This is a genomic window from Geodermatophilus sp. SYSU D00867 (assembly GCF_054050315.1).
This window is the reverse complement of sequence record NZ_JBJGZC010000005.1, coordinates 57,672-113,917: the sequence shown is the minus strand read 5'-3', so window position 1 is coordinate 113,917 and position 56,246 is coordinate 57,672. Positions and strand designations below refer to the sequence as shown.

The window sequence follows — 56,246 nt, the reverse complement described above, 5'->3', positions numbered from 1 at the left end:
CCGGGGGCGCCGCCGACGCCGCGCCCGCCGGGTCCTACCTGACGATCACCACCTGCCACCCGCGGTACTCGGCGCGGCAGCGGCTGGTCGTGCACGCCGTCCTCGACGGCCCGGGCGTGACCCGGGCGGACGCACCCGACGGGCCGCCGGCCCTGACCGAGGGCTGAGGAGGACCCGCGTGTACCGCTGGATCTGGCGGCACCTGCCCGGGGGGACGGCGACCCGATCCGGGCTGTCCCTGCTGCTCGCGCTCGCCGCGGCGGCGCTGCTGCTGTTCGTCGTCTTCCCCTGGGTGGAGCCGCACCTGCCGTTCACCGCGGTGACCGTCGACCCGGGCCGCTGAGCGGGACGTTGCAGTCCGTTGCGGCCCCTTGACGGCACCCGGTGCCGCGGTGAGTCTGTGGCCCGGCGCACACTCCAGCGGGGTGCGCCCACCAGGCTGCCCGCCGACGACGGCGGGCCGGACCGAGAGGACACCGGGTGAAGACCAAGGGCGCGATCCTGTGGGGCGTCGGCGAGGAGTGGTCGATCGAGGAGATCGAGCTGGGTGACCCGAAGGAGGGCGAGGTCCAGGTCCAGCTGGCCGCCTCCGGGCTGTGCCACAGCGACGAGCACCTCGTCACCGGCGGCACCCCGGTCGCGTTCTACCCGGTCATCGGCGGGCACGAGGGCTCCGGCGTCGTCACGAAGGTCGGCCCCGGTGTGACGGGCCTGCAGGAGGGCGACCACGTCGTCACGGCCTTCATCCCCGCCTGCGGCCAGTGCCCGCCGTGTTCCAAGGGCATGCAGAACCTCTGCGACCTCGGCGCCAACCTGCTGGCCGGCACCTCGATCTCCGACGGCAGCTACCGCATCCAGGCGCGCGGCCAGGACGTCATCCCGATGTGCCTGCTCGGCACGTTCTCGCCGTACATCACCGTGCACCAGGCGTCGGTCGTGAAGATCGAGCCCGACATCCCGCTGGAGATCGCCGCGCTGGTCGGCTGCGGCGTCACCACCGGCTGGGGCTCGGCCACCAGGGTCGCGGACGTGCGGCCGGGCGAGAACGTCGTCGTCATGGGCGCCGGCGGCGTCGGCATGAACGCCGTCCAGGGCGCGGCGGCGGCCGGCGCGAAGCGGGTCATGGTCATCGAGCCGGTGGCGAAGAAGCGCGAGTGGGCGATGGACCTCGGCGCCACGCACGTGTTCGAGTCGGCCGAGGAGGCCACCGAGAAGGTCAACGAGCTGACCTGGGGCCGGATGGCGGACAAGACGATCATCACGGTCGGCGACATCCAGGGCGAGGACATCCAGACCGCGCTCAGCCTCACCGGCAAGGGCGGCCGCGCCGTCGTCACCGGCATGGGCAACGCCGCGAACACCGACGTCAAGCTCAGCCTGTTCGAGCTCACCCTGCTGCAGAAGGACCTGCAGGGCGCCATCTTCGGCGGCCTGGCCCCGCGGGCGGCGATCCCCGAGCTGCTCAGCCTCTACCAGGAGGGCCAGCTCAAGCTCGACGAGCTGGCCACCACGAAGTACAAGCTCGAGGACATCAACCAGGGCTACCAGGACATGCGCGACGGCAAGAACATCCGCGGGATGGTCGTCTACGGCGACTCCGACCGCTGATCCGGTCCCCGTGCCCGCCGGCGTCCGCGGCGGGCACGGGGAGCGCCGCCGCGGCCCGGCCCGCACACCCGTCTGGTGGCCGTCGTCCGCGCTCGGGGGCCGGGCCCCGTCCCGCAGGTCCCGGTGATCGTCGTCTGCGGGCACGCGACACGGGCGGACACGCCGGGCGACCGTGCGCGCATCCGGTGGTCGACCGGCGCGCGGCCGCGCTCAGCCCAGCAGGCGGGTGAGGGCGGGGCCGAGGTCGCGGACGGTGCGCACCATCTGCGCCGTCCCCGCACCCCGCACGGCCAGCGAGCGCGCCGCCGTCTCCGCCTCGGGGGTGGGCAGCGGGCAGAGCACGTGCAGCCGGTCGATGCCCGCGAGCGCGGTCTCGGGCGGGTCGCCGGTGGTGTGCAGGCAGTCCGACAGCAGCACGACCACGCGCTCGTCGGCGACCTCGGCAGCCAGCTGCAGCCGGGCCGCCCGCAGCGCGCCGGCGACGTCGGTCATCCCGTGCCCGCGCAGGCCCAGCAGGTGGGTGACGACGTCCTCCGCCGCCCGCCGCTGCCCCTGGCGCTGCACGACGTCGACGTCCCGGCCGAAGGTGATGAGGCTGGTCCGCAGCCGCTCGTCGCCGGTCAGCACGACGCCGGCCGCCGCCACCGCCGCGATCGCCACGCCGAGCCCGGTCATCGAGCCGGACGTGTCGACGGCGAGGCACACCGCGCGCCGGTGCCCGGTCCACCGCCGCGTGACCAGGTCGCCGGGCTGCAGCGGCGTCCCGACGTCCCAGCGGTCGAGCGTGCGGTCGAGGTCCAGGTCGCCGTCGCCGTGCCGGTCGGGCACCAGCCGCCGGGTGCCGGGCGCGCGGGAGCACCCCACCCGGCCGACCTGCACGAACACGCGGCCGGCCAGGCGCCGGGCGGCGGCGCGCAGCTCGCGGTCGGTGGCCGCGGCCAGGTCGGTGAGCAGCGCGGCCGCGGCGTCGGCGTCCTGGGCCATCAGCTCGGCGAAGGCCTCCTCGTCGAGCTCGCCGACCTCCGGGCTGACCTCCTCGAACGCGTCGTGGCGGGCGGCCATCTCGCGGCGGCTGGTCTGCCGGCGGGCGCCCCCGCCGCGGCGGTCGCGGCGCGGGGAGGACGAGGGGTCAGCGCCCGCCGGGGACTCCGGCGGGCCTCCGGCTTTTCCCTCGCCACCCCCCTCGGCGGGAGCGGAGGGCTCCTCCTCGTCCGGCGGTGGGGGCCCGTCCGGCGGCCAGACTCCGTCGAGGATCTCGTCGACGACCGCCTCGGGGGTGCGCTCGACGCCCTCGGCGACCCGGATGCGGCCCGACAGGGCGGCGTGCGCGGCGTCGCGGGTGGTCTCGCGAGCGCCGTCGGCCCCCAGCCCGGACTGCCCGCGCACGTCCAGCAGCCCGCCGAGCAGCAGCACCAGGTCCGTGGCGCCGCGCACCGACGAGCCCATCCGGACGTCGCGGTGCACCCGCGAGGCCCGTACCAGCCGGACGGCGAGCCCGATCAGCGACGGCGGCGCGCCCGTCACCGCGGCGACGATGGCCCGCTCCGCGGCGGCGTCCTGGTAGCCGAGGACGACGCGGCACATGCGGTCGGCGATCGCCTGCCCGACGCGGGCGGTGCCGATGGCGTCGAACGGGTTCATCGCCGCGATCAGCCGGAAGCCGGCGGCCGCCCGCACGTGGCCGAGCCGCGGCACGGTGATCTCGCCCTCGGTGAGCACCGTGATGAGGACGTTGAGCGTCTCCTCGGGGATCCGGTTGAGCTCCTCGAGGTACAGCAGCCCCGAGCCGCGCATGGCCGTCAGCAGCGGCCCGTCGGTGAAGCTGCCGGGCACGTACCCCTCGGCCAGGACGGCGGCCGGGTCGTACTGGCCGATCAGCCGGGCCGGCGTCAGCTCGGCGTTGCCCTCGACGAACACGACCTCCTGGCCGGCCTCGGCGGCGACGGCCCGCAGCAGCGTCGACTTGCCGGTGCCCGGCGGGCCCTCGAGGACGACGTGCCGGTTGGTGCGCAGCGCGACGGTGAGCACCTCGCGCTCGCGGCGCAGCCCGATGACCGGGTGCGGCACGGTCGGCGTCACGCGGCTCCCCTCTGAGCACGGCGGTGGCTGTGAGGCAGGTTACGGACGGGGCCGCGGCAGCACGCGGCGGGCCTCCCCGGCGCGGGCCGGGTCGAGCGGGACGGCGCTGGTGAGGACGGCGGGACCGAGCCGCAGGACGCCGTCGGTCAGCGGGGCGCAGCGGACCCCGCCGCGGCCGCGCATCCCCCGGTGCGCGCCGGGCGCGAGCACGGTGTCCAGCCAGGCGCACGGGTTGGCCGGCCGCCCGCCGCGCAGGACGACGACACCCTCCCCGCAGTCGAGGGCGAACACCGCGCCGCGCAGGGCCTCCACCTCGGCGCCGCGCAGGACGACGTTGCGCCGGGCGAGCAGCGGGTCCAGCGGGCCGGCGCCGAGCTCGGCGGCCAGCGCCTCGACCGACTCGGCGGCGAGCACGGTGACGGCGGCGTCGCGGTGCGCGGGCCGGCCGGCGTAGCGGTCGCCGACGATGCCGTGCCCGGCGCGCACCTCCACCCGCTCGACCCGGTCGCCGTCCTGCGGCGGGACGACGCCGCCGGGCCGCCCGTCGTACCGGTGCACCGGCGAGAGGAGCAGCCCCACCACCTCCACGTCGTAGGCGTACGGGCGGTCGGCGTCCAGCGGGTCGACGTTCAGCGGTCGACCAGCCCGTACTCCCGGGCCTCCTCCGCCGACAGCAGCCGGCCGGCGCGCATGTCGGCGGCGACCTGCTCGACGTCGCGACCGGTGGCCCCGGCCAGCCGCTCCTGCAGCCGGCGCAGCCGCCGGGCGTGCTCGGCGGCGAGGGCCTCGACGTCCCGGCCGAGGCCGCTGCCCGGCGCCCGCGGCCCGGTCAGCTGGAACAGGGCGTGGGTCCCGGCGGTGCGCCGGTCGGCCACCGCGAGCACGGCGACCGCGGCGCCGGTGATCGTGCCGAGGCAGGTGACGTGCACCGGCGCGCCCATGAGGTCGATCGCGTCGACGAGGACCAGGGCGGCGTCCAGGTCGGCGCTCACACCCGACAGCCGCAGCTGCACCGGGCCGTCGCCGTCGGCGTCGAGCAGCGCCAGCTCGGCGACCGCCCGGTTGACCGCGTCGGCGTCGAGCTCGCCGGACAGCGTCACCATGCGGTGCTCGACCAGCCGCTCGGCCAGCCAGTCGGGCGAGCCGACGACGACGGACATCGTCGTCGCGCCCTGCCCGGGGACGGCGGGCGGCCGGGGCGGCGGCTGCCACGGGCTGCGCGGGGAGTCGGGCGGCGGCAGCGGGAACGGGGGCTCCGGCGGGAGGGGTGGCCAGGTGCCTGGGGGACGGGTCACGGGAACTCCTCGGACGTGCGGACCTGCCAGTCGACGGTGCGGCCCAGGGCGGCCGCGTAGCGCTCCAGCGTCGACAGCCGCGCGTCCAGCTCCCCGCTCTCCAGGCGGGCGACGGCGGACTGCGACGTCCCCATGCGCGCCGCGACCTGCGTCTGGCTCAGCTCGCTCTCCCGGCGCAGCCGGACCAGCTCCTCGATCAGCCCGCGCCGGCGCTCACCCCGGTCCTCCAGGCCGGGGAAGCGGCTGCGGCGCGGCGGCGGCATACCAGGAACGGTATACCCCTTCCGCTATGTCCACGACCCTCAGCGCTCGGCGGTGTGGTGGATCGGCCCCGCGGTGCCGCTCAGCCGCTCGCCCGTGCCGCCCCAGCGCCCGGCGATGATCTCCGCGGCGATCGAGACGGCGGTCTCCTCGGGGGTGCGGGCCCCCAGGTCCAGGCCGATCGGCGAGGACAGCCGGGCCAGCTCGGCCTCGGACAGCCCCGCCTCGCGCAGCCGCTCGAGCCGCTCGTCGTGCGTGCGCCGCGAGCCCATCGCGCCCACGTAGGCCACCGGCAGCCGCAGCGCCACCTCCAGCAGCGGGATGTCGAACTTCGGGTCGTGGGTGAGCACGCACAGCACGGTGCGCTCGTCGATGCGCCCGGCGTCGACCTCGGCCTGCAGGTAGCGGTGCGGCCACTCGACGACGACCTCGTGCGCGTCGGGGAAGCGGCGGGCGGTGGCGAACACCGGCCGGGCGTCGCACACGGTCACCCGGTAGCCGAGGAACGCCCCGACGCGGGCGACGGCGGCCGCGAAGTCGATGGCGCCGAACACGACCATCCGCGCCGGCGGGGCGAAGGAGGAGACGAACAGCGTCAGCTCGTCGCCGCGCCGCTCGCCATCGTGGCCGTAGGTCAGCGTGCCGGTGCGGCCGGCGGCGAGCATGCCGCGGGCGTCGTCGGCGACGGCGTCGTCGAGGCGCTGCAGGCCGAGCGTGCCGGAGGACCGGTCGGGCCAGAGCACCAGCCGCCGGCCGATGCGGTCCTCGGGCCCGCGCACGCAGGTGACGACGGCGACCGGCTCGTGCCGGCCCACCGACTCGGCGATCTCCCCCAGCTCGGGGAACGACTCGCGCGAGACCGGCTCGACGAACACGTCGAGGATCCCGCCGCAGGTCAGCCCGACGGCGAACGCGTCGTCGTCGCTGACGCCGTAGCGCTCCAGCGTCGGGACGCCGGACTCGACGACGTCCCGCGCCTCCTCGTACACCGCCCCCTCGACGCAGCCGCCGGACACGCTGCCGACCGCCGTCCCGTCGGGACCGACCAGCATGGCCGCCCCGGCCGGCCGCGGCGCGGACCGCCAGGTGGCGACCACCGTCCCCATCCCGACCGTCTCGCCGGCCTGCCACCAGCCGACCAGGTCGTCCAGCACCTCACGCACGCGAGATCACCCCTGAAAGCTCCTCGAAGGCGGCCAGGCTGTGGCCGGACACGAACGCGTCGACCGACGGCAGCGCCGCCTGCATCCCACCGGTCAGCGGCTCGTAGCCGGCCCGGCCCTTGTGCGGGTTCACCCAGACGACGGCGTGCGCGAGCCGGCGCAGCCGCGCCATCTGCTCGCGCAGCAGGTCGGGGCTGCCCCGCTCCCACCCGTCGCTGCACACCACGACGACGGCGCCGCGGGCGGTCCCGCGCTGCCCCCACCGGTCCAGGAACGCCTTGAGCACCTCGCCCAGCCGCGTGCCGCCGGACCAGTCGGGGATCGCGCCGCCGCTGGCCGCCAGCGCCCGGTCGGGGTCGCGCAGCCGCATCTCGCGGGTCACCCGGGTCAGCCGGGTGCCGATGGTGAACACCTCGGTCGAGGCCGGCCGGGCGCGCACCGCGGCGTGGGCGAAGCGCAGCAGCGCGTCGGCGTAGGGGCTCATCGAGCCGGAGACGTCGACCAGCAGCACCACCCGCCGCGGCCGCGGCCGGGCCCGCCGGTGCAGCAGCCGGGTGACCTCGCCGCCGTCGCGCAGCGCCCGCCGCACCGTGCGCGCCGGGTGCACCGCGCCGTGCGGGGCAGGCCGGCGGCGGCGGGCCGGGCGCATGGGCGCCGCGGGGCGGACCAGCGCGAACAGCCGCCGCAGGTGCTCGCGCTCGGCCGGCGTCAGGTCGGCGACGTCGCGGTGCCGCAGCACCTCCTCGGCCGAGGCGGCGACGGCGAGGTCCGAGGGCGCCTCGCCCTCCTCACCGGGACCGCCGCCCTGCTCCAGAGGCGCGGTGGCGGCGGTCCTGGGCGGCGCGCTCGTCGCCGGCGTCGACCGGCGGGGGACCTCGCCGCCGAAGTACGCGGCGAACGCGGCGTCGTAGCGGTCGAGGTCGTCCGGACCCGAGCACAGCGTCAGCCGCCCGGCCCAGTAGACGGCGGTGGCGTCGAGGACGTCGAGCACCGCCACCGCCGACAGCATCGCCTCGACCCGGTCCGGGGAGGCGGCCACCCCGGCGGCGCGCAGCGTCCGGGCGAACCCCAGGACGGTGGCCACGACGTGGTGACGTGCTGGAACGGCCCCGTCCGGAGGCTCGCGCCGAGCGTGCGAGGCGTGAGGGGGACGGGGTCCTTCACCCGCCACCGAACAGCGCTCCGCGGGCCAGCGCGTGCACCCGGTCGGTGTCCTCGCGGTACTTGAGCACCGCGCCGAGGGTGCGGGCGGCGAGGTCGGGGTCCAGGTCGCGGGCGCCGAGGGCGTGCAGCGCGGTGGCCCAGTCCATCGCCTCGGCGACGCCCGGCGGCTTGAGCAGGTCCAGCGTCCGCAGCTTCCCGGTCGCCCGGGCCACCTCGCGGGCCAGCTGCTCGGTGACCTCGGGCAGCCGGGCGCGCAGGATGGCGACCTCGCGGTCGAAGTCGGGGTGCTGCAGCCAGTGGTAGAGGCAGCGGCGCTTGAGCGCGTCGTGCACCTCGCGGGTGCGGTTGGAGGTCAGCACCACCAGTGGCGGCACCTCGGCGCGCACGGTGCCGAGCTCCGGGATGGAGATGGTGAAGTCCGACAGCACCTCGAGCAGGAAGGCCTCGAACTCGTCGTCGGCGCGGTCGACCTCGTCGACCAGCAGCACGCTCGGGGAGTCCTCCAGCGCCTGCAGCAGGGGGCGGGCGAGCAGGAACCGGCGGTCGTAGAGCGAGGCCTCGAGCGCCTCGGTGTCGCCGGTGGCGTGCGCGGCCTCGGCGGCGCGCAGGTGCAGCAGCTGGCGGCCGAAGTCCCAGTCGTAGAGCGCCTGGCTGGCCTCCAGGCCCTCGTAGCACTGCAGGCGGTACAGCGGGCGGCCGGTGACCTCGGCCAGCGCCCGGGCCAGGGCGGTCTTGCCGACGCCGGCCTCGCCCTCGAGGAACAGCGGGCGGCGCATGACCAGCGCCAGGTAGGCGGCGGTGGCCAGGCCCTCGTCGGGGAGGTAGCCGGTCGAGCGGAGCGCCGCGGCCAGCTCGTCGGGTCCGCCGGGCAGGGCGTCGGTCCCGGGGAGCTCGGTCGTGGTCTCGGTCACGCCGCCGAGCATCCCACCTGCGCAGGCGGGCGACACGCCGCGGCCCCGGTGCCCGCAACCGTTGCAGACGCCACGGTGGCCGGCCGGGAGTCGTCGTCTCCGGCCGGCCACCGCCGTCTGGTGCGCCCGGTCAGGACCGGGCCGTGGTGCTGTTACCGGTTCAGCGACCGATCTTGCCGTCGTTGTCGCGGTCCAGGGCGTCCTTGGCCTTCTGCACGAGGCCGCGGTCGTCCCCGGTGGTGCCGGTGGTCGTCCCGGTCGTGGTGCCGGCGACGCCCGTGGTGCCGCCGTCGACCTCGATCTCCTCGCGGCGCACCTGGTCGGAGACGGTCTCCTGCTCGGTCACCGTCTGGGTGTCGAGGCGGACGCGCTCGACCGGCGTGGCCTCCTTGGACACGACGGGGCGCTCGGCGTGCAGGACGACCTCGTGCTCCTCCTCGGAGATGGCCGGCCCGTCCATCGCGTTGCCGATGTTGGCGTCGGTGATGGGCTCGCGCTCGACCCGCACCTCCTCGTGGGAGACGGGGACGGTCTGGCTCACGTTCTCCGTGACGACGTACTTCCGCAGCCGCGCCCGGCCGGCCTCGACGCGCTGGGTGCCCACGTCGAGGTGCTCCTCGGAGCGGGTCATGGCGTTGTCGGTCGTCGGGCCGGAGACGTCGTGACCCACGGTGCCGCGGGTCTCGAGGTCGTCGCGCACGCCGTCGCGGTCACGGTCGGTCGCCATCCCGACGGTGCCGGTGCCGGCCGTCGTCAGATCCTGCTGCGACCGGTCCTGGTCCAGCGAGTAGGTGCCGGCGGTGCCGACGTCCGTCGTGGTCTGCGAGGTGGTCTGCGCCGTGGTCTGCGTCGTGGTCTGCGTGCCCGAGCCGAAGCCGAGGCCGTAGTACCGGTACAGCTCCTGCTCCTCCTGCGGGGACAGGTGCCCGTCGGTGTCGATCTTCGGGGCGTCCTTGACCTGGGCCTTGCTGACGCGTACGCGCAGGCCGTCGTTGGTCAGGTCGGCGTCCCGCAGCGGGACGAAGGACTCCTTGGTGCCGAACAGCCCGGTGCGCACCGTGGCCCACTCCGGCTGACCGGTCTCGTCGTCGAGGTAGACCTCGGAGGCCGAGCCGATCTTCTCGCCGGCCTCGTCGTAGACGTCCTGTCCGATCACGCGGCTGATGGTGTCGGTGCTGATCATCGTCGCTCTCGCTCCCATCTGAGCTGTGGTGTGACGGTCGGTTAGATGGGTGACCGGGCTCGGCGCGGCGAAACGACGGAGATCGAGTGCCACGCTTCGGTGGCTGAGCGTGCACCGCCCCGCCCGAGCGGCCCCGGCGGCGGGACGGCCGTTTCCGCTGGTCACCGCGGTGTTCCGATGAGCTGGCGCGTCGTCGACCGATCGCGACGTCCCGTGACGTTCCGCGATCGGCACGACCTCGGGCGTGTCGCGGCCTTCCTCACACACGGCCCGCTCGGCGCGTCTGCGGGCCTCATCCGCGGTCATCGGCTCTCCTGGGACCCGTGCCGCCGCGTTCCCCCTACGACAACCTGGTGCACCCCCGCACGGTCAAGAAGCCGCCGCCACAGGTGGCCGCCGAACGCGACCTCGTCGTCGAGGACCCCAGCTCGGGGTTCGTCGGCGCCGTCGTGCGCTGCGAGAAGGACGTCGTCCACCTCGAGGACCGGTTCGGGAAGGTCCGCACCTACCCGCTCGGCCCCGGCTTCTGGGTCGACGGCCGTCCGGTGGTGCTCGTGCGCCCGACGCCGAAGGGCCCGGTGACGCCGACCCGCAGCGCCTCGGGCTCGACCTACGTGGCCGGTGCGCGCGCCCGCGTCGCCCGCGAGGGCCGCATCTACGTCGAGGGCAAGCACGACGCCGAGCTGGTCGAGAAGGTGTGGGGCCACGACCTGCGCATCGAGGGCGTCGTCGTGGAGCCGCTGCACGGCGTCGACGACCTGCCCGGCATCGTCCGCGAGTTCCGTCCCGGGCAGGGCCGGCGGCTCGGCGTGCTGGTCGACCACCTGGTGCGCGGGTCGAAGGAGTCGCGGATCGCCGAGCAGGTGACCGGGCAGCACGCGCTCGTCGTCGGCCACCCGTTCGTCGACGTCTGGCAGGCGGTCAAGCCCTCCGTCGTCGGCATCCGCGCCTGGCCGGAGGTCCCGAGGGGCGAGGACTGGAAGACCGGCGTCTGCCGCCGCCTGGACTGGGAGGACGACACCGGCTACGTGTGGGCCCAGCGCATCCTGGCCCGCGTGCGGACCTGGACCGACCTCGAGCCCGCGCTGATCGGCCGCGTCGAGGAGCTCATCGACTTCGTCACGACGGACTGAGGAAGGACCCTCCTGCCCCCCACCGCTCGCAGGCTCGCGGCGGGCCCCTGCAGGAGGGCCGCGAGCGGTGGGGGCAGGCGAGGGATCAGCCGGGCACGTAGTCGAACGTGTCCGGGTCGGGGCCGGTGCGCTCGCCGCGGTCGAGGCCGGTGACGGTGGCCATCTGGCCCTCGTCGAGCTCGAAGTCGAACAGCGCGAAGTTCTCCTCGACCCGCGCGCGGGTCACCGACTTCGGGAAGACGACGTCGCCGCGCTGCACGTGCCACCGCAGCACGACCTGGGCGGGCGTGCGGTCCAGCTTCTCCGCGATCGCGACGATCGCCGGGTCGTCGAGGACCTTGCCCTGCGCGATCGGCGACCAGGCCTCGGTGACGATCTCGTGCTCGGCGTCGAAGGCGCGGACCTCGTCGTTGGTGAGGTAGGGGTGCACCTCGATCTGGTTGACCGCCGGGCGCACCTCGGTCTCGCCGAACAGCCGGCGCAGGTGGTGCGGGTTGAAGTTGGAGACGCCGACCGCGCGGCACTTCCCCCCGGCGTAGATCTCCTCCATGGCCTTCCACGTCTCGACGTAGTCGACGTCGATGGTCGGCAGCGGCCAGTGGATCAGGAACAGGTCCAGGTAGTCGAAGCCGAGGTCGTCGAGCGTCTGGTCGAAGGCCTTCAGGGCGTCCCCGCGGCGGTGGAAGCCGTTGTTGAGCTTGCTGGTGACGAAGACCTCGGACCGGTCGATGCCCGACTCGCGGACGGCCTGGCCGACCTCCTTCTCGTTGCCGTACATCTCGGCGGTGTCGATGTGCCGGTAGCCGACCTCGAGTGCGGTGCGGACCGCCTCGACGGTCCGGTCCGGCGGGACCTGGTAGACGCCGAACCCCAACTGGGGGATCTCGACGCCGTTGTTGAGTCGGATCGCGGGCACGGTGGCCACGGGGGCTCCTCTCGCTGATGACGGTTGCGGCGCCGCGCACTCGCGTGGGCACGGAACACCGGCCCCCCGCCTACCCGGCAGCCCGGCGCTCAACCCGTGTCAGAAGTAGTCGAGCAGGCCGACCGGCGGCCCGGAGGCGAGCAGGTCCAGCGCGGACGGGTCGTCCGGGCCGGTCACGAGCCCGGCCAGCGCCGCGGCCCGGCCGCTGGTGACGCCGCAGTACAGCTGGGCGAACCCGCGCACCGCCAGGACGAGCCCCGGCTCGCGGTCCGCGCGGCGCAGCTCCCCGGCGCCGTCGGCGAGCTCGAGCTCCCAGGGACCGGCGTTGCCGGGCACGAGGGGGTCGAGCAGCGTGAACGCCACCCGTCCGCGGACGTGCCCGGGCCAGCCGCGGTCGGCGACCGCGCGGACCACGTCGACCGGTCGGTGCATGAACGCCACCCCGGGACCGGCCGGCGAGCGCTCCAGCGGCAGCGCCCCGGCGATCGCGTCGCCGGCGAGCAGGGGCAGGCGGACGGTGCGGGTCACGGTCCGCCACCCGGCCAGCACCCCGACCAGCGCCCGCGCGGCGTCGGCGGTGACCGCCACCGCGTCGTGGACGGTGAGCAGCGCCTCGGGGCCGTAGCCGCGCCCGCGCCCGTACACGAGGGCCCCGGTCGGGACGCCGTCCTGCTCGACCACCGTGAGCCCGTCCACCCCGTCGGGCCAGGGGCCCTCGTGCGGCAGGTCGAAGACGCCCCCGCGCCGGGTGAGCAGCCCGGTGCGCGGGCGGGCGAGGGTCTCGTACAGCCCGTCGACGACGGGCAGGTCGGCCGGCCCGCCGGGCCGCACCTGCACGCCCGGCACGGGCGCGGACGGCAGCGAGGCGGTGTCCAGGTCCACCCGCTGCAGGGCGCCCACGACCTCCCACCCGAGGTTCCGGTACACCGCCGACACGGTCGGGAACAGCGCGCTGACCGCGGCACCGCGCTCGTGACCGCGGGCGAGCAGGTCGGTGAGCAGCGCGCGGGCCACCCCCGCGCCCCGGTACTCGGGCAGGACAGCGACGCCGCCGACGTCCACCGTGGCCACCTCCCGGCCGCCCCACCACTGCCGGTGACCGGTGTCGGTGGCCTTGCCGACCAGCCGGCCGCGGGCGTCGAACGCGCCCAGCCGCACCAGCCCCTCGACCGGCCGCAGCACCCACTCCGGCGCAGCGGCCGGCCCGCCGAAGGCCAGGCGGCCCAGCTCCCAGGCGGCGGGGAGCTCGTCGTCGGCCAGCGGCCGCACGGTGACGCTCACGCCGCCACCGGCTCGAGCGCCGGGCGGCGCAGCAGCGGCGCGCCGAGCAGCGCGAGCCCGGCCGCGCCGGCCGCGGCCAGCGCGGGGACGGCGAAGGCCGCCCGGGCGCCCCACGCGTCCACCGCCGCGCCGGCCAGCGCCGAGCCGGCGGTGACGCCCAGCGTCAGGCCGGTGTTGGTCCAGGCCAGCGCCTCGGTGAGCGCCGCCCGCGGCACCCGGGACTCGGCCAGCGACGTCCCGGACACCAGCACCGGCGCGACGGCGAGCCCGGCGAGGAACCCGGCGCCGACCAGCAGCGGCAGCGAGGCCACCGCCCACAGCCCCTGCGCGGCCAGGCCGAAGAAGACCGCCGTCGCGAGGAACCGGGTGGCCAGCGTGCCGCGCAGCCGCGCCACCCCGTAGGCGAGCCCGGCGACCAGGCTGCCGCCGGCGTAGAGCGCGAGCGCCAGCCCGGCCAGCGCGGGCGCGCCCTGCTCCTCGGCGAAGCCCACGACGACGACGTCCATCGCGCCGAACACGGTCCCCACGCCCAGGTAGGTCGCGCAGACCAGCAGCACCGCCGCGTTCAGCGCGGCCGGCCGGTGCCGCCCGCCGGCGGACGGCGCGGGCGTCGCGGTGGGCTCGGTGGCGCGCTGCCGCGCCAGCCACAGCCCGCCGACGGTGCCCAGCACGATGCCGGTGGTGAAGCCGGCGGCCGGGGCGACCATCGTGCCGAGCACGGTCACCAGCGGCGGGCCGACGACGAAGACGACCTCGTCGACGACGGACTCGAAGGCGAAGGCGGTCTGCCGGCGCTCGGCGTCCTCCAGCGCGGCCGCCCACCGGGCGCGGACCAGCGCGCCGATGTTGGGCAGGCTCGCCCCGGTCAGCCCGGCGAGGGCGAACCACGCCCAGCGCGGCCCGTCGGCGACGACGACGCCGACGAACGCCAGCCCGGTGGCGAGGTAGGCGGCCATCGCCGCCTGCAGGACCCGCCCCTGGCCGCGGCGGTCCATGGCGCGGGCCCACTGCGGCCCGCCGACCGCGGCCGCGAGGGCGAGGGTCCCGGAGACGGCGCCGGCCAGGCCGTAGCTGCCGGACTCGCCCTCGACCAGCAGCACCGCGCCCAGGCCGAGCATCGGCAGCGGGAGCCGCGCGACCCACCCGGCGAGGGAGAACCAGACGGCTCCGGGGACGGTGAACAGGCGGCCGTAGGGGCCGAACAGCGTGCGGGGTGACACGGGCTCTTCTCGCGCTTCCTGGCCACAGGCGAGTGCGGGACTGCCCGCCGGACTCTCGGGTGGCGCCCCGACCGTAACAACGGGCACCGACGTCGTCGTCCCGGTTTCCGCCTGCCCGCCCGCCGGCAACCCGGCTGCAACCTCGGCCTCCGCACCAGCGGCCCGGGCCCGGCGATCGGCTCCGCGGATGCGGGGGCCGGCCGGTTCCTGTCGCGGGACGGGGGACGTGATCGCCGTTGCGCACTACATTCGCCAGCGTGAGTGCGACCCCGCTCCCCGACCCCTGGACCCGTCCGGCCGACGGCGTCCCGGGCACCGGCGGGCTGGTCGACCGGCACGGCCGGGTCGCCACCGACCTGCGGGTCTCGCTCACCGACCGCTGCAACCTGCGCTGCACCTACTGCATGCCGCCCGAGGGGCTGCAGTGGCTGCCCAAGGTCGAGCAGCTCACCGACGACGAGGTCGTCCGGCTGGTCCGCATCGGCGTCGAGCAGCTGGGCGTCCGCGAGGTCCGCTTCACCGGTGGCGAGCCGCTGCTGCGCCCGGGCCTGGTCGGCATCGTCGAGGCCACGACGGCACTCGCGCCGCGCCCGGAGGTCAGCCTCACCACCAACGGCATCGGGCTGGCCCGCGTCGCCCCCGCGCTCGCCGCGGCGGGGCTGGACCGGATCAACGTCAGCCTCGACACCCTCGACCGCGAGCGGTTCAAGGCCCTCACCCACCGCGACCGGCTCGACGACGTCCTGGCCGGGCTGCAGGCCGCCCAGGACGCCGGGCTCACCCCGGTCAAGGTCAACGCGGTCCTGCTGCGCGGCATGAACGAGGCCGACGCCGTCCCGCTGCTCGACTTCTGCCTCGAGCGCGGCTACCAGCTGCGGTTCATCGAGCAGATGCCGCTCGACGCGCACCACGCCTGGACCCGCAGCGAGATGGTCACCGCGGAGGACGTCCTCGAGCGGCTCTCGGCCGCACACGACCTCACGCCCGACACCGAGGAGCGCGGCTCGGCGCCGGCCGAGCGGTGGCTGGTCGACGGCGGCCCGGCCACCGTCGGCGTGATCGCCTCGGTCACCCGCTCCTTCTGCGGCACCTGCGACCGCACCCGGCTCACCGCCGACGGCCAGGTCCGCAACTGCCTGTTCGCCCGCGAGGAGTCCGACCTGCGGACGGCGATGCGCGAGGGCGCCACCGACGCCGAGCTCGCCGACCGCTGGCGGATCGCCACCCTGGCCAAGCTGCCCGGCCACGGCATCGACGACCCGAGCTTCCTGCAGCCGTCCCGGCCGATGTCGGCCATCGGCGGCTGAGATGGTGACCGTCCGCTACTTCGCCGGCGCCCGCGCCGCGGCCGGCGTGGACACCGAGACCTGCGAGGCCGGCACGCTCCAGGAGCTGGTCGGCCGGATCGTCGACGCCCACGGCGAGCGCCTCGAACGGGTGCTCACCGCCTGCTCCTTCCTGGTCGACGGAACGCAGACGCGCGACCGCGCGTTGGAGCTGTCGCCCGGGGCGGTCGTGGACGTGCTGCCCCCCTTCGCCGGAGGATGACCGCCCCCTCGTGAGCCAGCCTCACCATACGAGCCGTCCCCTGCCCTCCCCCGCCACCGAGGTCGCTCCGTGATCGAGTGGCTGCTGGTCCTCGTCGGCGTCCTGCTGGTCCTCGCCTGCGCCGGCTTCGTGGCCTTCGAGTTCGCGCTGGTGACCGTCGACCGGGCCACCGTCGAGCGCGAGACCGAGGCCGGCGTCCGCGGGTCGGCGGGCGTCCTCGCCGCGCTGCGGACGCTGTCGACCCAGCTCTCCGGCGCCCAGCTCGGCATCACCGTCACCAACCTGGCCATCGGCTTCGTCGCCGAGCCCTCCATCGCCGCGCTGCTGCGCGGGCCGCTGGAGTCGGCCGGCCTGTCCGGCGCCGCGGCCCGGTCGGTGTCGATCACCCTCGCCCTGGTCCTGGCCACCGTGTTGACCATGGTGTTCGGCGAGCTGGTGCCCAAGAACGTGGCGATCAGCCAGCCGCTGCACACCGCCCGCGCCGTCGCCGGCTTCCAGCGCGGCTTCACGAAGGCGACGTCGCTGGTCATCCGGTTCCTCAACGGCTGGGCCAACGCGATGCTGCGCCGGCTGTTCGGCGTGGAGCCACAGGAGGAGCTGGCCTCGGCCCGCTCGCCGGAGGAGCTGACCTCGCTGGTCCGCCGCTCGGGCCGGCAGGGCACCCTGCCCGCCGAGACCGCGGTGATGCTCGAGCGCGGGCTGGCCTTCGGCGAGCTGCGCGCCAGCGACGCGGCCACGCCGCGCACCCGCATGACCACCGTCCCCGCCGACGCCCCCGTGGCCGAGGTGCTCACCGCCGCGCGCGACTCGGGGCACTCCCGGTTCCCGGTGGTCGCCGACGGCGGCGTCGACGACGTCGTCGGGATGGTCCACGTGAAACACGCCCTCGCCGTCGCCCGCGACCGGCGGGCCGACACCCCGGTCTCGGCGGTCATGCTGCCGCCGCTGTTCGTCCCCACCTCCCGGCGGCTGGACGACCTGCTCGGCGACCTGCGCCGCGGCGGGCTGCAGATGGCCGTCGTCGTCGACGAGTACGGCGGCACCGACGGCGTGGTGACCGTCGAGGACCTCGTGGAGGAGATCGTCGGCGACCTCACCGACGAGCACGACCAGGAGACCGGCGACGACGTCGTCGACCGCGGCGACGGCACCTGGTCGGTGTCCGGGCTGCTGCGGCCCGACGAGGTGGCCGCCGCGACCGGCCTGGCCGTGCCCGCCGACCGGCACTGGGAGACCCTCGGCGGCCTGGTGCTGCACGTGCTCGGCCGGATCCCCGAGGTCGGGGACCGGATCGAGGCGCGGCCCGCCCTGCCGCCGGAGCTGGCCGCCGAGGCCGAGGGGCTCCCGGCCGGCGTGTGGGTGCAGGTCGAGCGGGTCGACGGCACCCGCGTCGAGCGGGCCGTCGTCGGCGGCCTGCCGGCCACCACCGGCGACGACGAGGAGGACGACCGTGGGTGACTGGGTCGGCGTGCTGGTCGCCGTCGTGCTGCTGCTCGCCAACGCGTTCTTCGTCGGCGCGGAGTTCGCGCTCATCTCCGCGCGCCGCTCCTCGATCGAGCCGCTGGCCGAGGCGGGCTCCCGCCGCGCCCGCACCACGCTGGCCGCGATGGAGCGCGTGTCGCTGATGATGGCCGGCGCGCAGCTGGGCATCACCGTCTGCTCGCTGGGGCTGGGCGCCATCGGCGAGCCCGCGGTGGCGCACCTGCTCGAGCCGGTGTTCGAGGCGCTGTCGGTGCCCGAGGCGCTGGTGCACCCGATCTCGTTCGTGATCGCGTTGACCGTCGTCGTCGCGCTGCACGTGGTGATCGGCGAGATGGTGCCGAAGAACCTGGCGCTGGCCGGCCCCGACCGGGCCGCGCTGGTCCTCGCCCCGCTGCTGTCCGGCGTGGTCACGGTGCTCAAGCCGGTGATCGTCTCGCTCAACGCGCTGGCCAACGGGGTGCTGCGGCTGCTGCGCGTCCAGCCCAGGGACGAGGTGACCAGCGCCTTCACCCGCGACGAGGTCGCCGGCCTGATCGACGAGTCCCGCGCCGGCGGCCTGCTCGACGAGCGCGGCCACGAGCTGCTCACCGGCGCGCTGCAGCTGGAGGAGCGCGACACCCGCTCGGTGCTCATCCCGCGGGCCGCGCTGACCGTCGTCGCGCCGGACGACGACGTCGCCGCCGTGGAGCGCGCCGCGGCCGCCACCGGCTTCTCCCGCTTCCCGGTGGCCGTCGGCGACCGGCTGCTCGGCTACGTCCACGTCAAGGACGTGCTGGCCGCCGACGGCGCGCCGGAGCCGCGGGTCAAGGACATCACCCGGCCGCTGCCCCGGGTGGCCGCCGAGGACGACCTGCGCCGCACGCTGGGCGTCATGCAGGCCGGTCGCGCCCAGTTCGCCGCGGTCACCGAGGGCGGCCGCGTCGCCGGCGTCGTCGCGCTCGAGGACATCCTGGAGGAGCTCGTCGGCGAGATCCGGGATGCTGCACACCGGGACTCCGCACACCGGAACGCCGAGAGGACGGGAGCGCGATGAGCTTCATCGAGAAGGCGAAGGCCAAGGCCGAGGAGCTGCTCGGGCGGGCCGAGGAGGTCTACGGCCAGTCGCACGGCGACGCCGCCGCGCAGGTGGCCGGCGAGGCCCACCGGCTGGAGGGCGAGGCGGAGCTGGAGGAGGAGCGCGCCGAGGAGGCCGCGCACAGGCGCACCCGCCCGACCGACGAGGGCGGCTCCACCGCCGGCTGAGCGGGAGCACCGTCCGGCGCCCCGTCCGCCGGCCCGTGCGTCTTGACCGGTGTCCGCCCCCGGGCGAAGCATGGCGGCCAGCGGGGGCGGACCCGGATGGGGGCTACCCATGACGACGACACGGCTGCGCCCCGAGCTGGACGACCTCCGTGCCCGCGTGTCGGGCACCGTGGTCGGGGAGCACGACCCCGGCTACGACGAGGCCCGCGCGGTGTGGAACGGCATGATCGACCGTCGTCCCTGGGCCGTGGTGCGGGCCGCCGGCGTGGAGGACGTCGCGCCCACCATCGGCTACGCCCGGGAGCACGCCCTCGACCTGGCCGTGCGCGGAGGGGGGCACAACGTCGCCGGCACCAGCAGCGTGGACGGCGGGGTCGTGCTCGACCTCGGCGGCCTGCACGCCGTGTCGGTCGACCCGGCGGCGGGGACCGTGCGCGTCGAGGCGGGCGCCACGCTGGCCCACGTCGACGCGGCCACGGAGCCGCACGGGCTCGTCGTGCCGGTCGGCGTCGTGTCCGGTACCGGCATCGCGGGGCTCACCCTCGGCGGAGGGGTGGGCTGGCTGACCCGGCCGTACGGGCTGGCCGCCGACAACCTGGTGTCCGTCGAGCTGGTCACCGCCGACGGGCAGCGGATCACGGCCGGCGACACCGAGCACCCCGACCTCTTCTGGGCGCTCCACGGCGGTGGCGGCAACTTCGGCGTGGTCACCTCCTTCACCTTCCGGGCCCGGCCGCTCGGACCGCGGGTGTTCGCCGGCAACTTCCTCTACCGGCAGGACCGCTGGCCCCAGGCGTGGGCCGCGATGGAGAGGTGGACGCGCGACCTGCCGGACGAGATGACGGCGATCTCGACGTCGTTGACCCCGCCGCCCGTCGCGGGGCTGGGCGACGAGCCGCTCCTGCTGGTCGGGTTCGCGTGGGCCTCGGCCGACCACGCGGCCGGGGAGGCCCACGCCGAGCGGCTGCGCGCGCTCGCCCCGCCGGACGAGGAGGAGCTCGGCGCGGTGCGGTGGGTCGAGTGGCAGTCCGCGTTCGACGCCCTGTTCCCCGACGGCGTCCGGGCCTACTGGCGCAACACCTCGTTCGACCGGCTCGACGCCGCGGTGGCCGACGTGCTGGTCCGCCGCGCGTCGGAGCAGACCTGGACCGGCACCGCCTTCGACGTCCACCACCTCGGCGGTGCGTTCGGACGCGTGCCCGAGGAGGCGACGCCGTTCCCCAACCGGGCCGCCCGGTTCTGGCTCAACGTCTACGGGTTCTGGAGCGACCCGGCCGACGACGACGCCCGGACCGCGTTCGTCCGGGGCCTGGCCACGGACATGGAGCCGTTCGCCACCGGGGGCCAGTACGTCAACTTCCAGGGCGCCGAGCCGGCGGGGCACCGCGGGTTCGACCCGCGCAGGGTCTTCGGTGCGGCCAAGTACCGGCGGCTCGTCGACGTGAAGCGGCGCTACGACCCCGGGAACCTCTTCCACGTCAACCACAACATCCCGCCGGGCTGAGCCCCGGCCCGGGCACTCGGCCGTCCGGCACGGCGCCGTCCGGCAGCGGGGTGGCGGGGGTCCTCAGCTCCCGAGACGCAGGGCGACCAGCGCGACGTCGTCCTCGGGCCGGCCGTGCACGAGCCGCTCGATCACCTCGTCGCACAGCTCGTCGAGCGGCCGCCCGGCGAGCTCGGTGACGGCCCCGGTCAGCCGGGCCAGCCCGGCGTCGAGGTCGAGGCCGCGCCGCTCGACCAGCCCGTCGGTGAACAGCAGCACCGTGGAGCCGGGCTCGAGGACCACGGCGCTCTCGCCGCGGGCGCCGGCCGGGTCGACGCCGAGCAGCAGGTCGCCGGGGGGCGGGGGCAGCTCGACCGGCCGGCCCGACGGGTCGAGCACCAGCGGCGGCAGGTGGCCGGCGCTGGACCAGCACATCCGCGTCGCCGCGCCCTCTCCCGGCAGCCGCTCGAAACGGGCGACGGCGGCGGTGGCGTAGGTGTCCACGCCGAGGGTGGCCATCGCCTCGTCCAGCCCGCGCAGCACCTCGGCGGGGCCGGCGTCGCTGTAGGCGGCGATGCCGCGCAGCAGCGAGCGCAGCTGCCCCATAGCGGCCGCCGCGGCGGTGTCGTGCCCGACGACGTCGCCGATGACCAGCGTCGTCGCCCCGCCGGGCTGGACGAAGGCGTCGTACCAGTCGCCGCCGACCCGCGCCGCCTCCGCCGCCGGGGTGTACCGCACCTCGACCGCCCCGAGCCCGGACCCGCGCGGGTCGGTGAGCAGACTGCGCTGCAGCGCCTCGGCGAGCTGGTGCTGGCGGGCGAACAGCCGGACGTTGTCCAGCGCCAGGCCCACCCGGCCCGCGACCTCGCGGGCGGTGAGCGGGTCCACCCGGGCGGCGCTGCGGCTCTCGGCGGCGAGGAAGGTCAGCGCGCCGATCACCCGGTCCCGGCCGGGCAGCGGGACGGCGAGCACGGCGGGCGCGCCCAGCCCGCGGTAGAGCCGGGCGGCCTCCTCGTCCTCGATCGCGGCGAGCACCGCGGCGCCGTCGGAGGCCACCGTCTCCCCCGCCAGCGCGCGGACCACCGGGGCGGCGGCGGGCATCCCGGGCAGCCGGACGGCGGCGTAGCGGGCCAGCAGCTCGCGGCGGGCGGGGTCGCCGTGCCAGGACCCGAGGTCGCGGGGGCGGCCGTCGTCGTCGAGGACGGTGAGCAGGCAGGCCTCGCCCAGCTCCGGCACGACCAGCCGCGGGATCCGGCGGACCGCCTCGGCGAGCTCCAGCGTGCCGGTCAGCTCGGAGCCGACGCGGGCCAGCAGCGCGAGCCGGTCCTGCGCGGTCCGGCGGGCGGTGACCTCGGAGAAGTACAGGGCCAGGCCGGTCGGCAGCGGGACGGCGCGCACCTCGAACCAGCCGTCGAGCGGCTCGGGGTGGTAGGCCTCGACGCTCCGCGGGGTGCCGGTGGCCATCGCCTCGCGGTAGACCCGGCCGAACTCGTCGTCCCGGTGGGCGGGGAAGGACGCCCAGAAGCAGCTGCCCACGAGCTGCTCCCGCGTCCGGCCGACCACGGCCTCGCCGTGGACGTTGACGTAGGTGACCCGCCAGTCGGCGTCGACGGCGATGTAGCCCAGGGGCATCGCCTCGAGGACGGGGTCGCGCTCCGGCGCGGGCACGGGCACCTCGCTGTCGTCCGGCCGCTGTGCGCGGGCACACCAGGGCAAGCCCCACCCCACCCTTGGAGTGGGCATCGTTGTGCCACGCGCGTCCCGGCCGGTCAAGCAGCCGGGCCGCACCGGTACCGGGACGCGACCTGCCTCAGGGGCAGGCGACCCACTCCTCGTCGCCGTCGGTGAAGACCTGGCGCTTCCAGATCGGCAGCCGCTTCTTCACCTCGTCGACGAGCTCGGCGCAGGCGGTGAAGGCCTCCCCGCGGTGGGCCGAGCTGACCGCGCAGGCCAGCGCGACGTCGCCGATGCCCAGCAGGCCGACCCGGTGGGAGACGGCGACCGCGCGGATCCCCGGGCGGGCGGCGAACTCCTCGGCGAGCTCGGTGATGACCTGCGCGGCGGTGGGGTGGCCGACGTACTCCAGCTCGGTCACCGACCGGCCGCCGTCGGTGTCCCGGACGACACCGGAGAAGGAGACGACGGCGCCGGCACCCGCGTCGGCCACGGCCTGCTCGTGCTCGGCGACCGACAGCGGCTCGTCGACGACCCGGGCGATCACGGCGCCGAAGCTACCCCGCCCGGCGGCACGTCGAGGTCCCCCGGGTCCGCCAGGCCCGTGCAGTCGACCTCGGTGACCGGGTGCGCGGCCAGGTAGCGGCGGGCGCCCTCGTCACCGGTCGCCGTCGCCGCCACCCCGGCCCAGTGGTCGCGCCCCAGCAGCACCGGGTGCCCGCGGACGCCGTCGTAGGCGGCGACCGCCAGCGCGCCGGGGTGCGCGTGCGCGGCGACGGCGCGCAGCGCCTCCGGCGTCATCCCCGGCACGTCCACCAGCGTGACCAGGGCGGCGTCGACCCTCCCGGGCCAGCCGCGCAGGCCGTCGAGGCCGGTGCGCAGGCTCGAGGCCATGCCGGTCTCCCAGTCGCGGTTGGCCAGCACGGTCGCGCCGGTGAGGTCGGCAGTCCGCCACACGTCGACCGCACGGGCACCCAGGACGACGAGCACCGGGTCGCACACCGCGCGGGCCGTGCGCACCGCCCGCTCGACCAGCAGGCTGCCGCCGTACTCGACCAGCGCCTTGGGCATGCCGTAGCGCCGCCCCCCGCCCGCGGCGAGGACCAGCCCGGCGACCGTCGTCATGACCCCAGCCTGTCAGCGCGTCCGGTCTCAGCGCGCGTAGACGGCGACCTCGGAGGCCTTGACCACCGCCCACACCGGCGACCCCGGCGCCAGCCCGAGCTCGGCGAAGGCGGTCGCGGTGACGTCGGCGACCAGCGGCACCTCGCCGTCGAGCTCGCAGCGCACCGTGGCGCCGTGCGGCGTCGCCCCGGCCACCCGCGCCGGCCAGACGTTGCGGGGGCTGCCCTCGGGCCGGACCGGGTAGAGCGCCACCGACTCCGGGCGGACGGCGACGAACACCGGCCCCGCGGTCTCCTCGGCCACCGCCACCACGCCACCGCCGTCGAGGCGCACCGTCGTCCCCTCCCCCGTGCCCGGCAGCAGGGACAGCCCGACCAGCCGCGCGACGTAGTCGGTGCGGGGGTGCCGGCTGACGTCGGAGGGCGTCCCGGCCTGCACCACCCGGCCGTCCTCGACCACCACGACCCGGTCGGCCAGCGCCATGGCGTCCACCGGGTCGTGGGTGACCAGCACGGTGCTGCCCGCGTAGTCGGCCAGGTGCCGGCGCAGCTCCGCGCGGACGGCGAGCCGGGTGCGGGCGTCCAGCGCCGACAGCGGCTCGTCGAGCAGCAGCAGCGCCGGGTCCCCGACCAGCGCGCGGGCCAGGGCCGCCCGCTGCGCCTGCCCGCCGGACAGCTGCGCGGGCCGCCGGTCGGCGAGGCCGGCCAGGCCCACCCGCTCGGTCCACGCGGCCGCGGCGCGGCGCGCGTCGGCCTTCGACGCCCCGCGGGTGCGCGGCCCGAAGGCCACGTTGTCCAGGACGGAGAGGTGCGGGAAGAGCAGGTGGTCCTGGAACACCATCCCGAGCGGGCGCCGGTGCGCGGGCAGCTGCACGCCGGCGTCGACGTCGTCCCACACGGTCCCGTCGACGGCCACCCGCCCGCCGTCGGGCGGCAGCAGGCCGGCCAGCACCCGCAGGAGCGTGGACTTGCCGGCGCCGTTGGGCCCGAGGACGGCGAGCACCTCGCCGTCGGGCACGTCGAGGGCGACGTCGACGGTCACCGGGCCGCGGCGGACGCGGACCTGCGCCTCCAGGGTCACGGGGCCACCCCCGTGCGCCCCAGCCAGCGGTCGCGCAGGAGCAGCAGGGTGGCCACCGAGACGGCCAGCAGCACCAGGGACAGCACGATCGCCGCGTCCGGGTCGCGCTGCAGGGCGAGGTAGACCGCGAGCGGCATCGTCTGCGTCGTCCCGGGGAAGTTGCCGGCGAAGGTGATCGTGGCGCCGAACTCGCCCAGCGCCCGCGCCCAGCACAGCACCGCGCCGGCGGCGACGCCCGGCGCCACCAGCGGCAGGGTGACCCGGCGGAAGGTGGTCCAGCGGTCGGCACCGAGGGTGGCCGCGGCGTCCTCGAACCGGGCGTCGGCGGCCCGCAGCGCCCCCTCGACGCTCACCACGAGGAACGGCATCGCCACGAACGTCTCGGCGACGACCACCGCGGTGGTGGTGAACGGGACGGTGATCCCCGTGGTCTCGGCGAGCCAGCGCCCGACCAGCCCCTGGCGGCCCAGCACGAGGAACAGCGCGACGCCGCCCACCACCGGCGGGAGCACCAGCGGCACGGTCACCAGCGCGCGCAGCACCGCCCGCCCGCGGGCGCGGGATCGGGCCAGCACCCAGGCCAGCGGCACGCCGAGGACGACGGAGACCAGCGTGGCCAGCGTCGCGGAGACCAGCGACAGCCGCAGCGCCTGCCCGACGCCCGGCTCGCTGAGCAGCGCGGGCACCTGCGGCCACGGCGCGCGGACGACCAGCGCGACCAGGGGCAGGACGAGGAAGGCGACGGCGAGCGCGGCGGGGACGAGCAGGGGCGCCGGCGTGCGGGCGGGCCTCACGGCGCCCGGAAGCCCGCGTCCCCGAGCGCGCGCTGCCCCTCCTCGGACAGGACCAGGTCGACGAAGGCCCGCGCCGCCTCCGGGTTGGGGGCGCCGGTCAGCGTGCACAGCGGGTAGTCGTTGACCGCGTCCTCCGCCTCGGGGAAGGGGACGGCCTCGACGGCGTCCCCGGCGGCGACGACGTCGGTGGCGTAGACCAGCGCGGCGTCGACCTCGCCGAGCTCCACCTTGGTCAGCGCGGCGCGGACGTCCTCCTCCTGCGTGTCCGGGCGGGGCGTCACGCCCGCGGCGGCGAAGACGTCCTCCGACGCCGCGCCGCAGGGCACCTCGGGTGCGCAGACGGCGAGGGTGAGCTCCTCGCGGGCGAAGTCGGCCAGGCCGGTGACGCCGGCCGGGTTGCCCGCGGGGACGGCGATCTGCAGGACGTTGGCGGTGAACACGGTGGGGTCGCCGTCGGCGAGGCCGGCGTCGGTGACCACCGACATCTGGGTGCCGTTGGCCGAGGCGAAGACGTCGGCCGGGGCGCCCTGGGTCAGCTGGGTGGCCAGCGCCGAGCTGCCGGCGAAGTTGAACTGCACGGTCAGGCCGTCGCTCCGCTCCTCCAGCCGCTGCCCGAGGTCGGTGAAGACGTCGGTGAGCGAGGCGGCGGCGAAGACGGTGAGCGTGCCGGTGGGGCCGTCGCCGTCCCCGGCCGCGCTCGCGCCGGCCCCTCCCCCGCACCCGGCGGCGCCGAGCGCCACCGCGACCAGCGCCGCACCGATCCCACGTCCCCGCATGCGCGGGACAGTAGCCCCTCCGGATCCGCAGGTGCGGACCTCCTACGGGACGTCGACGCTCACCTGCGTGGCCTTGACCGTGGCGACGGCGCGGACGCCGACCTCGAGGCCCAGCTCGTCGGCCGCCTCGCGGGACATGAGCGAGACCAGCCGGAACGGCCCGGCCTGGATCTCCACCTGCGCCATCACCGTGTCGCGCAGGACCCGGGTGACGATGCCGGCCAGCCGGTTGCGCGCCGAGGAGCCGCGGGTGGTGCCCGGCTCGGGCGCCTCGTGCAGCTCGGTGGCCAGGCGGGCGAGGTCGGCGCCGTCGACGTGCGCGGGGCCGCCGCCCTCGCGCGACGCCGGCAGCCGGCCGCCGTCGATCCACCGGCGCACGGTGTCGTCGCTGACCCCGAGCAGCGCCGCGGCCTCGGCGATCCGGTAGCTCGCGCTCACGCCGGGGACCCTACGTGCGCGGCGTGTGCACGCACCGCCGTCCACGGCCCCCGGCCACCGCGGTCCGTGCACACGCCGCGTCCCCCGGGAGACGCCGACACCCCGGCCTCCGTTTGCCGATCGCGGCGTCCGGGCAGCGGCAGCCGGTGTCACGCACCCCCAGCGACAACCCCGCCGGCGGCTCGGCCTCGGTCCGCACCCGCCGGCTGCGCGAGGTCTCCCGCGACGTCCTCGGCTTCGAGGAGTTCCGTCCCGGCCAGGAGCGGGCCATGCAGGCCGTGCTGTCCGGCCGGGACACGCTGGCGGTGCTCCCGTCCGGCGCCGGCAAGAGCGCGGTCTACCAGGTCGCCGGGCAGCTGCTCGACGGCCCGGTCGTCATCGTCTCGCCGCTGATCGCCCTGCAGCGCGACCAGGTGGAGCGGCTGCAGGAGCTCGGCGACGACGCCGGCCGCGCCGCCCAGCTCAACTCCAGCCTGTCCGCCGGCGACCAGCGCGCCGCCCTCGAGGGCCTGGCCGACGGGACGGTCCGCTTCCTCTTCCTCGCTCCCGAGCAGCTGACCAAGCCCGAGGTGGTCGACGCGGTCCGCGGGGCCGGCGTGGCGCTGTTCGTCGTCGACGAGGCGCACTGCGTCTCGGCCTGGGGGCACGACTTCCGCCCCGACTACCTGCGGCTGGGGCAGGTGGTCGAGCAGCTGGACCACCCCACGGTGCTCGCCATGACCGCCACCGCGGCCCCGCCGGTGCGCGCCGAGATCGTCGAGCGGCTGGCGATGCGCGACCCCGAGGTCGTCGTCGCCGGGTTCGACCGGCCGGAGATCCGGCTCGAGGTCGACCACCACGCCGACGCCACCGCCAAGCGGAACGCGGTCCTCGACCGCACGACCGCCGAGGTCGAGGCCGGCCGCGGCCCCGGCATCGTCTACAGCGCCACCCGCAAGGGCACCCTCGAGGTCGCGGAGGCGCTCACCGAGCGCGGGCTGCGGGCGCGGCCGTACCACGCGGGCCTCAGGAAGAGCGAGCGCGAGGACACCCAGCGCGCGTGGATGGAGGACGAGCTCGACGTCGTCGTCGCCACCACGGCGTTCGGGATGGGCATCGACAAGCCCGGCACCCGGTTCGTCGTCCACGCCGAGCCCGCCGACTCGATCGACAGCTACTACCAGGAGATCGGCCGGGCCGGCCGCGACGGTGAGCCCGCGCTCGCGGTGCTGGTCTACCGGCAGGAGGACCTCGGCCTGCGCCGCTTCTTCGCCGCCGGCGCCCCCGCCGAGGAGGAGCTGCAGCAGGTCGCCGGGCTGGTCGCCGCCGCGCCCGCCGCCGGCGTCGAGGACGGCGTCGACGTCAAGCAGCTGCGCGAGGAGACCGGCCGCGGCGCCACACCGCTGGCCCGCGACCTCAACCTGCTGGAGCAGGTGTCCGCCGTCGTCCTCGACGAGGAGGGCGCCGCGCACCCCGCCGAGGGCGCGCCGGCCCCCGGCGAGGCGGCCGCCGCCGCGCGCGAGCTCGCCGAGCACCACGAGCGGGTCGACCAGAGCCGCGTCGAGATGATGCGCGGCTACGCCGAGACCACCGAGTGCCGCCGGCAGTACCTGCTCGGCTACTTCGGCGAGCAGCTCGAGGAGCCCTGCGGCAACTGCGACAACTGCTCGGCCGGCACCTCCCGCGAGCAGCCGTCCGGCGGTGACGCCGACACCCCGTTCGCCCCCGAGACCCCCGTGACGCACACCGAGTGGGGCCCCGGCGTGGTCATGCGGGTGGAGGACGACCGCGTCGTCGTCCTGTTCGAGGAGGTCGGCTACAAGACCCTGGCGCTCAAGGCCGTCGAGGCGAACGACCTGCTGCAGGTGCGGGGGGCCGGCGGCTGACCGGACACCTCATCGGGTGCTCACCCTGCGGGAGCGCCCGGGGAAGTCGATGATCAAGGCCGGATCGCCGGGCGCGTCGCCCGGTGCGGGAGGAGAGCGCACGTGAAGGTCCTCGGCATCAACGCCATCTACCACGACCCGGCGGCGGCCCTCGTCGTCGACGGGAAGGTCGTGGCCGCGGCCGAGGAGGAACGCTTCAGCCGGCGCAAGCACGGCAAGCGCCCGCTGCCGTGGAGCGCCTGGGAGCTGCCCGAGCTGTCGGCCGCGTGGTGCCTGGAGCACGCGGGCATCCGCCCCGAGGAGCTCGACGCCGTCGCCTACTCCTTCGACCCCGCCCTCATGGGCACGCCGGAGGACTCCGGCCTGTTCGACGACGGCGACACCATGCGCAAGAGGTACGCCGAGATGGCGCCGGACTTCCTCGCGCACGCCCTCCCCGGCCTGGACCCCGCGAAGGTCCGCTTCGTCAAGCACCACGTCGCGCACGCGGCGTCGGCCGGCAAGGCCGCGCCGCAGCGCGACAACGCCGTCCTGGTGCTCGACGGCCGCGGCGAGGCGCACAGCCACCTCGCCGGCCGCTACGTCGACGGGCAGCTGGAGATCCTGGCGGGGCAGTCGCTGCCGCACTCGCTGGGCCTCATGTACGAGGAGCTCACCGACCACCTGGGCTTCCTGCGCAGCTCCGACGAGTTCAAGGTCATGGCGATGGCCTCCTACGGCAAGCCGCGCTTCCTCGGCGAGCTGTCCGAGCTCATCCGCGCCACCGGCGACGGCGGCTTCCGCACCGAGAGGATCGACTTCTCCGAGTTCGCGCCGCGCCTGGGCAAGGACGAGCGGTGGACCGAGGACCACGCCGACCTCGCCGCCAGCGTGCAGACGCGGCTGGAGGAGGTGCTGGTCGACCTCGCCCGCTGGGTGCACGAGCAGACCGGCGAGAAGACGCTCACGATGGCCGGTGGCACCGCGCTCAACTGCGTGGCCAACACCCGCATCCTCGCCGAGAGCCCGTTCGAGCAGGTGTGGGTGCAGCCGGCCGCCGGTGACGCCGGCACGGCCCTCGGCGCCGCCCTGCACGTCGCCGCCGAGCTCGGCGAGCGCACCGAGCCGATGCCCGGCGCGGCGCTGGGCCGCGGCTGGAGCGACGACGAGATCGAGCGCCGGCTGCAGACCGCCGCCGTCGACTACGAGCGTCCCGACGACGTCGCCGAGGCCGTCGCCGAGGTGCTCGCCGACAACGGGATCGTGGCCTGGTTCCAGGGCCGCAGCGAGTACGGCCCGCGGGCGCTCGGCCACCGCTCCCTGCTCGCCCACCCCGGCTTCGAGGCCAACCTCGAGCGGATGAACGACGTCAAGGGCCGCGAGCAGTTCCGCCCCGTGGCGCCGATGGTGCTGCTGGAGAAGGCGCCGGAGATCTTCGGCCGCGGGCCGATCCCCTCCCCGTACATGCTCTTCGTGCACGACGTCGCCCCGGAGTGGAAGGACCGCATCCCCACGGTCACCCACGTCGACGGCACCGCCCGCATCCAGACCATCGACCCGGAGACCGAGCCGCTGGTGCACCGGATGATCTCGGCGTTCGAGCGGCGCACCGGGCTGCCGGTGGTGGTGAACACCAGCCTGAACACCGCGGGGCGGCCGATGGTCGACGACCCGCGCGACGCCCTGGAGTGCTTCGGCTCGGCCCCGGTCGACCTGCTGGCCATCGGCCCGTTCGTCGTCCGCCGGACGAGGCGGACGCCCCGCCCCTGACCCCTCCTCCGCAGGGCCCCGCGCCGCCGGCGCGGGGCCCTGCGCGTTCCCCCGCGCCTCCACCGGGTGACCGGTGAACCGGGTCGGCCGCGGCGTCCGAAGACCGGTACACCGCCTGCCGCGACGGTGACGATCCGGCAACGGCCCTCCGCTGGACGGGGGGCTCCCGTTACCGACCGTCACGCCGGGGTAGGCGACACCCCGAGCCCGCCAGGACGGCGGCGACCTCGTCCACACACGGAGGAACCAGATGGCCACCACGGGAAACACCGGCGCTCGGCCGGGCATGGCCTGGCCCCAGACACTCGCCCTCGCCTTCGGCGTCGTCTACCTGCTCGTCGGCATCGTCGGCTTCTTCATCACCGGCTTCGACGGCTTCGCCAGCAACCGCACCGACGGCAACACGGACACGCTGCTCGTGTTCATGATCAACCCGCTGCACAACGTCGTGCACATCGTGATCGGCCTGGCCGGCGTCCTGCTGTCCCGCACGCTGGCCGGCGCCCGAACCTACGGCTGGCTGCTCGCCGTCGGCTACGGCGCGGCGTTCGTCTACGGCCTGATCGCGATCAACCAGGACTGGGACTTCCTCAACGTCAACGCCGCGGACAACGTCCTGCACGTCGCCACCGCCGTGGTGGGACTGGTGATCGCGCTCGGCCCGGTCAACACGCTCGCCCGCTCCTCGCGCCCCTAGGCGACGGGCCCCGTCCTCCCGGGACGGGGACCACCGGGAGCCGGGCACCCGCCACGCGGTGGGTGCCCGGCTCCCGCCGTCCCCGGCTCCCGACGTCCCCGGCTCCCGACGGCGCGCGACCCCGGTGCGACGCCGGTCACGCGGCGGGCTACCTTCCGACGCATGGACTTCGCCCTCTCCGCCCGAGCCGAGGACGTCTGCGGCCGGATGTGGGACTTCATGCGTGAGCAGGTCTTCCCCGCCGAGCCCGTGTACGAGGCGTGGCGCGCCGAGCGCGGCCACGACAACCACGAGCACCCGCCGGTGCTCGAGGACCTCAAGAAGGAGGCCCGCGCCCGCGGCCTCTGGAACCTCTTCCACCACGAGCTCGGGGGGCTGACCAACCTCGAGTACGCGTCGGTCGCCGAGATCATGGGCTGGTCGCCCACGATCGCCCCCGAGGTGACCAACTGCGGTGCCCCGGACACCGGCAACATGGAGACGCTGATGATGTTCGGGACGCCCGAGCAGAAGCAGCGCTGGCTCGAGCCGCTGCTCGAGGGCGAGATCCGCTCGGCCTTCGCGATGACCGAGCCCGACGTCGCCTCCTCCGACGCCCGCAACATCCAGACGTCGATCGTCCGCGACGGCGACGAGTACGTGATCAACGGCCGCAAGTGGTGGACCAGCGGCGCCGCCGACGAGCGCTGCCAGATCTTCATCCTCATGGGCAAGACCGACCCCGAGGGCGCCCCGCACCGGCAGCAGTCGATGGTCCTCGTGCCGCGCGACACCCCGGGTCTGGAGATCATCCGGCACCTGCCGGTGTTCGGGTACCAGGACCAGCACGGCCACTCCGAGATGCGGCTGACCGACGTCCGGGTCCCGGTGAGCAACATCCTCGCCGGCGAGGGCGACGGCTTCATGATCGCCCAGGCGCGGCTGGGCCCCGGCCGCATCCACCACTGCATGCGCGCCCTGGGCATGGCCGAGCGGGCGCTGGCGCTCATGGTCGACCGCGCGCAGAAGCGGGTCGCCTTCGGCCGGCCGCTGGCCGAGCAGGGCACCGTCCGCGAGACCATCGCCCGCTCGCGCATGGAGATCGACCAGGCCCGGCTGCTGGTGCTGCGCACCGCCGACCTGATCGACAAGTACGGCGCCAAGGGCGCCCGCACCGAGATCGCCGCCATCAAGGTGATCGCGCCGAACGTCGCCTGCGACGTCATCGACCGGGCCATCCAGGTGCACGGCGGCGCCGGCGTCAGCAACGACACCGTGCTCGCGCGCTTCTACGCCTCGGCCCGCACGCTGCGCATCGCCGACGGCCCGGACGCGGTGCACCTGCGGTCGGTGGCCAAGGAGGAGCTCGCCCGCGAGCGTCCGTACGTGGGCTGAGGACAGCGGAACGCCGGACGGGCCGGCACCCCGGTGGGGTGCCGGCCCGTCGCACGTCCGGGCTCAGCTCACGGGGACAGCGTCGTCCCGAAGCCCCCGGCGGCCAGCTTCGCGAGCAACTGGGTGCGGTCCAGGCCGACGCCGGACAGCGCGTCGGCGTCGCGGTCGGTGTCGATCTCGTCGGGCAACCGGCTCTCCACCGCGTCCGCGGTGGAGTGGTCGCCCTCGGTGCGCAGGATCTCGAGCAGGTGCCGCTTCTCCAGTTTCACGTGCGTCCTCCGTCCTGGGGCCCGCTGGGTCCCCCGGAGTGTGGTGCCGGTCACCCGGCGCCGCAACGTCAGCGGACCGAGCGGGACCGCCGCAGGAGGAAGCCGCCGACGGCGAGCAGGACGACGCCCACGAACAGCTGGGCGACGCCGACGCCGCCCCGGTCGCTGGCGAACCACGTCGGCGAGGAGAGCAGCAGCACCACCCCGATGCCGAGGACGAGCAGCGCCACCAGCCGCTCCCGCCGCGCCGTCGTCCCGCCGTCCCCGGGCCGTGCCGGTCCGCCGCCCATGTCGCCTCCGTTCCCGCCGGTCCCCGGACCGGCTCCCCGCCCGAGCCAACCAGACGCCGCGGCACTGGACAGGCAAGCGTGCGCTTGCGTATCGTCCGGCCGTGGGCGACGTGTTCAGGGCCCTCGCTGATCCGACCCGGCGCGCACTGCTCGACGAGCTGCAGGACCGGGACGGCCAGACGCTGTTCGAGCTGTGCACCCGGCTGATCCAGCGGCACGGGGTGGGCTCGTCGCGCCAGGCCGTCTCCCAGCACCTCGAGGTCCTCGAGCAGGCGGGCCTGGTCCGGACCCGGCGGGAGGGTCGCTACAAGTTCCACCACCTGGACACCGCACCGCTGCGCGCCATCGTCGAGAGGTGGCGGCTGGACACGGAGGAGGGCCCGTGCGGATCACCCTGACCAGCGTGCTGGTCGACGACCAGGAGAAGGCGCTGCGCTTCTACACCGAGGTGCTCGGCTTCGTGAAGAAGACCGAGGTGCCGCTCGGCGAGCACCGCTGGCTGACCGTCGTCTCGCCCGAGGCGCCCGACGGCGTGGAGCTGGTCCTCGAGCCCGACGCCCACCCGGCGGCGCAGTCGTGGAAGAAGGCGCTCATGGCCGACGGCATCCCCTACAACTCCTTCACCGTGGCCGACGTGCACGCCGAGACCGAGCGGCTCAAGGCCCTCGGCGTGCGGTTCACCCAGGAGCCGCTGCAGATGGGCCCGGTGACCACCGCCGTCCTCGACGACACCTGCGGCAACCTCCTCCAGATCGCCAGCGCCCCGGCGACCTGACGGCGGCCCCGCTGCAGGGTCCCGCCGCGAGCCTGCGAGCGGTGAGGGGCAGCGGGGTCCTTCCTCAGCCGTTGCGGCTGGGCGGCTCGCCGGCGGCCAGGGCGGCCTGCGCCTGCGCCGGGTTGAAGGCGCACGCGTCGTCGACCTCGGTGGCCGTGGGGGCACCCTCGACCGGGGCGGGCGGCGTCCCGTTGGGCACCTCGGCGCCGGAGGCGCTGGTCCCCGGGGCCGGCGCGGGAGCGGACGTGCCGGCGGCACCGGAGAGGGTGTCCTCCACGATCTGGCGCATCCGGTCGTAGTCGGGGTACGCGGGGTCGATCAGGCTGGTGTCGAAGACGACGCTGCGGATCTCGGCGTCCTTGACCAGGAACGCCAGGTCGACGAAGTCGTCGAGCGCCGACCGCGGGATGTCGGTGCTGACGATGTCCTGCGTCGTCGCGGCCAGCTCCTGGTACTGCTCCAGCAGGGTGATCGGGTCGGCCTCGTCGACGATCGCCTTGATGGTGCAGCGCTGCCGGTCCATGCGGTCGTAGTCGGTGAGCCCGTACCGGCCGCGGGCGAACTGCAGGGCGAGGTACCCGTCGAGGTGCTGGTCCGGCCCCGGCGCGATGTAGTCGTCGGGCAGTTCCTCACCGGTGATGCCGTTGATCGGCACGTAGTAGTTGACGTTGACCGTGATGCCGCCGAGGGCGTCGACGAGCCGGCTGAACCCGTCGAGGTTGACCAGCACGAAGTAGTCGATGTGGAGGCCGAGCGCCTCGCCGACGCCGAGCTTGAGGAAGTCCGCGCCGGGGTCGTCGGTGGGGCCGAGGACGTCCGGGTGGTCGGCCGGCCCGTTGCGGTAGACGGAGTTGAGCAGGCTCTCGCTCTCGCTGCCGGACTCGAAGCCCTCGGGGTAGACCTCCGCCAGCGGGCTGTCGGCCGGGAAGGGCAGGTCCTCCAGGTTCCGCGGCAGGCTGAACAGCGTCGTCTCACCGGTCTCGGTCTCGACGCTGGCGACGATGACGGTGTCGGTGCGCACGCCCTCGCGGCCCTCGCCCCCGTCGCCGCCCAGGAGCAGGACGTTCACCCGCTCCTTGCTGCCGAACGGGTCCGGCGTGTCCTCGACGGTGGCCGACTCGCGGTCGTCGGCGAACACGCCGTCGAGCAGGCCGCGCTGCGCCACCGCCACCTCCCCGACCCGGTAGGCCGGGTAGGCGATCCCCGCGACCAGGAGGGCCACCAGGACGGCACCGACGGCGTGCCGCGGGGCGGAGCTGTGCCGCGGCAGCAGCGAGCGGTAGCCGGTGACGACGACGGCGACCCACGCGACCGCGAGCACGACCAGCGCGGCGACGATCCAGTTCAGCGACGAGGAGTCGACGGCCAGCCGCACCGCGGTGCGCCGGCCGGCGGTGGCCAGCCAGACGCCGGCGCCGACGAGCAGCACGAACAGGACCAGGACGACCGCGCCCAGGCGGCGCCGTCCGGAGGCCAGGAACGCGGTCCCGGGGACGACGGCGTTGACGGCGGTCAGGCCGAGCACCGCCGCGAGGGACCGCGACTCGCGCCGTTGCCGGCGGGTGCGCCCCTGGCGGGCCGCTCCCTTCCCCGAGGGCACCGGCGGGAGGGACGGGGCGTCGCCGATCGGCCGGGTGACGTCCTCGTTCACGGACGCACCCGGGCTGCACCGGGTCGGCTCATCTCGCTCCCACGGGTCCTGGTCATCCGGCCATGATCCCACTCGCGGCTGGCGGTCACGGGCGTCTCCGTACCCAGCACCGCCCCCGGGCACCCGAACGGGCGTGAGGTGCGTCTCCCCTGGTCACGGGCGGTGCCCGGACGGGCCCCGGCGGTCACCCCCGGTGCCCCATAGGCTCGGGGACCGTGCGCCTCGCCACCTGGAACGTCAACTCCATCCGGACCCGGGTCGACCGGGTGACGGCCTGGCTGCAGCGCCGCGACGTCGACGTCCTGGCGCTGCAGGAGACCAAGTGCCGCGACGACCAGTTCCCCGAGGAGCGGTTCACCGAGCTCGGCTACGAGGTGGCGCACGTCGGCCACTCGCAGTGGAACGGCGTCGCCGTCGTCTCCCGGGTCGGGCTGGCCGACGTCGAGGTGGGGTTCCCCGGCATGCCGACGTGGGCGGCCAAGGAGGGTGCCGAGCCCGCCGCCGAGGCCCGCGCGCTCGGCGCCACCTGCGGCGGGGTGCGGGTGTGGAGCCTGTACGTGCCCAACGGCCGGCAGCTCGGCGACCCGCACTACGACTACAAGCTCGAGTGGCTGGCCGCGCTGCGCACCGCGGCCGGGGGCTGGCTGGCCGCGGACCCCGCGGCGCAGGTCGCGCTGGTCGGCGACTGGAACATCGCCCCCCAGGACGAGGACGTGTGGGACATGAGCGTCTTCGCGCACTCGACGCACGTCTCGGCGCCCGAGCGGGAGGCGTTCCGCGCCGTCGTCGACGCCGGGTACGCCGACGTCGTCCGGCCGCTGGCCCCCGGGCCCGGCGTCTACACGTACTGGGACTACACGCAGCTGCGCTTCCCCCGCCGCGAGGGCATGCGGATCGACTTCGTGCTCGGCACCCCGTCGCTGGCGGCCCGGGTGAGCGGGGCGCTCATCGACCGCGAGGAGCGCAAGGGCAAGGGCGCCAGCGACCACGCCCCCGTGGTGGTCGAGCTGGCGGACTGAGGGTCCGGCGGGCGGCCGCCGTCAGGTGGTCACGCGCGCACCGGCGGGCGACGACGCGACCTCGGGCTCCGTGGCCCGGGCCGTCGGGGCCCGCTCGGCGGGCCGCCGGCGCAGGCGCAGCACCCGCGACAGGGCGGTCTGCTGCCCGAAGGACGCGGTCAGCCGGTCGAGGAAGATGGCCAGCAGGACGACGGCCAGGCCGCCCTCGAAGCCGCTGGCGACGTCGAGCTGGGTGACCGCCCGCACCACCACCGCGCCCAGGCCGGCCGCGCCGAGCAGGCCGGCGGTGACGACCATGGACAGCGCCAGCATGATCACCTGGTTGACGCCGGCCATGATCGACGGCAGCGCCAGCGGCAGCTGGACCTCGCGCAGCACCTGTCCCGGGCGGGCGCCGAAGGCCTGCGCCGCCTCCACCACCTCGCGGTCGACCTGCCGGATGCCCAGCTCGGTCAGCCGCACACCCGGCGGGATGGCGAACAGGATGGTCGCCACGACGCCCGGCACGACGCCCACGCCGAAGAAGAAGACGGCGGGGATCAGGTAGACGAACACCGGCAGCGTCTGCATGAAGTCGAGCACCGGCCGCACCGTCATGCTCACCGCCCGGGAGCGGGCCGCCAGGATCCCGAGGGGGATCCCGATCGCCGCGGCGATGACCGCGGCCACGAGCACCAGCGCGAGGGTCTGCATGGTCTCGACCCACAGCTCCAGCGAGACCACCAGCAGGAACGCCAGGACGGTGTAGAGCGCCAGCCACGGGCCGCGCAGCAGCAGGGCGAGCACCGTGAAGACCACGATCCACACCACCGGCGGCGGGGAGACCAGCACGTCGGTGAGCCCGTCCACGAGGACCTGCATGACGTTCGAGATGGCGTCGAACAGCCACGGGACGGTGGCGAGCAGCCAGTCGATGAGGTCGGCGACCCACTGGCCGAGCGGGATGTGCGGGATCACGGGCGCCTCCCCCGGACCGGGACGGCCGACAGCGCGTCGAGCACCGCGGCCCGCGGGACGACGCCGAGCAGCCGCCCGCCGTCGTCGACGACGCCGAGCGGCACGGGGTGCCGCCCGACCAGGTGCACGAACTCGACGACCGGGCGGTCGGCCGCGATGGTCGCGTGGTCGGGGACCAGCTCGCGCGGGCCGAGGGCGGACCGGCCCTCCTGCACCGCGCGGGCGAGCAGGTCGTCGCGGGCGACGCCGGCGATCCGCCCGCCGTCGTCGAGGACGTAGACGCCGTTGGCCTCGGCCGCACCCAGCGCCTTGAGCACGTCGCCGGGCGCGTCGCCGAGCCGGGCGGTCAGCCGGGGCTCGCGGAGCAGGTCGCCCGCGGTGAGCACGCGGGTCCGGTCGACGTCGGAGGTGAAGTCGGCGACGTAGTCGTCGGCGGGCGCGGAGATGATCTCCGGCCCGGTGCCGAGCTGCACCGTCCGCCCGTCCTTGAGCATGAGGATCCGGTCGCCCAGCCGCATGGCCTCGTTGAGGTCGTGGGTGATGAACACGATGGTCTTCGCCAGCTCCGCCTGCAGCCGCTCCAGCAGGTCCTGCATGTCGCGGCGGATCAGCGGGTCCAGCGCGGAGAACGGCTCGTCCATGAGCAGCACCTCCGAGTCCGCGGCCAGCGCGCGGGCCAGGCCCACGCGCTGGCGCATGCCGCCGGACAGCTCGTCGGGCCGGGCGTCGGCCCGTTCCAGCAACCCCACCGTCCCCAGCGCCCAGTCCGCCCGCTCGCGCTGCTCGGCCGCGCTCGCGCCGCGGACCTTGAGCGCGTAGGCGGCGTTCTCGCGGACCGTGCGGTGCGGCATCAGCGCGAAGTGCTGGAAGACCATGCTGATCTTCTCGTTGCGGACCGCGCGCAGCTGCGCGTCGTCGAGCGCCCGCAGGTCCCGGCCCTCGACCTCGACGGTGCCGGCACTGGGCTCGATGAGCCGGTTGAGCAGGCGGACCAGCGTGGACTTGCCCGAGCCCGACAACCCCATGACGACGAAGAGCTCCCCGCGCTCGACGGCGAAGCTGACGTCGTGGACGGCGAGCGTCGCCCCGGTGCGGCGTTGGATCTCGTCGCGCCCGAGCCCCTCCCCGGCCAACCGCAGGGCCTCCTGCTCCCGCGCCCCGAAGACCTTGGTCAGGCCCGAGACGCGCAGCACCGGCGCGGTCACGTCAGCCGATCCACTCGTCGATCTGGTCGCCGTGGGCGTCGACCCACTCGCGCGCCACCGTGGCCACGTCCTCACCGTCGACGTCGACCTGCTTCTGCATCTCCTCCATCTCCTCGACCGAGATGCGGAAGTTCGTCAGCAGCTCGACGAAGCCCGGGGCCTGGTCCCGCAGCTCGTCGCTGGCGGCGATGTTGGCGCTGTAGGAGGGCATCGCGCAGGCGCCGTTCCCCTCGGTGAGGCAGCCCTCGGTGTAGGGCGTGGGCTCCTCGAGCTGCACCATGTCGTACTGCGCGAAGACCGCGTGCGGGTGGTACAGGTACAGCACGATCGGCTCCTCGCGGCTGTAGCTGTTCTCCAGCTGGGCGAGCTCGGCCGCCTCGCTGGAGACGACGTGCTCCAGCTCGATGCCGTAGCCCTGGAGCCGCTTGGCGTTCTGCTCGGTGGTGATGTAGCCGGGGTCGGCGTCGTAGAACTTGCCGCCGAGCTCCTCGGCGTAGTCGTTGAGCTGGGTGACGCTGGTCAGCCCCTCCAGCGGCCCGCCCGGCTCGACGGCGTAGGCCGGCACGAACCAGCCCTGCGCGGCGTCGCCGTAGGTCTCCGAGACGATCTCGACCCGGTCGGCGGCCGAGTCGGCCAGCTCCTGCTGGTTGGGCAGGGCCACCTCGGTGAGCAGGTCGATGTCACCGCGCGCGGCGCCGGCCCAGGCGGCGGCCGGGTCGAGCTGGGTGGTCGCCAGCGAGGCGACGCCGAGGTCGGGGTTGTCGGCGGCGATCTCGCCCAGGATGCCGTTGGTCAGGCCGGCGGCGGTCCAGCTGAACTGGGCGGTCTGGACGGTGATGCCGTCGCCACCGCCGCTGCCGGTGCCACTGCCACTGCCACTGCCGCCGGAGCCCGCCTCCTCGCTCGTGCACCCGGCGAGGGCTGCGGTCAGCAGGGCGGTGAGCACCACGGCGGAGGTGCGGGGGCGGAGGGGAGTGTGCTGCATGGGGTCCTCTTCCTGGGGACGTGGGCCCTGACGGGCCGCAGCAGGTGTGGGCACAGTACGAGGCGCAGGCCCCCTGGAGGAGCCTGCGCCTCGTACCGCGGTCGGTCGGGGAGGGCGGCGGCCGGGGTCAGACGGCGGCGGGCCCGACCGGGGCGTCGCCCCGGAGGGTGATGCGGTGCATGACACGGCGCTGGTCGCCGTAGTCGCGGTTGGCGTAGTGCACCGTCGACCGGTTGTCCCACATCGCGACGTCACCGACGGACCAGCGGTGCCGCACGACGTGCTCCGGCTTGGTGATGTGCGCGTAGAACAGGTCGAGCAGGTACCGGCTCTCGGCGTCGGAGACGCCCTCGATGTGCGAGACGAAGCCGGGGTTGACGAACAGCCCCTTGCGGCCGGTCTCGGGGTGCACGCGCACGACCGGGTGCGCGACGGGGACGAGGGCGCGGTACTCCTCGCCCTCCCACTTCGTGCGCTCCTCGCGCTGGGCGATGTAGTAGCCGAACTCGCGGGTGCCGTCGTGCACGGCGACGAGCTGGTCGGCCAGGCGCTGCAGCGGCTCGGACAGCGAGCGGTAGGCCAGCTCCAGGTCGGCCCACTGGGTGTCGCCGCCGGTCGGCGGGAGGACGACGGCCCGCAGGACCGATCCCAGCGGCGGCCGGCGTACGAAGGTGACGTCGGTGTGCCAGACGTCGGCGAAGCCACCGGTCGCGCTGTCGAGCGCGTAGATCTCCGGGTGCTCCTCGTCGACGCCCGGGACGACCGGGTGCGACTCGGTGACCTCGCCCAGGCGGCGGCCGAGGGCGATCTGGCCGTCGGGGTGCAGGTCGTGCTGGCCGGCGAAGAACAGCACCTTGTACTCGGCGAGCGCGGCCCGGATCGCCCGGACCTGCTCGTCGGTGGGACGGGCGAGGTCGACGCCGTGGACCCGGGCGCCGATGGTCGGCTCCAGGCGCTCGAGGTCGAGGACGCCGCCGTCGAGGTCGGCGGGCGTGGTCGGGGCAGCAGCCAGCAGGGTCATGCGAGGTCTCCAGGGATGGGTGCGGACGAGCGGACGGGGCCGAGGACCGGGGACGGGACTCAGGCCCGACAGAGCGCGCTCGCGCACCGCAGCAGGTCGACGTGCCGGCGCTCGACGAGCGCAATCCGCACAATCCCGACCGACTGCATGGGGATTACCGTAGCGGGTGTTCCCGCCTCCTGACGACGAGGGGTCCCGCCGTGTCCGTGCCCGGCTCGCTGTTCATCGACGGGACGTGGCAGGACGCCCGCTCCGGCCGCGTCCTGCGGGTCCTCGACCCGTTCGACGGGTCGCTCGTGGCCGCGCACGACGCCGCCGCGCCCGGCGACGTCGACCGCGCGGTCGCGGCGGCGCGGGCGGCGTTCGAGTCCGGGAAGTGGTCCGGCCTGCCCGCGGCCGAGCGCGCGGACCTGCTGCACCGCACCGCGGACCTGCTGGTCCGCGACCGCGAGCACGTCGCGCTGCTGGAGACGCGCGACACCGGCAAGACCCTGCGCGAGAGCCGGGCCGACGTCGACGACGTGGTCGCGGTGCTGCGGTACTACGCCGGGCTGGCGGTCGTCGACGTCTCGCGGGTGGTCGACGCGGGCCCGGGCGTCGACAGCCGGGTCGTCGCCGAGCCCGCCGGCGTGTGCGCGCTGGTCACGCCGTGGAACTACCCGCTGCTCGAGATCTCCTGGAAGCTCGCCCCCGCGCTCGCGGCCGGCTGCACGGCGGTGGTCAAGCCCAGCGAGCTCACGCCGCTGACCACCGCGCACCTGCTGTCCCTGCTGGCCGAGGCGGGTCTCCCCTCGGGGGTGGTCAACCTGGTGCTCGGCGACGGGGAGGTGGGGGCGGCGCTGGTCGCGCACCCCGGCGTCGACCTGGTCAGCTTCACCGGCGGCACCGCCACCGGCCGCGCCGTCCTGCGCGCCGCCGCGGACACCGTGAAGCGGGTGCACTGCGAGCTCGGCGGCAAGAACCCGAACGTCGTCTTCCCCGACGTCGACGTGGACGTCGCGGTCGACAACGCCCTGTACGCGGCGTTCCTGCACGCGGGGCAGGTCTGCTCGGCCGGCTCGCGGCTGATCGTGCACGCCGACGTGCACGACGCCGTCGTGGCCGGCCTGTCCGCCGGCGCGGAGGCGATCCGGCTCGGCGACGGGCGGGACGAGCGCACCCAGTCGGGTCCGTTGATCTCGGCGGCGCAGCGGGCGAGGACCGAGGGGATGGTCGCCCGGGCCCTGGCCGACGGCGCGGTCCTGGCCGCCGGCGGACGCCGTCCGGAGGACCCCGCGCTGCGGGACGGCTTCTTCTACCGGCCGACGGTGCTGACCGGGTGCCGGCGGGACACGGCCGTCGTCCGCGAGGAGGTCTTCGGCCCGGTCCTCACCGTGGAGACCTTCACCGACGAGCAGGAGGCGGTCGCGCTGGCCAACGACACCGTGTACGGCCTGGCCGGGGCGGTGTGGACCGGCGACGACGAGCGCGCCGAGCGGGTGGCCGCCGCCCTGCGCTGCGGCACGGTGTGGATCAACGACTACCACCCGTACGTCCCCGGGGCGGAGTGGGGCGGGCGCGGGCAGTCCGGCGTCGGGCGGGAGCTCGGGCCCACCGGGCTGGCCGAGTACCGCGAGCTCAAGCACGTGTGGCGGCGGCGGTCGCCGGGCCGCAGCGGCTGGCTCGACTGAGCTCCGCCCGTCGGGCCGGGCGGGTCAGCGGGCGGGCACCAGCTCGGCGACCAGCGCGCGGACCCGCCGCTCGATCTCGTCGCGGATGGGCCGCACGGCCTCGACACCCCTGCCGGCCGGGTCCTCGAGCTCCCAGTCGAGGTAACGCTTGCCGGGGAAGACCGGGCAGGCGTCGCCGCAGCCCATGGTGACGACGACGTCGGAGGCCTCGACCGCCTCGGTGGTGAGCACCCTCGGCCGCTGGGCGGTGACGTCGATGCCGACCTCGGCCATGGCCTCGACGGCCGCGGGGTTGACCCGGTCGGCGGGCAGGGAGCCGGCCGAGCGCACCTCGACGGCGTCCCCGGCGAGGTGGCGCAGCCAGCCGGCGGCCATCTGGGAGCGGCCGGCGTTGTGCACGCAGACGAACAGGACGCTGGGACGGGAGGTCACGGGACCACCGTCGCAGACGGGGGCTTGACCGCCCGCACGATCGCGCCGTGCAGGCCGGGCGCGACCTCGTGCGTGAAGGTGACCGAGGCGTCGGCGAAACCGGCCGCGGCCAGCCCGTCGAGGTACTCGGACCGGGACAGGGCGCCGGCGATGCAGCCGACGTGGGAGCCGCGCTCGGCGCGCTCGGCCGGGCTCACGGAGTCCTCGGCGACGACGTCGGAGATGCCGATGCGCCCGCCGGGGGCGAGCACGCGGAACGTCTCGGCGAGCACCGCGGCCTTGTCGGTCGACAGGTTCACGACGCAGTTGGAGATGACGACGTCGACGCTCGCGTCCTCGAGCGGCAGGTCCTCGATGGTGCCCCTGCGGAACTCCACGTTCGTCGCGCCGGCCTCCGCCGCGTTGGCGCGGGCGAGGTCGAGCATCTCGTCGGTCATGTCCACGCCGTAGGCGAAGCCCGTGGGGCCGACGCGGCGGGCCGAGAGCAGCACGTCGATGCCCCCGCCGGAGCCCAGGTCGAGCACCCGCTCCCCCTCGCGCAGGTCGGCGACGGCGACCGGGTTGCCGCAGCCGAGCGACGCCAGCACGGCCTCCTCGGGGAGCCCCTCGGTGGCTTCGGCGTCGTACAGGCCGGCGCCGAAGCGCCCGTCGTCCCCGGCCGCCGGACCGCAGCAGCCGCCGACCTCCTGCGCGGCCGCGGCGTAGCGCGCCCGGACCTGCTCCCGCAGGTCCGCCTCGGTCCCGGTCATGACCCCTCCACGCATCGATGGACGTCGATGACAGGACGGTGCCACACACATCGACGCCTGTCGATATCGACGTCCGTGGATGTCCGGTGCGACACTGGCGCCGTGCCGACGTCGCTGCCGCTCACCCCGGGGACGGACGCGTGCTGCGCGCCGCCGGTCCGCGCACCCCTGAGCGCCGCGGACGCCGCCACCCTGGCCGGGACGCTCAAGGCCGTCGCCGACCCGGCGCGGCTCCGGCTGCTGTCGCTGGTGGCCGCCCACGACGGCGGTGAGGCCTGCGTCTGCGACCTCGTCGAGCCCCTCGGCCTGTCCCAGCCGACGGTGTCGCACCACCTCCGGGTCCTCGTCGACGCCGGCCTGCTCACCCGCGAGAAGCGCGGCGTGTGGGCCTACTACGCGCTCGTGCCCGGCGCTCTGGACTCCCTCGCCGCGGTCCTCACCACCGCCGCGTCCTGAGTCCGCGCCCCGGTACCCGTCGACGTCCGGGGATGCGGCGGGCAGCATCGGGTCATGGACGAGCAGTCGGTCCGGGCCGCGCTGGAGCACTACATCCGTCACAGCGCGGCGGGCGACGAGGACCGCGCCAGCGAGATCTACCACGAGGACGCCGTCCTCGAGTTCCCGCAGTCCGGTGAGCGGTTCGAGGGCGTGGCGAACTTCCGGGAGTGGCGCCGGGAGTACCCGGCCCAGGTCGACCTCGAGATCGTCCGTGTGCGGGGGCGGGACGACTTCTGGGTGGTGGAGGTGCGCGCCCGCTACGACGGTGGCCCGTGGATGTACGGACCGGCCGTCTACGAGTTCCGGGGAGACCGGGTGTCCCGCGAGACGATCTACGTCGGCGAGGCCTGGGAGGCGCCCGGGTGGCGGGCGCGCTGGCGGGCGGCACCCTGATCCGGGAGTGGCCCGACTCACGGGCTGACCTGCGGGGACGTCCCGCGCAGGGGCATCGGCCGGGGCGTCGCGGTGTTGTACCCGTCGATGACCGCGCCCGCCCTGCTCGGGGCCCCCTCCCCCACCCGCCTGTGGACGCCCAGCCGCGTCCTCGTCACCCGCTCGGCCGCCGAGCGCCCGCACGGGCAGCGCGTCCTGCGCCGCCTCGAGGCCGCCGGCGTCGACGCGATCGACCTGCTGCCCGGTGACCGGCTGCCCTCGCTGCGCGGTGACGACGACCGCGCGGCGTTCATGGCCGCCAAGGACACGATGGCGCTGGTCGTCCCGCCGCCGTCCAAGCGCCGGCTGCAGCCGATCCCGCCGTCGGCGGACTTCCGGCTCGACCTGGCCGAGGGCTGCCCCGCGCACTGCCAGTACTGCTACCTCGCCGGGTCGCTGTCCGGCCCGCCGATCACCCGCGTGTGGGTCGACCTCGACGAGGTGCTCGAGGGCCTCGACGACTACGTCGGCCGGGGCCGCATCACCTCCGGCACGCTCGAGCGCGGCGGCGAGGGGACGACGTTCGAGGCGTCCTGCTACACCGACCCGCTGGCGATCGAGCACCTCACCGGCGGCCTGGCCCGCATGGTCGAGCACTTCGGCACCCACGCGTGGCCGGGCCCCGTGCAGCTGCGGGCGACCACCAAGTTCGACGACGTCGCCGGGCTGCTGGACCTGCCGCACGGCGGGCGCACCCGGCTCCGGTTCAGCCTCAACGCCGCCCCCGTCGCTCGGCGGTTCGAGGGCGCCACGGCCCGGGTCGGGGCGCGCATCGCCGCCCTGACCGCCGTCGCCCGCGCCGGCTACCCGGTCGGCCTGACCATCGCGCCGATCATGCCGGTGGACGGCTGGCGCGAGGAGTACGGCGCCCTGCTCGACGCCGTCGCCGCGGCCCTGCCGGCGGACGCCGACCTCACCGTCGAGTGCATCACCCACCGGTTCACGCCGGGCAGCAAGGAGACGCTGCTCGACTGGTACCCGCGGACGAAGCTCGAGATGGACGAGTCGACGCGCACGCTCAAGCGCGGGAGGTTCGGCTCGGTCAAGCACGTCTACCCGAGGGAGACGATGGCCGAGCTGCGCCCCTGGTTCGAGGCCGCCGTCGCCGACCGGTTCTCCCGGGCCCGCTTCCTCTACTGGACCTGAGTCCGCCCGCGATCACGGCGCCGGGACCGTGCCGGACGGCCGGCGGCGGTCACGGCGCCATGATCGTCGGGCCAGGCGGCCGGGATCAGGCGGCCGGGATGAGGCCGTTCGGGTCGAGCACGTACTTCTTCGCCGCGCCCTGGTCGAACTCCTGGTAGCCGCGCGGCGCCTCCTCGAGCGGGATCACCGTCGCGTTGACCGCCTTCGCGATCTGCACCCTGTCGTGCAGGATCGCCATCATCAGCTGGCGGTGGTAGCGCATGACCGGGCACTGGCCGGTGGTGAACGCGTGCGACTTCGCCCAGCCCAGGCCCAGCCGGATCGACAGCGACCCCTCCTTCGCCGCGTCGTCGACCGCGCCCGGGTCGCCGGTCACGTAGAGGCCCGGGATGCCCAGCGCGCCGCCGGCCCGCGTGATGTCCATCAGCGAGTTGAGGACCGTGGCCGGCGCCTCGCGGGAGGCGTCCGAGCCGTGCCCGCGCGCCTCGAAGCCGACGGCGTCGACGCCGCAGTCCACCTCGGGCGTGCCGAGGATCTGGTCGATCTGGTCCTTCGGGTCGCCCTGGGAGACGTCGACGGTCTCGCAGCCGAAGCTGCGGGCCTGGGCCAGCCGGTCGGCGTTGAGGTCGCCGACGATGACGACGGCGGCACCGAGCAGCTGCGCCGAGGCGGCCGCCGCGAGCCCCACCGGGCCGGCGCCCGCAATGTAGACCGTCGAGCCGGTGCCCACGCCGGCGGTGACGCAGCCGTGGTAGCCGGTCGGGAAGATGTCCGACAGCATCGTCAGGTCGCGGATCTTCGCCAGCGCCTGGTCCCGGTCGGGGAACTTCAGGCAGTTCCAGTCCGCGTAGGGGACCATCACGTACTCGGCCTGCCCGCCGGTCCAGCCGCCCATGTCCACGTAGCCGTAAGCGGAGCCGGGGCGGTCGGGGTTGACGTTCAGGCAGATGCCGGTCTTGCCCTCCTTGCAGTTGCGACAGCGGCCGCAGGCGATGTTGAAGGGCACGCTGACGATGTCGCCGACCTCGAGGAACTCGACGTCGGGCCCCTTCTCCACGATCTCGCCGGTGATCTCGTGGCCGAGGACGAGCCGCTCGGGCGCCGTCGTCCGGCCGCGGACCATGTGCTGGTCGCTGCCGCAGATGTTGGTGGCGACCGTCCGCAGGATGACCCCGTGCGGCGTCTTGCGGCCGACGTTGGCCGGGTTGACCCCGGGTCCCTCCTTGAGCTCGAGCCCCGGGTAGTCCAGGTCCGCGACCTCGACCTTGCCCGGACCCATGTACATGACCGCCTTGTTCGCCACGGACGTGCCTCCTCTCGGCAGCCGGCACGGCGCTGTGCCGGACACCGTCTCCGTCGCCGCGCCGGCCGGCGCAGCCCTGGTGCCGCTCCCCTCGCCAGGACGGGACTCCTGGTCTCGGGGTCCGGCGGGGAAAGAGTGTGGCCCGGGTCACGGGACGGTCTCGGCGGCGACACCGACCCCTTCCCGGACCACGGCACGTTGCGACGTACCGTCGCCGGTCGTGCTCGTACTGCTCCCGCCCTCGGAGACCAAGTCCCCGGACGGCGACGGCGCCCCGCTCGACCTGACCGCCCTCTCCACGCCGGAGCTCACCCCGCTGCGCGCGCGGCTGGTCGAGGCGCTGGTCCGGCTGGCCGCCGACCCGCCCGCCGCCCGCGCCGCGCTGGGCCTGTCCCCCGGCCAGGACGCCGAGCTGGCCCGCAACGCCGCACTGTGCACCAGCCCCACCAGGCCCGCGCTCGAGCGCTACACCGGCGTCCTCTACGACGCCCTCGCCGTCCGCACCCTGACGCGCGCGCAGCGGGCCCGGGCCGACCGCCGGCTCGCCGTCGGGTCGGCGCTGTTCGGCCTGGTCCGCGCCACCGACGCCATCCCGGCCTACCGGCTGTCCGCGGGCTCCGCGCTCCCCGGGCTGCCCACCCTCCGCACCCTGTGGCGCCCGCTCCTCGGCCCGGTGCTCGCGGACTCCGGTGAGCTCGTCGTCGACCTGCGCAGCGGGGCCTACCAGGCGCTGGCCCCCGTCCCGGGCGCGGTCACCGTCGACGTCCTGAGCGAGCGGGCCGACGGCAGCCGGACCGTGGTCAGTCACGCCAACAAGGCCCACAAGGGCCGGGTGACCCGCCTGCTGGCCACGACGACGGCGGAGCCGGACGACGCGGGCCGGGTGCGGACGCTGCTGCGGCGGGCGGGGTTGCACGTGGAACACGACGGCGCGGACGCGCTGACCCTGGTCCTGCCCACGGCGGCATGAGGGGCGCGTCGTCACGTCGCGTGACGGCGAAGGGTTCGTCCCGTGATCCCTGTTGGCCGCATGAGGCGTCGCTTACGATGTACACGGCGTGCGGACCCAGAACCGGCCGGACCGCCGGTGTACGAGGAGTCGGCCGCGAGCCGGGCGAAGGGTTTCGGTGGACGACACGTCTGAGCTCCCCGGGGAGCCGCACGTCCCGGGTCTGCGCGACGCCGCCGAACTGCTCAAGGCCGACCGCCCACGCACCGAGGCCGCGCGCCGGTTGCGGCTGCATGACGCCAGCGTCGTCCTCGACCGCCTCGCCGAGCTCGCCGCCCGGCTGGTCGGCGCCCCGGTCGCCCAGCTGTCCCTCCTCGACGACGTCCAGGTGGTCGTCAGCGGCGCCGGGCTGCCGCCGGGCACGGTCGGCAGCGAGGTCCCGCTCGAGACGACCGCCTGCGCCGTCGCCGCCGCCGAGCGCGCGCCCCTCGTCGTGCCCGACGCCCACGCCGAGCCCCGCGCGGCCGAGCTGCCGCAGGTGGCCGCCGGGGCCGTGGGCGCCTACCTCGGCGTCCCGCTGGTCGACTCCGCCGGCCACACGGTCGGCGTCCTGTGCGTCGTCGCCCCCGCCCCGCGGTCGTGGTCGGACACCGACGTCGCCACCCTGCGCCAGCTCGCCGCAGCCGCCGTCACGGAGCTGGAGCTCGCGGCGCTGCGCACCGAGTACGAGAGCGACCGGCTGCGCTGGGGCCTGGCCATCGACGCCGCCGGGATCGGCACGTTCGACTGGGACCTGGTCACCGGGGAGCTGACCTGGGACGCGCGGCTGGTCGAGATGTTCGGGTACGCGCCCGAGGAGTTCGGCGGCACCATCGAGGACTTCAACGCGCGGGTCCACCCCGACGACCTGCCGCGGGTCACGGACGCGCTGCAGGCCAGCATCGACAGCCGCGGCGACTACGAGGCCGAGTACCGCGTGGTCTGGCCGGGCGGCGAGACCCGCTGGGTGCAGGCCCGCGGTCGCACGCTGGCCGACGAGCGCGGCGCGGCGACCCGCGTGCTCGGCGCCGCCTACGACACCACCGCCGAGCGGGCCGCGGGCATGCGGGTCACCCGCGTGCTCGAGGCCATGCCGGCCGGCTTCTACTCCCTCGACCGCGAGTGGCGGTTCACGCACGTCAACGCCGAGGCCGAGCGGCTGCTGGGCCGCAGCCGCGAGGAGCTGATCGGCCAGGAGCTGTGGACGGCGTTCCCGGCCGCGGTCGCCAGCGCGTTCGAGGAGAACTACCGCGCCGCCGTGCGCACCGGGACGCCGGTGCAGTTCGACGCGCACTACCCGGCGCCGCTCAACGGCTGGTACGAGCTGCGCGCCTGGCCCAGCCCCGAGGGACTGTCGGTCTACTTCCTCGAGGTCACCGAGCGCCGCCGCGTGCAGGACCGCGCCGAGCGCGCCGCCCAGCGGCTGGCCCTGCTGGCCCAGGTCAGCGCCGAGCTCGCCGGCGCGCTCGACCCCCAGACCGCGACCGGGCACCTGCCGCGGCTGGTGGTCCCGGCGCTGGCCGACTGGTGCATCGTCACCGTCGTCGACCCCGACGGCCGCCCGCGCGACGTCGGGCACTGGCACGCCGTCCCCTCGCAGCGCGCCCTGGTGGAGCGCTACGCCGCGGTCCGGCTCGACGCGATGCCGGCGACCGCGCCGCTGATGCGCGCCCTGCTCACCGGCGAGCCGGTGATGGAGCGCGGCGAGGCCGTGCGCGACCTGCTCACCGAGGGCGACGCCCGCGACCTGCTGACCGCGCTGGCCCCCGAGTCGGCGATCGCGATCCCGCTGCGCGGCCGCGACCGCACGCTCGGCGTCATGACGCTGTACTGGCGGGCGGGCTGGACGCCGCGCGACGAGGACCTGGCCACCGCCCAGGACGTCGCCGACCGGGCCGGCCTGGCGCTGGACAACGCCCGCCTCTACGGCCAGCAGCGGGCGCTCGCCGAGGGGCTGCAGCGCAGCCTGCTCACCGAGCCGCCCGAGCCCGACCACGCCCAGATCGCCGTCCGCTACCTGCCGGCCGCCGAGGCCGCGCGGGTCGGCGGGGACTGGTACGACGCGTTCCTGCAGCCCGGCGGCGCGACGATGCTGGTCATCGGCGACGTCGTCGGCCACGACACCGAGGCCGCGGCCGCGATGGGGCAGCTGCGGGCCCTGCTGCGGGGCATCGCCACCTACAGCGACGCCGGCCCCGGCGAGGTGCTGCGCGGCCTGGACGCCTCGATGGCCGTGCTGCAGACCCGCGTCCTCGCCACCGCCACCGTGGCCCGCTTCGAGCAGACCCAGGACGAGCGGGAGCGCGGCGTCACCCGGATGCGCTGGGCCAACGCCGGGCACCTGCCGCCGCTGGTCATCAACCCCGACGGCAGCGTGGCCGAGCTGGCCACCTGGCGCGGCGACCTGCTGCTCGGCGTCGACCCGGACGCCCGCCGCGAGGAGTCGGTGGTCACCCTCGACCGCGGCGCCACCGTGCTGCTGTTCACCGACGGGCTCATCGAACGCCGCGACGCCGACCTCGACGCCGGCATGGCCCGGCTGCGCGAGGCGCTGCGGGAACTCGCCGGGCAGCGGCTGGACGACCTGCTCGACGAGGTGCTGTACCGGCTGGTGGACGGCCGGCCCGAGGACGACGTCGCGCTCGTCGCGGTCCGGCTGCACCCGCAGGACCGGCCGCGCCCGCCCGACGCCGGCCCCAACCGGGTGCCCGACGTCGTCCCCGAGGACCCGGCGAGCCCGACGCTGCGCTGAGCACTCCGGCGAGGCTGAGCACTCCGGCGAGGCTGAGCACTCCGGCGGGCCCTCGGCGGTCCGGAGGGCCCGCCGGCCCCGCGCTCGTCCCGCGCAGGCCCGGCGCCGGATCCGGTCAGGAATCGAGAAGCCCCCGGCACCCGCCCCTCCCTAGCGTCGGTGGCACGACCCCGCAGAGCACCGAGGGAGCTGGAGATGCCCACGGAGGACGTCGAGCAGGAGTCCACCGGCTTCACCGCCGAGGAGCGCGCCGCGATGAAGGAGCGCGCCGCCGAGCTGCGCGCCGAGGGGAGGAGGGGCGCGAAGCGGGCCGACGGCCTGCAGGCCGTCCTGGACCGGATCGCGGCCATGGACCCCGGGGACCGGGCGCTCGCCGAGCGGGTGCACGTGGTGGTCACCACGCACGCCCCTCACCTGGCCCCCAGGACCTGGTACGGCATGCCCGCCTACGCCGACGCGGACGGCAAGGTCGTCGTCTTCTTCCAGGACGCCGGCAAGTTCGGCTCCCGCTACGCGACCCTCGGCTTCAACGACCCCGCGAGGCTCGACGACGGCGACCTCTGGCCGGTGTCGTTCGCGCTGACGGGCTGGAGTCCCGAGGTGGAGGAGCGGGTCACCGCGCTGGTGCGGACCGCCACCGCCTGACCGGGTCCGTCACTCCCGCTGCCTGTCCCGGCGGACGGTCACCTTCCGGCCCTTGACCGTGCTGGCGCGCAGCGCGGTGACGACCTCCTCGGCGGCGGCGGCGGGCACCTCGACCAGGCTGAACCGCTCGGCGATCTCGATCGCGCCGACGTCGCGGCCGCGCAGCCCGGTCTCCCCCGCGATCGCGCCGACCAGGTCGCCCGGGCGGACGCCGGCGCTGCGGCCGGCGCCGATGAACACCCGCTCGGTGTCGCCGCCGCCCGACCGGGAGCGCGGCGGGCGGCCCTGGCCCCGGTCACCGCGGTCGCCGTCCCGCCGCGGGCGCTCCGGGCGCAGGGTGACCTCGGGGATCTCCTCGTCGTCGTCCGGGCCGGTGGTGGCCTCGTGGGCGAGCTTGACCGCCGCCAGGGCCACCTCCACGACGTCGAACTCGTCGGTGAGCGTCTCGACGACGGCGCGGAACCGCTCGAGGTCGTCGCCGAGCAGGCTCTCCCGCAGCGCGGCGCGGGTCAGCTCCAGCCGGCGGGCCCGCAGGTCGGCGACCGTGGGGACGCGTTCCACGTGGATCGGCGCGCCGGTGACCCGCTCGATCGTCTTGAGCATCCGGTGGGCCCGCGGCTCGACCAGCGTGATCGCCACGCCCTCGCGGCCGGCGCGGCCGACCCGGCCGATGCGGTGCACGTAGGTCTCCGCCGCGGCCGGGACGTCGTAGTTGACGACGTGGGTGAGCTGCTCGACGTCCAGCCCGCGGGCGGCGACGTCGGTGGCCACCAGCAGCTCCGCGGTGCCCGACCGCAGCCGGCCCATCACCCGGTCCCGCTGCTCCTGGCTCATCCCGCCGTGCAGCGCCTCGGCGCGGTAGCCGCGGCCGTTGAGCGTCTCGGTGAGGTCGTCGACCTCGTCGCGGGTGCGGCAGAAGACGATGGCCGCCGTCGGGCTCTCGACGTCGAGGACCCGGCCCAGCGCCGCCGGCTTGGCCGCCCGGGCGACGACGAACGCCGTCTGCCGGACCCGCGGCGCCTCACCCGCCACCGGCACCTCGCGGGCGACCTGGATGCGCAGGGGGTCGCGCAGGTGGCGGCGGGCCATGCTGTCGAGCCGGCGCGGCATCGTGGCGCTGAACAGCACCGTCTGCCGCTCCTCGGGCACCTCGTCCAGCAGCGCCTCGAGGTCCTCGGCGAAGCCCATGTCGAGCATCTCGTCGGCCTCGTCGAGCACCACGGTCGCGACGCCGCCCAGGTGCAGGCTGCCCCGCTGCAGCAGGTCCAGCGCCCGCCCGGGGGTGGCGACGACGACGTCCACCCCGGCCTCCAGCGCCCGCAGCTGCCGCGGGATCGGCTGGCCGCCGTAGACCGGCACCACCCGGGCGCCGAGGTCGCGGCCGTAGCGGTGCAGCGCCTCCGACACCTGGATGGCCAGCTCGCGGGTGGGCACCAGGACCAGGGCCAGCGGGTCGCCGCCGGGGCGGTCGTCGGGCAGCCGCTGCAGCACCGGCAGCGCGTAGGCGGCGGTCTTGCCGGTGCCGGTGGCGGCCTGGCCGAGCAGGTCGCGGCCGGCGACCATCGGCGGCACCGCCTCGCGCTGGATCGGGGTCGGCTCCTCGTAGCCGAGGCGCGACAGCGCCGCCAGGAGCTCCGGCCGCAGGCCGAGGTCGGCGAAGGTCCCGCCGTCGGGGGCAACCGTCTCGTCGGCCTGCTGCTGGGTGTCCTCGCCGTCCACCCGCCCAGTGTCCGGCACGGTGGCCCACCCCCGGCACGGCACCCCGGCGTGGCACCCTCCCCCGGTGACCCCCGCACCCGCCGTCGACGACGACCTCTGCCTGCTCCCGGCCACCGAGCTGGCCGCGCTCGTGCGCGGGAAGGAGGTCTCGGCGCGCGAGCTGCTGGAGGCGCACCTGGCGCGCATCGAGCGGATCGACCCGCAGGTCAACGCGATCGTCACCCTGGACGCCGAGGGCGCCCGGGCCGCGGCCGACGCCGCCGACGCCGCGCTGGCGGCCGGGGAGGAGGTCGGCCCGCTGCACGGCCTGCCGGTGGCGCACAAGGACACCCACGCCACCGGCGGCATGCGGACCACCTGGGGCTCGCCGCTGCACGCGGACACCGTCCCGGCGCGCGACGAGCTCGTCGTCGAGCGGCTGCGCCGGGCCGGCGCGGTCCGGGTGGGCAAGACCAACGTGCCGGAGTTCGCGGCCGGCTCGCACACGTTCAACCCGCTCTTCGGCGCCACGCACAACCCGTGGCGGCACGGGCTGTCGGCCGGCGGGTCCAGCGGCGGCGCGGCGGCCGCGCTCGCCGCGGGGCTGGTGCCGGTGGCCGAGGGCAGCGACATGGGCGGCTCGCTGCGCAACCCGGCGGCGTTCTGCGGCGTCGTCGGGCTGCGGCCCACGCCCGGGCGGGTGCCGACCTGGCCCGCCGGGCTGGGCTGGGCGACGCTGTCGGTGCAGGGGCCGATGGGCCGCACGGTCGGCGACGTCGCGCTGACGCTGTCGGCGATCGCCGGGCCCGACCCGCGGGTGCCGATCGCGCTGTCCGAGGACGGCGCGTCGTTCGCCGCGCCGCGCCCGGCGGAGCTGCGCGGCCTGCGGGTGGCCTGGACGCCGGACCTCGGCGGGCTGGTGCCGGTCGAGCCGGAGGTCACGGGCGCGCTGGCGGGGGTGCCGCGGCTGCTCGAGGCGCAGGGCGCCGTCGTCGAGGAGGCCTGCCCCGACCTGCGCGAGGCCGACGAGGTGTTCGGCACGCTGCGGGCCTGGCTGTTCGAGGCCACCTACGGCGAGGTGGTGCGCCGCTCGCCGGAGCAGGTGAAGGAGGCCATCCGGCGCAACGCCGCGCGCGGGGCGGCGCTCAGCGGGGCCGACGTCGCCCGGGCCGAGCTCGCGCACACCCGGCTGCACGAGCAGGTGGTCGGCTTCTTCGACCGCTTCGACGTGCTGCTGGCGCCGACCACCCAGGTGCTGCCGTTCCCGGTGGAGCAGGAGTACCCCACCGAGGTCGCGGGCGTGCCGCAGGCGGACTACCTGGGCTGGATGCGCTCCTGCACGCTGGTCTCGGCCACCGGGTGCCCGGCGCTGTCGCTGCCCGGCGGGTACACCGGCGACGGCCTGCCGGTGGGCCTGCAGGTGGTCGCCGCGCCGCGGGCCGACCTGCGCCTGCTGGAGGTGGCCGCCGCGCTCGAGCAGGTGCTCGGGACGCCCCGCCTGCCCACGCTCTGACGCCGTCTGCGGCTCTCTAGCCCCGGCGCTAGAGAGCCGCAGACGAGGGCAGCGACGGCCTCAGCGACGGACCGCCCGGGGCGGCGGCGGGGCGATAGGGGTGTCGGAGGACTCCTCCAGCACGTCGGCGGCCGAGCCGACGATCAGCGGGTCGGGGTCCCCGACGACGTCGCAGTCCTTGTCGTCGTAGTCCAGCCGGCACAGCACGTGCCGCATCGCCTCGAGCCGGGCGCGCTTCTTGTCGTTGCTCTTGATGACCGTCCACGGCGCGTGCTGCGTGTCGGTGTGGAGGAACATCGCCTCCTTCGCCTCGGTGTAGGCGTCCCACTTGCCGAGGCTGGCGAGGTCGGTGGGCGAGAGCTTCCACTGCCGCACCGGGTCGATCTGCCGCACGACGAAGCGGCTGCGCTGCTCCCCGCGGGACACCGAGAACCAGAGCTTGAACAGCAGGATGCCGCTGTCGACGAGCATCCGCTCGAACTCCGGCGCGTCCTGCAGGAACTGCCGGTACTGCTCGTCGGTGCAGTAGCCCATCACCCGCTCGACGCCGGCGCGGTTGTACCAGGACCGGTCGAACATCACGATCTCGCCGGCCGCGGGCAGGTGCTGCACGTAGCGCTGGAAGTACCACTGCGTCTGCTCGCGCTCGGAGGGCTTGTCCAGCGCCACCACGCGGGCCCCGCGCGGGTTGAGGTGCTCGGTGAACCGCTTGATCGTGCCGCCCTTGCCCGCGGCGTCCCGCCCCTCGAAGACGATGACCAGCTTCTGCCCGGTGTCCTTCACCCAGCTCTGCATGTGCAGCAGCTCGATCTGCAGGCGGCGCTTCTCGATCTCGTACTCCCGGCGCTCCATGCGCTCGGTGTAGGGGTAGCCCTCGCGCCAGGTCTCGACCCGCCGCCCCTCGGGGTCGAACAGCTCGCGGTCGTCGTCCCAGTCCTCGTCGCTGTCCTCGTCGGGCAGGGCGTTGAGCCGCCAGCGGCTCAGGTCGAGGACCTCGGCCTCCTTCGGCGCCTCGGTGGTGCCGGGAGGGTCCCCTCCCCGGTCCTGCACGGCCTCTTCCTGCGCGGCACCTTCCTGCGCGGCATCGCGGTCGACGGCGGTGTCGGGCTGCACGGGGTCCCCCTCCCGGGTCGGTCACGTCCGGGACCGGCCGTACCCCACCCTGGACCGGGCACGCCCGGGGCGCGACGGGGCGGGCGCCCCGGACTCGAGCACGTGCGCGACGGCGTACTCGGCGAGCGCGGCCAGCGCCCGGGCGTCGCGGCCGGGCGCGAGGGCGGGCAGCAGGTGGACCTCGACGACGCCGCCGTCCACCTCGCGGACGGCGACCGGGCAGACGGCGGCCTGCGCGTCGACGGCGGGGGCGAGCGCGCGGGCGCGGAACCGGCCGGGGTCGTCCCCCTCCGCCGGGCCGCCGGGGTGCGCGGTGACCGTGCCCCCGGCGCGCAGCAGGGCCGTGACCCCGGCGCGGACGGCGCCGCTGCCGTCGTCGACCAGCAGCCCGCCCCGGCGGGCGAGCGCGCGCAGCAGCGGGGTGCCGGCCAGCGCGGCGTCGACCACCGGGGTGCCGGGGACGACGGTGGCCAGCGCGAGGACGTCGGTCCAGCCGGCGGCGTTGGCGACGACGAGCCGGGGGCCGCGCGGCCAGGCGAGCGCCGGGTTGACCACCCGCACGCGCAGGCCCCGCGCCAGGAGCAGGTCGGCGGCGGTGCACACCCGCAGCCGCTGCTGCCGGCGCGCGCCGCCCCAGGTCGCGGTGGCGGCGCGGACGGCGGTGCGGGCGAGCACCGGGGTCATCGCGGTGCGGGCGAGCACCGGGGTCATCGCGGTGCGGGCGGGGGACGGGGTGCCGTGGTCCACGGGGCCCTCCAGGTTCCGGGACGGGGATCCGCGCGCCAGGGTCGGTGCCCCGGGTGTCCGCCGGGTGACGCCGGTGCGGAGATCCCGCGACGGCCCGGGGAACCCCTCCACGGCCGGGGCCCGGGACCGGCGGTGCGCCGGCCCCGGGCCCCGGGGTGGTGCGCTCAGCCGAACAGCACCGACGTCACGACGTCGTACAGGTGGGTGTTCGGGTAGTAGCCGGTCAGGTCCTCGCTGCCCGGGCCCTCCGCGGTGACGACGGTCGGGACGCCGGTGTGCGCGGTCGTCGTCCAGTCGAGGGCGAAGTCGTGGGCGCCCCCGGTGCCGGCGACGGCGAACGGGCCGTCCTCGCCGGACTCGGTGCCGCCCGCGATCGACGGGTCGAGGGTCCCGCCCGGGCCGCTCTCGTCCTCGGGGTCGACGTCCTCGATGGCGAGCCCACCGGTCTCGTGGTCGCCGGTCACGACCAGCAGCGTGTCCGGGTGCTCGGCCACGTACGCCCGGGCCACCGCGACGGCCGCGTCGAGGGACCGCATGGCCTCGAGCACGCGGGTGCCGTTGTCGTTGTGCGCCATCTCGTCGACGGCCTCCTCCTCGACGAGGAGGAAGAAGCCGTCCTCGTCCTGGGAGAGGACGTCGAGGGCCTTGGTGGTCATGTCGGCGAGCGACACGGCGGGGTCGAACTCGTCGCCCTGGCCCTCGGGCCGCTGCTGGAACATCTCCTCGTTGGCGAACAGCCCGAGCAGCGGGCCGGAGCCGGCGGCGGCGAACTCCTCGGCGGTGCTCACGTACTCGTAGCCCTGCGCCCGCGCCCGCGCGACCAGGTCGCCCTGGGTGC

At 75.6% G+C, this 56,246-nt stretch carries 57 protein-coding genes and 1 pseudogene (2 of these 58 cut by a window edge); 25 read left to right on the top strand and 33 right to left on the bottom strand.

Translation table 11 applies throughout. The features are described 5' to 3' along the window. The 3 genes from ACI8AK_RS06355 to ACI8AK_RS06345 form a co-directional block, all read left to right on the top strand. Positions 1-167, top strand: the end of a protein-coding gene (locus ACI8AK_RS06355) for a class E sortase (protein WP_456955544.1). It extends 628 nt beyond the left edge of the window; the window shows 167 of its 795 coding nt (coding positions 629-795); its start codon lies off the left edge, out of view; the stop codon is at positions 165-167. An 11-nt stretch (positions 168-178) separates the two neighbouring features. Next, entirely contained in the window at positions 179-343 is a 165-nt protein-coding gene (locus tag ACI8AK_RS06350; RefSeq protein ID WP_456955542.1) for a hypothetical protein, read from the top strand. 137 nt (positions 344-480) lie between these two features. Beyond that, entirely contained in the window at positions 481-1,608 is a 1,128-nt protein-coding gene (locus tag ACI8AK_RS06345) for an NDMA-dependent alcohol dehydrogenase (RefSeq protein ID WP_456950253.1), read from the top strand. 210 nt (positions 1,609-1,818) lie between these two features. Here ACI8AK_RS06345 and ACI8AK_RS06340 read toward each other — a convergent pair whose 3' ends face one another. The 8 genes from ACI8AK_RS06340 to ACI8AK_RS06305 form a co-directional block, all read right to left on the bottom strand. After that, complete coding sequence (locus ACI8AK_RS06340) at positions 1,819-3,687, bottom strand: AAA family ATPase (protein WP_456955540.1); 1,869 nt, start codon at positions 3,685-3,687, stop codon at positions 1,819-1,821. A gap of 39 nt (positions 3,688-3,726) precedes the next feature. After that, positions 3,727-4,275, bottom strand: coding sequence for an MOSC domain-containing protein (locus ACI8AK_RS06335; protein ID WP_456955539.1), 549 nt, complete (start codon positions 4,273-4,275; stop codon positions 3,727-3,729). Positions 4,276-4,316: 41 nt separating this feature from the next. Then, entirely contained in the window at positions 4,317-4,982 is a 666-nt protein-coding gene (locus ACI8AK_RS06330; RefSeq protein WP_456955537.1) for an ATP-dependent Clp protease proteolytic subunit, read from the bottom strand. Then, entirely contained in the window at positions 4,979-5,245 is a 267-nt protein-coding gene (locus tag ACI8AK_RS06325) for a helix-turn-helix domain-containing protein (protein WP_387991689.1), read from the bottom strand. Before ACI8AK_RS06325 ends, ACI8AK_RS06330 begins: the two co-directional genes overlap by 4 nt. 39 nt (positions 5,246-5,284) lie before the next feature. After that, complete coding sequence (locus ACI8AK_RS06320) at positions 5,285-6,406, bottom strand: XdhC family protein (RefSeq protein ID WP_456955536.1); 1,122 nt, start codon at positions 6,404-6,406, stop codon at positions 5,285-5,287. Then, the gene (locus ACI8AK_RS06315; protein WP_387991694.1) at positions 6,399-7,490 is read right to left on the bottom strand and encodes a vWA domain-containing protein; all 1,092 of its coding nucleotides are present in this window, start codon (positions 7,488-7,490) and stop codon (positions 6,399-6,401) included. The genes ACI8AK_RS06320 and ACI8AK_RS06315 overlap by 8 nt, the downstream gene beginning before the upstream one ends. Positions 7,491-7,566: 76 nt before the next feature. Further along, complete coding sequence (locus ACI8AK_RS06310) at positions 7,567-8,481, bottom strand: AAA family ATPase (protein ID WP_387991697.1); 915 nt, start codon at positions 8,479-8,481, stop codon at positions 7,567-7,569. A gap of 160 nt (positions 8,482-8,641) precedes the next feature. Continuing rightward, entirely contained in the window at positions 8,642-9,637 is a 996-nt protein-coding gene (locus ACI8AK_RS06305; RefSeq protein WP_456955534.1) for a PRC and DUF2382 domain-containing protein, read from the bottom strand. A 350-nt stretch (positions 9,638-9,987) separates the two neighbouring features. On the opposite strand from ACI8AK_RS06305, the gene ACI8AK_RS06300 reads away from it, so the two are divergent. After that, complete coding sequence (locus tag ACI8AK_RS06300) at positions 9,988-10,797, top strand: DUF3097 domain-containing protein (RefSeq protein WP_456955533.1); 810 nt, start codon at positions 9,988-9,990, stop codon at positions 10,795-10,797. A gap of 85 nt (positions 10,798-10,882) precedes the next feature. Here the strand turns inward: ACI8AK_RS06300 and ACI8AK_RS06295 are convergent, their stop codons facing one another. The 3 genes from ACI8AK_RS06295 to ACI8AK_RS06285 all read right to left on the bottom strand — a co-directional run bounded on the left by ACI8AK_RS06295 (position 10,883) and on the right by ACI8AK_RS06285 (position 14,223). Beyond that, entirely contained in the window at positions 10,883-11,722 is an 840-nt protein-coding gene (locus ACI8AK_RS06295) for an aldo/keto reductase (RefSeq protein WP_387991706.1), read from the bottom strand. Between the two features lie 99 nt (positions 11,723-11,821). Continuing rightward, the gene (locus tag ACI8AK_RS06290; RefSeq protein WP_456955531.1) at positions 11,822-13,003 is read right to left on the bottom strand and encodes a GNAT family N-acetyltransferase; all 1,182 of its coding nucleotides are present in this window, start codon (positions 13,001-13,003) and stop codon (positions 11,822-11,824) included. Then, positions 13,000-14,223 (bottom strand): MFS transporter, encoded by a 1,224-nt coding sequence (locus tag ACI8AK_RS06285; RefSeq protein ID WP_456902907.1) that lies wholly within the window; start codon positions 14,221-14,223, stop codon positions 13,000-13,002. The genes ACI8AK_RS06290 and ACI8AK_RS06285 overlap by 4 nt, the downstream gene beginning before the upstream one ends. A gap of 257 nt (positions 14,224-14,480) precedes the next feature. Between ACI8AK_RS06285 and moaA the strand changes: the two genes are divergently transcribed. The 6 genes from moaA (at position 14,481) to ACI8AK_RS06255 (ending at position 19,999) form a co-directional block, all read left to right on the top strand. Next, entirely contained in the window at positions 14,481-15,530 is a 1,050-nt protein-coding gene (moaA, locus tag ACI8AK_RS06280) for a GTP 3',8-cyclase MoaA (protein ID WP_456955529.1), read from the top strand. A gap of 1 nt (position 15,531) precedes the next feature. Next, complete coding sequence (locus ACI8AK_RS06275; RefSeq protein WP_387991718.1) at positions 15,532-15,771, top strand: MoaD/ThiS family protein; 240 nt, start codon at positions 15,532-15,534, stop codon at positions 15,769-15,771. Positions 15,772-15,840: 69 nt separating this feature from the next. Further along, complete coding sequence (locus tag ACI8AK_RS06270) at positions 15,841-17,229, top strand: hemolysin family protein (protein WP_387991720.1); 1,389 nt, start codon at positions 15,841-15,843, stop codon at positions 17,227-17,229. Then, a complete protein-coding gene (locus tag ACI8AK_RS06265) occupies positions 17,222-18,286 on the top strand; it encodes a hemolysin family protein (RefSeq protein ID WP_456955527.1) in 1,065 nt (354 codons plus the stop codon). Before ACI8AK_RS06270 ends, ACI8AK_RS06265 begins: the two co-directional genes overlap by 8 nt. Then, positions 18,283-18,495, top strand: coding sequence for a hypothetical protein (locus tag ACI8AK_RS06260; RefSeq protein WP_387991726.1), 213 nt, complete (start codon positions 18,283-18,285; stop codon positions 18,493-18,495). Before ACI8AK_RS06265 ends, ACI8AK_RS06260 begins: the two co-directional genes overlap by 4 nt. Positions 18,496-18,604: 109 nt before the next feature. After that, the gene (locus ACI8AK_RS06255; RefSeq protein ID WP_456902911.1) at positions 18,605-19,999 is read left to right on the top strand and encodes an FAD-binding oxidoreductase; all 1,395 of its coding nucleotides are present in this window, start codon (positions 18,605-18,607) and stop codon (positions 19,997-19,999) included. A gap of 63 nt (positions 20,000-20,062) precedes the next feature. Here the strand turns inward: ACI8AK_RS06255 and ACI8AK_RS06250 are convergent, their stop codons facing one another. From ACI8AK_RS06250 to ACI8AK_RS06215, 8 genes and pseudogenes are all read right to left on the bottom strand, one after another. Then, positions 20,063-21,646 (bottom strand): SpoIIE family protein phosphatase, encoded by a 1,584-nt coding sequence (locus ACI8AK_RS06250; protein ID WP_456902912.1) that lies wholly within the window; start codon positions 21,644-21,646, stop codon positions 20,063-20,065. Positions 21,647-21,788: 142 nt separating this feature from the next. Further along, entirely contained in the window at positions 21,789-22,199 is a 411-nt protein-coding gene (locus ACI8AK_RS06245) for a molybdenum cofactor biosynthesis protein MoaE (RefSeq protein ID WP_387991735.1), read from the bottom strand. After that, positions 22,196-22,777 carry a nucleotidyltransferase family protein gene (locus ACI8AK_RS06240; RefSeq protein ID WP_387991738.1) on the bottom strand — a complete coding sequence of 194 codons (582 nt, stop codon included), beginning with the start codon at positions 22,775-22,777 and terminating at the stop codon, positions 22,196-22,198. Before ACI8AK_RS06240 ends, ACI8AK_RS06245 begins: the two co-directional genes overlap by 4 nt. A 27-nt stretch (positions 22,778-22,804) precedes the next feature. Next, positions 22,805-23,260, bottom strand: a complete 456-nt coding sequence (locus ACI8AK_RS06235; RefSeq protein WP_456955610.1) for a TOBE domain-containing protein — start codon at positions 23,258-23,260, stop codon at positions 22,805-22,807. A gap of 120 nt (positions 23,261-23,380) precedes the next feature. After that, a pseudogene (locus ACI8AK_RS06230) lies at positions 23,381-23,899 on the bottom strand (ATP-binding cassette domain-containing protein); the annotation flags it as partial. Then, the gene (locus tag ACI8AK_RS06225) at positions 23,854-24,651 is read right to left on the bottom strand and encodes an ABC transporter permease (RefSeq protein ID WP_456955525.1); all 798 of its coding nucleotides are present in this window, start codon (positions 24,649-24,651) and stop codon (positions 23,854-23,856) included. The pseudogene ACI8AK_RS06230 and the gene ACI8AK_RS06225, both read right to left, overlap by 46 nt. After that, positions 24,648-25,427 carry a molybdate ABC transporter substrate-binding protein gene (gene modA / locus ACI8AK_RS06220; RefSeq protein ID WP_387991747.1) on the bottom strand — a complete coding sequence of 260 codons (780 nt, stop codon included), beginning with the start codon at positions 25,425-25,427 and terminating at the stop codon, positions 24,648-24,650. The genes ACI8AK_RS06225 and modA overlap by 4 nt, the downstream gene beginning before the upstream one ends. A 42-nt stretch (positions 25,428-25,469) precedes the next feature. Next, positions 25,470-25,865, bottom strand: a complete 396-nt coding sequence (locus ACI8AK_RS06215; protein WP_387991750.1) for a TOBE domain-containing protein — start codon at positions 25,863-25,865, stop codon at positions 25,470-25,472. 146 nt (positions 25,866-26,011) lie between these two features. Between ACI8AK_RS06215 and ACI8AK_RS06210 the strand changes: the two genes are divergently transcribed. From ACI8AK_RS06210 to ACI8AK_RS06195, 4 genes are all read left to right on the top strand, one after another. Further along, complete coding sequence (locus tag ACI8AK_RS06210; RefSeq protein WP_387991752.1) at positions 26,012-27,730, top strand: RecQ family ATP-dependent DNA helicase; 1,719 nt, start codon at positions 26,012-26,014, stop codon at positions 27,728-27,730. A 102-nt stretch (positions 27,731-27,832) separates the two neighbouring features. After that, positions 27,833-29,479 carry a carbamoyltransferase family protein gene (locus ACI8AK_RS06205; RefSeq protein WP_387991754.1) on the top strand — a complete coding sequence of 549 codons (1,647 nt, stop codon included), beginning with the start codon at positions 27,833-27,835 and terminating at the stop codon, positions 29,477-29,479. Between the two features lie 250 nt (positions 29,480-29,729). After that, positions 29,730-30,176 carry a DUF4383 domain-containing protein gene (locus ACI8AK_RS06200; protein ID WP_387991757.1) on the top strand — a complete coding sequence of 149 codons (447 nt, stop codon included), beginning with the start codon at positions 29,730-29,732 and terminating at the stop codon, positions 30,174-30,176. Between the two features lie 162 nt (positions 30,177-30,338). After that, positions 30,339-31,550 carry an acyl-CoA dehydrogenase family protein gene (locus tag ACI8AK_RS06195; protein ID WP_387991760.1) on the top strand — a complete coding sequence of 404 codons (1,212 nt, stop codon included), beginning with the start codon at positions 30,339-30,341 and terminating at the stop codon, positions 31,548-31,550. 68 nt (positions 31,551-31,618) lie between these two features. Here the strand turns inward: ACI8AK_RS06195 and ACI8AK_RS06190 are convergent, their stop codons facing one another. Beyond that, a complete protein-coding gene (locus tag ACI8AK_RS06190; protein ID WP_387991763.1) occupies positions 31,619-31,819 on the bottom strand; it encodes a hypothetical protein in 201 nt (66 codons plus the stop codon). Between the two features lie 68 nt (positions 31,820-31,887). Further along, a complete protein-coding gene (locus tag ACI8AK_RS06185) occupies positions 31,888-32,109 on the bottom strand; it encodes a hypothetical protein (RefSeq protein ID WP_387991766.1) in 222 nt (73 codons plus the stop codon). A gap of 101 nt (positions 32,110-32,210) precedes the next feature. Here ACI8AK_RS06185 and ACI8AK_RS06180 point away from each other — a divergent pair, with 101 nt between their 5' ends. Further along, entirely contained in the window at positions 32,211-32,507 is a 297-nt protein-coding gene (locus ACI8AK_RS06180; protein ID WP_456902916.1) for an ArsR/SmtB family transcription factor, read from the top strand. Continuing rightward, a complete protein-coding gene (locus tag ACI8AK_RS06175) occupies positions 32,492-32,884 on the top strand; it encodes a VOC family protein (RefSeq protein ID WP_456950231.1) in 393 nt (130 codons plus the stop codon). The genes ACI8AK_RS06180 and ACI8AK_RS06175 overlap by 16 nt, the downstream gene beginning before the upstream one ends. Before the next feature lie 64 nt (positions 32,885-32,948). Here the strand turns inward: ACI8AK_RS06175 and ACI8AK_RS06170 are convergent, their stop codons facing one another. Beyond that, the gene (locus ACI8AK_RS06170; RefSeq protein ID WP_456955524.1) at positions 32,949-34,535 is read right to left on the bottom strand and encodes an LCP family protein; all 1,587 of its coding nucleotides are present in this window, start codon (positions 34,533-34,535) and stop codon (positions 32,949-32,951) included. Between the two features lie 215 nt (positions 34,536-34,750). On the opposite strand from ACI8AK_RS06170, the gene ACI8AK_RS06165 reads away from it, so the two are divergent. Continuing rightward, positions 34,751-35,554 carry an exodeoxyribonuclease III gene (locus ACI8AK_RS06165; protein ID WP_456955522.1) on the top strand — a complete coding sequence of 268 codons (804 nt, stop codon included), beginning with the start codon at positions 34,751-34,753 and terminating at the stop codon, positions 35,552-35,554. A 21-nt stretch (positions 35,555-35,575) separates the two neighbouring features. On the opposite strand, the gene ACI8AK_RS06160 is transcribed toward ACI8AK_RS06165, so the two are convergent. The 4 genes from ACI8AK_RS06160 to ACI8AK_RS06145 all read right to left on the bottom strand — a co-directional run bounded on the left by ACI8AK_RS06160 (position 35,576) and on the right by ACI8AK_RS06145 (position 39,722). Then, positions 35,576-36,511 (bottom strand): ABC transporter permease, encoded by a 936-nt coding sequence (locus ACI8AK_RS06160; protein ID WP_456955521.1) that lies wholly within the window; start codon positions 36,509-36,511, stop codon positions 35,576-35,578. Further along, complete coding sequence (locus ACI8AK_RS06155; protein ID WP_387991784.1) at positions 36,508-37,716, bottom strand: quaternary amine ABC transporter ATP-binding protein; 1,209 nt, start codon at positions 37,714-37,716, stop codon at positions 36,508-36,510. Before ACI8AK_RS06155 ends, ACI8AK_RS06160 begins: the two co-directional genes overlap by 4 nt. Before the next feature lies 1 nt (position 37,717). Continuing rightward, entirely contained in the window at positions 37,718-38,701 is a 984-nt protein-coding gene (locus ACI8AK_RS06150) for a glycine betaine ABC transporter substrate-binding protein (protein ID WP_387991787.1), read from the bottom strand. 127 nt (positions 38,702-38,828) lie between these two features. Beyond that, a complete protein-coding gene (locus tag ACI8AK_RS06145; RefSeq protein WP_456955519.1) occupies positions 38,829-39,722 on the bottom strand; it encodes a TauD/TfdA dioxygenase family protein in 894 nt (297 codons plus the stop codon). 200 nt (positions 39,723-39,922) lie between these two features. Here ACI8AK_RS06145 and ACI8AK_RS06140 point away from each other — a divergent pair, with 200 nt between their 5' ends. Beyond that, a complete protein-coding gene (locus ACI8AK_RS06140; RefSeq protein ID WP_456955517.1) occupies positions 39,923-41,392 on the top strand; it encodes an aldehyde dehydrogenase family protein in 1,470 nt (489 codons plus the stop codon). A gap of 24 nt (positions 41,393-41,416) precedes the next feature. On the opposite strand, the gene ACI8AK_RS06135 is transcribed toward ACI8AK_RS06140, so the two are convergent. After that, entirely contained in the window at positions 41,417-41,824 is a 408-nt protein-coding gene (locus tag ACI8AK_RS06135; RefSeq protein ID WP_456955516.1) for an arsenate reductase ArsC, read from the bottom strand. Continuing rightward, positions 41,821-42,573 (bottom strand): arsenite methyltransferase, encoded by a 753-nt coding sequence (arsM, locus tag ACI8AK_RS06130; RefSeq protein WP_456902921.1) that lies wholly within the window; start codon positions 42,571-42,573, stop codon positions 41,821-41,823. Before arsM ends, ACI8AK_RS06135 begins: the two co-directional genes overlap by 4 nt. Before the next feature lie 102 nt (positions 42,574-42,675). Here arsM and ACI8AK_RS06125 point away from each other — a divergent pair, with 102 nt between their 5' ends. From ACI8AK_RS06125 to ACI8AK_RS06115, 3 genes are all read left to right on the top strand, one after another. After that, positions 42,676-43,029, top strand: coding sequence for an ArsR/SmtB family transcription factor (locus ACI8AK_RS06125; protein WP_387991802.1), 354 nt, complete (start codon positions 42,676-42,678; stop codon positions 43,027-43,029). A gap of 54 nt (positions 43,030-43,083) precedes the next feature. Further along, positions 43,084-43,464, top strand: coding sequence for a nuclear transport factor 2 family protein (locus ACI8AK_RS06120; RefSeq protein WP_387991805.1), 381 nt, complete (start codon positions 43,084-43,086; stop codon positions 43,462-43,464). Positions 43,465-43,551: 87 nt separating this feature from the next. Then, on the top strand, positions 43,552-44,649 hold the full coding sequence (locus tag ACI8AK_RS06115; RefSeq protein WP_456955515.1) for a spore photoproduct lyase family protein: 1,098 nt from the start codon (positions 43,552-43,554) through the stop codon (positions 44,647-44,649). Between the two features lie 85 nt (positions 44,650-44,734). Here the strand turns inward: ACI8AK_RS06115 and fdhA are convergent, their stop codons facing one another. Next, entirely contained in the window at positions 44,735-45,952 is a 1,218-nt protein-coding gene (gene fdhA, locus ACI8AK_RS06110) for a formaldehyde dehydrogenase, glutathione-independent (RefSeq protein WP_387991811.1), read from the bottom strand. A 220-nt stretch (positions 45,953-46,172) separates the two neighbouring features. Here fdhA and yaaA point away from each other — a divergent pair, with 220 nt between their 5' ends. The 3 genes from yaaA (at position 46,173) to ACI8AK_RS06095 (ending at position 50,337) form a co-directional block, all read left to right on the top strand. Further along, positions 46,173-46,922, top strand: a complete 750-nt coding sequence (gene yaaA, locus ACI8AK_RS06105; RefSeq protein WP_456955514.1) for a peroxide stress protein YaaA — start codon at positions 46,173-46,175, stop codon at positions 46,920-46,922. Between the two features lie 157 nt (positions 46,923-47,079). Beyond that, positions 47,080-49,692, top strand: coding sequence for a SpoIIE family protein phosphatase (locus ACI8AK_RS06100; RefSeq protein WP_387991817.1), 2,613 nt, complete (start codon positions 47,080-47,082; stop codon positions 49,690-49,692). Between the two features lie 195 nt (positions 49,693-49,887). Continuing rightward, positions 49,888-50,337 carry an iron chaperone gene (locus tag ACI8AK_RS06095; protein WP_387991820.1) on the top strand — a complete coding sequence of 150 codons (450 nt, stop codon included), beginning with the start codon at positions 49,888-49,890 and terminating at the stop codon, positions 50,335-50,337. A 9-nt stretch (positions 50,338-50,346) separates the two neighbouring features. Here ACI8AK_RS06095 and ACI8AK_RS06090 read toward each other — a convergent pair whose 3' ends face one another. Then, positions 50,347-52,056 (bottom strand): DEAD/DEAH box helicase, encoded by a 1,710-nt coding sequence (locus ACI8AK_RS06090; protein WP_387991823.1) that lies wholly within the window; start codon positions 52,054-52,056, stop codon positions 50,347-50,349. A 64-nt stretch (positions 52,057-52,120) separates the two neighbouring features. Between ACI8AK_RS06090 and ACI8AK_RS06085 the strand changes: the two genes are divergently transcribed. Further along, positions 52,121-53,548: an amidase gene (locus ACI8AK_RS06085; protein WP_456955513.1), complete on the top strand. Its 1,428-nt coding sequence runs from the start codon at positions 52,121-52,123 to the stop codon at positions 53,546-53,548. Positions 53,549-53,608: 60 nt separating this feature from the next. On the opposite strand, the gene ppk2 is transcribed toward ACI8AK_RS06085, so the two are convergent. The 3 genes from ppk2 to ACI8AK_RS06070 form a co-directional block, all read right to left on the bottom strand. After that, the gene (gene ppk2, locus ACI8AK_RS06080) at positions 53,609-54,661 is read right to left on the bottom strand and encodes a polyphosphate kinase 2 (protein WP_456955511.1); all 1,053 of its coding nucleotides are present in this window, start codon (positions 54,659-54,661) and stop codon (positions 53,609-53,611) included. 21 nt (positions 54,662-54,682) lie between these two features. Beyond that, positions 54,683-55,408: a lysophospholipid acyltransferase family protein gene (locus ACI8AK_RS06075; protein WP_387991832.1), complete on the bottom strand. Its 726-nt coding sequence runs from the start codon at positions 55,406-55,408 to the stop codon at positions 54,683-54,685. Between the two features lie 164 nt (positions 55,409-55,572). Beyond that, positions 55,573-56,246, bottom strand: the 3' portion of a protein-coding gene (locus ACI8AK_RS06070) for an alkaline phosphatase (protein WP_456955510.1). Its footprint extends 670 nt past the window's final position; the window shows 674 of its 1,344 coding nt (coding positions 671-1,344); the start codon falls outside the window, past its right edge; the stop codon is at positions 55,573-55,575.

Coding starts and splice junctions, on each gene's coding strand:
- ACI8AK_RS06325 (WP_387991689.1), bottom strand. CDS start 5,245: ATGCCGCCGCCGCGCCGCAGCCGCTTCCCCGGCCTGGAGGACCGGGGT.
- ACI8AK_RS06275 (WP_387991718.1), top strand. CDS start 15,532: ATGGTGACCGTCCGCTACTTCGCCGGCGCCCGCGCCGCGGCCGGCGTG.
- ACI8AK_RS06260 (WP_387991726.1), top strand. CDS start 18,283: ATGAGCTTCATCGAGAAGGCGAAGGCCAAGGCCGAGGAGCTGCTCGGG.
- ACI8AK_RS06255 (WP_456902911.1), top strand. CDS start 18,605: ATGACGACGACACGGCTGCGCCCCGAGCTGGACGACCTCCGTGCCCGC.
- ACI8AK_RS06240 (WP_387991738.1), bottom strand. CDS start 22,777: ATGACGACGGTCGCCGGGCTGGTCCTCGCCGCGGGCGGGGGGCGGCGC.
- ACI8AK_RS06235 (WP_456955610.1), bottom strand. CDS start 23,260: ATGGCGCTGGCCGACCGGGTCGTGGTGGTCGAGGACGGCCGGGTGGTG.
- modA (WP_387991747.1), bottom strand. CDS start 25,427: ATGCGGGGACGTGGGATCGGTGCGGCGCTGGTCGCGGTGGCGCTCGGC.
- ACI8AK_RS06200 (WP_387991757.1), top strand. CDS start 29,730: ATGGCCACCACGGGAAACACCGGCGCTCGGCCGGGCATGGCCTGGCCC.
- ACI8AK_RS06195 (WP_387991760.1), top strand. CDS start 30,339: ATGGACTTCGCCCTCTCCGCCCGAGCCGAGGACGTCTGCGGCCGGATG.
- ACI8AK_RS06185 (WP_387991766.1), bottom strand. CDS start 32,109: ATGGGCGGCGGACCGGCACGGCCCGGGGACGGCGGGACGACGGCGCGG.
- ACI8AK_RS06150 (WP_387991787.1), bottom strand. CDS start 38,701: ATGCAGCACACTCCCCTCCGCCCCCGCACCTCCGCCGTGGTGCTCACC.
- ACI8AK_RS06145 (WP_456955519.1), bottom strand. CDS start 39,722: ATGACCCTGCTGGCTGCTGCCCCGACCACGCCCGCCGACCTCGACGGC.
- arsM (WP_456902921.1), bottom strand. CDS start 42,573: ATGACCGGGACCGAGGCGGACCTGCGGGAGCAGGTCCGGGCGCGCTAC.
- ACI8AK_RS06120 (WP_387991805.1), top strand. CDS start 43,084: ATGGACGAGCAGTCGGTCCGGGCCGCGCTGGAGCACTACATCCGTCAC.
- ACI8AK_RS06115 (WP_456955515.1), top strand. CDS start 43,552: ATGACCGCGCCCGCCCTGCTCGGGGCCCCCTCCCCCACCCGCCTGTGG.
- ACI8AK_RS06095 (WP_387991820.1), top strand. CDS start 49,888: ATGCCCACGGAGGACGTCGAGCAGGAGTCCACCGGCTTCACCGCCGAG.